Source organism: Pseudomonas sp. LB3P31, assembly GCF_054897945.1.
Genome location: NZ_CM142710.1, coordinates 1,711,592 through 1,768,648, shown reverse-complemented (window position 1 = coordinate 1,768,648; position 57,057 = coordinate 1,711,592). Strand labels below are relative to the sequence as shown.

55 protein-coding genes and 1 pseudogene (1 of these 56 running past the window's edge) are annotated in these 57,057 nt (G+C 60.1%); 52 read left to right on the top strand and 4 right to left on the bottom strand.

The genetic code is table 11. From position 1 onward, the window contains the following. Window positions 1-204 precede the first annotated feature (204 nt). From ACYZTK_RS07975 to phhA, 3 genes are all read right to left on the bottom strand, one after another. Entirely contained in the window at window positions 205-1,398 is a 1,194-nt protein-coding gene (locus ACYZTK_RS07975; protein ID WP_462013927.1) for an amino acid aminotransferase, read from the bottom strand. Continuing rightward, complete coding sequence (locus tag ACYZTK_RS07970) at window positions 1,398-1,754, bottom strand: 4a-hydroxytetrahydrobiopterin dehydratase (protein ID WP_462013926.1); 357 nt, start codon at window positions 1,752-1,754, stop codon at window positions 1,398-1,400. Before ACYZTK_RS07970 ends, ACYZTK_RS07975 begins: the two co-directional genes overlap by 1 nt. Window positions 1,755-1,823: 69 nt before the next feature. After that, complete coding sequence (phhA, locus tag ACYZTK_RS07965) at window positions 1,824-2,615, bottom strand: phenylalanine 4-monooxygenase (protein WP_462013925.1); 792 nt, start codon at window positions 2,613-2,615, stop codon at window positions 1,824-1,826. Between the two features lie 379 nt (window positions 2,616-2,994). Here phhA and ACYZTK_RS07960 point away from each other — a divergent pair, with 379 nt between their 5' ends. From ACYZTK_RS07960 to flhB, 35 genes and pseudogenes are all read left to right on the top strand, one after another. Beyond that, window positions 2,995-4,557, top strand: a complete 1,563-nt coding sequence (locus ACYZTK_RS07960; protein WP_462013924.1) for a sigma-54-dependent transcriptional regulator — start codon at window positions 2,995-2,997, stop codon at window positions 4,555-4,557. A gap of 270 nt (window positions 4,558-4,827) precedes the next feature. Continuing rightward, window positions 4,828-5,568, top strand: coding sequence for a flagellar basal body rod protein FlgF (locus ACYZTK_RS07955; RefSeq protein WP_462013923.1), 741 nt, complete (start codon window positions 4,828-4,830; stop codon window positions 5,566-5,568). A 45-nt stretch (window positions 5,569-5,613) separates the two neighbouring features. Further along, window positions 5,614-6,399, top strand: a complete 786-nt coding sequence (gene flgG / locus ACYZTK_RS07950) for a flagellar basal-body rod protein FlgG (protein WP_045058874.1) — start codon at window positions 5,614-5,616, stop codon at window positions 6,397-6,399. A 52-nt stretch (window positions 6,400-6,451) separates the two neighbouring features. Then, window positions 6,452-7,147: a flagellar basal body L-ring protein FlgH gene (gene flgH / locus ACYZTK_RS07945; RefSeq protein ID WP_122837929.1), complete on the top strand. Its 696-nt coding sequence runs from the start codon at window positions 6,452-6,454 to the stop codon at window positions 7,145-7,147. A 42-nt stretch (window positions 7,148-7,189) separates the two neighbouring features. Next, window positions 7,190-8,263, top strand: a complete 1,074-nt coding sequence (locus ACYZTK_RS07940) for a flagellar basal body P-ring protein FlgI (protein WP_462014874.1) — start codon at window positions 7,190-7,192, stop codon at window positions 8,261-8,263. A gap of 11 nt (window positions 8,264-8,274) precedes the next feature. Then, complete coding sequence (gene flgJ / locus ACYZTK_RS07935; RefSeq protein ID WP_462013922.1) at window positions 8,275-9,573, top strand: flagellar assembly peptidoglycan hydrolase FlgJ; 1,299 nt, start codon at window positions 8,275-8,277, stop codon at window positions 9,571-9,573. A gap of 23 nt (window positions 9,574-9,596) precedes the next feature. Further along, on the top strand, window positions 9,597-11,621 hold the full coding sequence (flgK, locus tag ACYZTK_RS07930) for a flagellar hook-associated protein FlgK (RefSeq protein WP_462013921.1): 2,025 nt from the start codon (window positions 9,597-9,599) through the stop codon (window positions 11,619-11,621). 14 nt (window positions 11,622-11,635) lie between these two features. Continuing rightward, window positions 11,636-13,225 carry a flagellar hook-associated protein 3 gene (locus ACYZTK_RS07925; RefSeq protein WP_462013920.1) on the top strand — a complete coding sequence of 530 codons (1,590 nt, stop codon included), beginning with the start codon at window positions 11,636-11,638 and terminating at the stop codon, window positions 13,223-13,225. Between the two features lie 297 nt (window positions 13,226-13,522). Beyond that, on the top strand, window positions 13,523-14,449 hold the full coding sequence (locus tag ACYZTK_RS07920) for a ketoacyl-ACP synthase III (RefSeq protein WP_462013919.1): 927 nt from the start codon (window positions 13,523-13,525) through the stop codon (window positions 14,447-14,449). A 241-nt stretch (window positions 14,450-14,690) separates the two neighbouring features. Next, window positions 14,691-16,451 (top strand): flagellin N-terminal helical domain-containing protein, encoded by a 1,761-nt coding sequence (locus ACYZTK_RS07915; RefSeq protein WP_462013918.1) that lies wholly within the window; start codon window positions 14,691-14,693, stop codon window positions 16,449-16,451. A gap of 71 nt (window positions 16,452-16,522) precedes the next feature. After that, a complete protein-coding gene (locus ACYZTK_RS07910) occupies window positions 16,523-16,867 on the top strand; it encodes a flagellar protein FlaG (protein ID WP_462013917.1) in 345 nt (114 codons plus the stop codon). Window positions 16,868-16,948: 81 nt separating this feature from the next. Further along, a complete protein-coding gene (gene fliD, locus ACYZTK_RS07905) occupies window positions 16,949-18,313 on the top strand; it encodes a flagellar filament capping protein FliD (RefSeq protein WP_462013916.1) in 1,365 nt (454 codons plus the stop codon). Between the two features lie 141 nt (window positions 18,314-18,454). Beyond that, entirely contained in the window at window positions 18,455-18,844 is a 390-nt protein-coding gene (gene fliS, locus ACYZTK_RS07900) for a flagellar export chaperone FliS (protein WP_462013915.1), read from the top strand. 24 nt (window positions 18,845-18,868) lie between these two features. Then, entirely contained in the window at window positions 18,869-19,165 is a 297-nt protein-coding gene (gene fliT, locus ACYZTK_RS07895; RefSeq protein ID WP_462013914.1) for a flagellar protein FliT, read from the top strand. A 172-nt stretch (window positions 19,166-19,337) separates the two neighbouring features. After that, complete coding sequence (locus ACYZTK_RS07890) at window positions 19,338-20,813, top strand: sigma-54 dependent transcriptional regulator (protein ID WP_462013913.1); 1,476 nt, start codon at window positions 19,338-19,340, stop codon at window positions 20,811-20,813. A 219-nt stretch (window positions 20,814-21,032) separates the two neighbouring features. Continuing rightward, window positions 21,033-22,217 (top strand): annotated as a pseudogene (locus ACYZTK_RS07885) (sensor histidine kinase); the annotation flags it as partial. 110 nt (window positions 22,218-22,327) lie between these two features. Beyond that, a complete protein-coding gene (locus ACYZTK_RS07880; protein ID WP_462013912.1) occupies window positions 22,328-23,701 on the top strand; it encodes a sigma-54-dependent transcriptional regulator in 1,374 nt (457 codons plus the stop codon). Window positions 23,702-23,921: 220 nt separating this feature from the next. Continuing rightward, window positions 23,922-24,251 (top strand): flagellar hook-basal body complex protein FliE, encoded by a 330-nt coding sequence (fliE, locus tag ACYZTK_RS07875; protein WP_045058888.1) that lies wholly within the window; start codon window positions 23,922-23,924, stop codon window positions 24,249-24,251. 15 nt (window positions 24,252-24,266) lie between these two features. After that, a complete protein-coding gene (gene fliF, locus ACYZTK_RS07870) occupies window positions 24,267-26,054 on the top strand; it encodes a flagellar basal-body MS-ring/collar protein FliF (protein WP_462013911.1) in 1,788 nt (595 codons plus the stop codon). Next, on the top strand, window positions 26,047-27,066 hold the full coding sequence (gene fliG / locus ACYZTK_RS07865) for a flagellar motor switch protein FliG (RefSeq protein WP_462013910.1): 1,020 nt from the start codon (window positions 26,047-26,049) through the stop codon (window positions 27,064-27,066). Before fliF ends, fliG begins: the two co-directional genes overlap by 8 nt. Window positions 27,067-27,073: 7 nt before the next feature. Next, window positions 27,074-27,874 carry a flagellar assembly protein FliH gene (gene fliH, locus ACYZTK_RS07860; RefSeq protein WP_462013909.1) on the top strand — a complete coding sequence of 267 codons (801 nt, stop codon included), beginning with the start codon at window positions 27,074-27,076 and terminating at the stop codon, window positions 27,872-27,874. After that, entirely contained in the window at window positions 27,864-29,222 is a 1,359-nt protein-coding gene (gene fliI / locus ACYZTK_RS07855; protein WP_462013908.1) for a flagellar protein export ATPase FliI, read from the top strand. The genes fliH and fliI overlap by 11 nt, the downstream gene beginning before the upstream one ends. Window positions 29,223-29,228: 6 nt before the next feature. Further along, window positions 29,229-29,678 carry a flagellar export protein FliJ gene (gene fliJ / locus ACYZTK_RS07850; protein WP_462013907.1) on the top strand — a complete coding sequence of 150 codons (450 nt, stop codon included), beginning with the start codon at window positions 29,229-29,231 and terminating at the stop codon, window positions 29,676-29,678. Window positions 29,679-29,920: 242 nt separating this feature from the next. After that, window positions 29,921-30,226 carry an STAS domain-containing protein gene (locus ACYZTK_RS07845; RefSeq protein WP_462014873.1) on the top strand — a complete coding sequence of 102 codons (306 nt, stop codon included), beginning with the start codon at window positions 29,921-29,923 and terminating at the stop codon, window positions 30,224-30,226. Window positions 30,227-30,231: 5 nt separating this feature from the next. Then, window positions 30,232-31,938: an ATP-binding SpoIIE family protein phosphatase gene (locus tag ACYZTK_RS07840; protein ID WP_462013906.1), complete on the top strand. Its 1,707-nt coding sequence runs from the start codon at window positions 30,232-30,234 to the stop codon at window positions 31,936-31,938. 31 nt (window positions 31,939-31,969) lie between these two features. Beyond that, window positions 31,970-32,323 (top strand): Hpt domain-containing protein, encoded by a 354-nt coding sequence (locus ACYZTK_RS07835; protein ID WP_462013905.1) that lies wholly within the window; start codon window positions 31,970-31,972, stop codon window positions 32,321-32,323. A gap of 80 nt (window positions 32,324-32,403) precedes the next feature. Further along, complete coding sequence (locus tag ACYZTK_RS07830) at window positions 32,404-33,708, top strand: flagellar hook-length control protein FliK (RefSeq protein WP_462013904.1); 1,305 nt, start codon at window positions 32,404-32,406, stop codon at window positions 33,706-33,708. A 194-nt stretch (window positions 33,709-33,902) separates the two neighbouring features. After that, entirely contained in the window at window positions 33,903-34,403 is a 501-nt protein-coding gene (gene fliL, locus ACYZTK_RS07825) for a flagellar basal body-associated protein FliL (RefSeq protein WP_266014720.1), read from the top strand. 9 nt (window positions 34,404-34,412) lie between these two features. Then, the gene (gene fliM / locus ACYZTK_RS07820; protein WP_247294234.1) at window positions 34,413-35,381 is read left to right on the top strand and encodes a flagellar motor switch protein FliM; all 969 of its coding nucleotides are present in this window, start codon (window positions 34,413-34,415) and stop codon (window positions 35,379-35,381) included. A 66-nt stretch (window positions 35,382-35,447) separates the two neighbouring features. Further along, window positions 35,448-35,906, top strand: coding sequence for a flagellar motor switch protein FliN (gene fliN / locus ACYZTK_RS07815; protein ID WP_462013903.1), 459 nt, complete (start codon window positions 35,448-35,450; stop codon window positions 35,904-35,906). Next, window positions 35,907-36,347: a flagellar biosynthetic protein FliO gene (fliO, locus tag ACYZTK_RS07810; RefSeq protein ID WP_462013902.1), complete on the top strand. Its 441-nt coding sequence runs from the start codon at window positions 35,907-35,909 to the stop codon at window positions 36,345-36,347. After that, window positions 36,347-37,105, top strand: a complete 759-nt coding sequence (gene fliP / locus ACYZTK_RS07805; protein WP_462013901.1) for a flagellar type III secretion system pore protein FliP — start codon at window positions 36,347-36,349, stop codon at window positions 37,103-37,105. The genes fliO and fliP overlap by 1 nt, the downstream gene beginning before the upstream one ends. Next, on the top strand, window positions 37,102-37,371 hold the full coding sequence (gene fliQ, locus ACYZTK_RS07800; RefSeq protein ID WP_046816911.1) for a flagellar biosynthesis protein FliQ: 270 nt from the start codon (window positions 37,102-37,104) through the stop codon (window positions 37,369-37,371). The genes fliP and fliQ overlap by 4 nt, the downstream gene beginning before the upstream one ends. A 3-nt stretch (window positions 37,372-37,374) precedes the next feature. Then, a complete protein-coding gene (fliR, locus tag ACYZTK_RS07795) occupies window positions 37,375-38,160 on the top strand; it encodes a flagellar biosynthetic protein FliR (protein WP_462013900.1) in 786 nt (261 codons plus the stop codon). A gap of 3 nt (window positions 38,161-38,163) precedes the next feature. Next, window positions 38,164-39,303: a flagellar biosynthesis protein FlhB gene (gene flhB, locus ACYZTK_RS07790; RefSeq protein WP_462013899.1), complete on the top strand. Its 1,140-nt coding sequence runs from the start codon at window positions 38,164-38,166 to the stop codon at window positions 39,301-39,303. A 91-nt stretch (window positions 39,304-39,394) separates the two neighbouring features. Here the strand turns inward: flhB and ACYZTK_RS07785 are convergent, their stop codons facing one another. Beyond that, window positions 39,395-40,459 (bottom strand): RHS repeat-associated core domain-containing protein, encoded by a 1,065-nt coding sequence (locus ACYZTK_RS07785; protein WP_462013898.1) that lies wholly within the window; start codon window positions 40,457-40,459, stop codon window positions 39,395-39,397. Between the two features lie 312 nt (window positions 40,460-40,771). Between ACYZTK_RS07785 and ACYZTK_RS07780 the strand changes: the two genes are divergently transcribed. From ACYZTK_RS07780 to ACYZTK_RS07700, 17 genes are all read left to right on the top strand, one after another. Then, window positions 40,772-41,857 carry a phosphatidylinositol-specific phospholipase C gene (locus ACYZTK_RS07780; protein ID WP_462013897.1) on the top strand — a complete coding sequence of 362 codons (1,086 nt, stop codon included), beginning with the start codon at window positions 40,772-40,774 and terminating at the stop codon, window positions 41,855-41,857. A 251-nt stretch (window positions 41,858-42,108) separates the two neighbouring features. Then, on the top strand, window positions 42,109-44,238 hold the full coding sequence (gene flhA / locus ACYZTK_RS07775; protein WP_462013896.1) for a flagellar biosynthesis protein FlhA: 2,130 nt from the start codon (window positions 42,109-42,111) through the stop codon (window positions 44,236-44,238). Window positions 44,239-44,249: 11 nt separating this feature from the next. Further along, entirely contained in the window at window positions 44,250-45,575 is a 1,326-nt protein-coding gene (gene flhF / locus ACYZTK_RS07770; RefSeq protein WP_462013895.1) for a flagellar biosynthesis protein FlhF, read from the top strand. A gap of 116 nt (window positions 45,576-45,691) precedes the next feature. Then, window positions 45,692-46,522: a flagellar synthesis regulator FleN gene (gene fleN / locus ACYZTK_RS07765; RefSeq protein WP_045058906.1), complete on the top strand. Its 831-nt coding sequence runs from the start codon at window positions 45,692-45,694 to the stop codon at window positions 46,520-46,522. Continuing rightward, window positions 46,519-47,259: an RNA polymerase sigma factor FliA gene (gene fliA, locus ACYZTK_RS07760; protein WP_462013894.1), complete on the top strand. Its 741-nt coding sequence runs from the start codon at window positions 46,519-46,521 to the stop codon at window positions 47,257-47,259. The genes fleN and fliA overlap by 4 nt, the downstream gene beginning before the upstream one ends. 164 nt (window positions 47,260-47,423) lie before the next feature. Continuing rightward, complete coding sequence (locus ACYZTK_RS07755; RefSeq protein ID WP_003183998.1) at window positions 47,424-47,795, top strand: chemotaxis response regulator CheY; 372 nt, start codon at window positions 47,424-47,426, stop codon at window positions 47,793-47,795. Between the two features lie 22 nt (window positions 47,796-47,817). Continuing rightward, window positions 47,818-48,606: a protein phosphatase CheZ gene (locus ACYZTK_RS07750; RefSeq protein ID WP_462013893.1), complete on the top strand. Its 789-nt coding sequence runs from the start codon at window positions 47,818-47,820 to the stop codon at window positions 48,604-48,606. Between the two features lie 21 nt (window positions 48,607-48,627). Then, window positions 48,628-50,862, top strand: a complete 2,235-nt coding sequence (locus ACYZTK_RS07745) for a chemotaxis protein CheA (protein ID WP_462013892.1) — start codon at window positions 48,628-48,630, stop codon at window positions 50,860-50,862. 49 nt (window positions 50,863-50,911) lie between these two features. After that, a complete protein-coding gene (locus ACYZTK_RS07740; RefSeq protein WP_462013891.1) occupies window positions 50,912-52,039 on the top strand; it encodes a protein-glutamate methylesterase/protein-glutamine glutaminase in 1,128 nt (375 codons plus the stop codon). Next, window positions 52,039-52,779 (top strand): flagellar motor protein, encoded by a 741-nt coding sequence (locus ACYZTK_RS07735; protein ID WP_045061205.1) that lies wholly within the window; start codon window positions 52,039-52,041, stop codon window positions 52,777-52,779. The genes ACYZTK_RS07740 and ACYZTK_RS07735 overlap by 1 nt, the downstream gene beginning before the upstream one ends. A 15-nt stretch (window positions 52,780-52,794) precedes the next feature. Next, entirely contained in the window at window positions 52,795-53,688 is an 894-nt protein-coding gene (motD, locus tag ACYZTK_RS07730) for a flagellar motor protein MotD (protein WP_462013890.1), read from the top strand. Window positions 53,689-53,731: 43 nt separating this feature from the next. Next, window positions 53,732-54,520: a ParA family protein gene (locus ACYZTK_RS07725; RefSeq protein WP_462013889.1), complete on the top strand. Its 789-nt coding sequence runs from the start codon at window positions 53,732-53,734 to the stop codon at window positions 54,518-54,520. A gap of 1 nt (window position 54,521) precedes the next feature. Further along, window positions 54,522-54,827, top strand: coding sequence for a hypothetical protein (locus ACYZTK_RS07720; RefSeq protein ID WP_462013888.1), 306 nt, complete (start codon window positions 54,522-54,524; stop codon window positions 54,825-54,827). Beyond that, window positions 54,824-55,672, top strand: coding sequence for a CheW domain-containing protein (locus ACYZTK_RS07715; RefSeq protein ID WP_462013887.1), 849 nt, complete (start codon window positions 54,824-54,826; stop codon window positions 55,670-55,672). The genes ACYZTK_RS07720 and ACYZTK_RS07715 overlap by 4 nt, the downstream gene beginning before the upstream one ends. A 75-nt stretch (window positions 55,673-55,747) precedes the next feature. After that, a complete protein-coding gene (locus ACYZTK_RS07710) occupies window positions 55,748-56,233 on the top strand; it encodes a chemotaxis protein CheW (RefSeq protein ID WP_462013886.1) in 486 nt (161 codons plus the stop codon). Then, complete coding sequence (locus ACYZTK_RS07705) at window positions 56,234-56,626, top strand: DUF2802 domain-containing protein (protein ID WP_462013885.1); 393 nt, start codon at window positions 56,234-56,236, stop codon at window positions 56,624-56,626. Window positions 56,627-56,907: 281 nt separating this feature from the next. After that, window positions 56,908-57,057 carry the 5' portion of a hypothetical protein gene (locus ACYZTK_RS07700; RefSeq protein ID WP_462013884.1) on the top strand. Its footprint extends 117 nt past the window's final position, so 150 of the gene's 267 nt are visible here — the first part of the coding sequence; its start codon is at window positions 56,908-56,910; its stop codon lies off the right edge, out of view.

The window sequence follows — 57,057 nt, the reverse complement described above, 5'->3', positions numbered from 1 at the left end:
AGGAGAAATGACAAATAGACTTTTATCTGGGATTTCTGCGACAGATGGCCGCACCCTGTGAATTGAGCGTGGCTAAACACCCGTACCCCTTCCCTATAGGAGTGAGCCTGCTCGCGATGGCGGCGTCACATTCAACATCAATGTGGCTGATAGACCGCTATCGCGAGCAGGCTCACTCCTACAGGAGGTGGTGGTGTGCGTGCGTTACTTGCAGACTTTGGCAATCGCCTCGGCCAGCAGGTCCAGGCGGGTGGCGTCGATGCCGGCCACGTTTGCCCGGCCCGTGCCGACCATGTACACGCTGTGATGGTCGCGCAGATTTTTCACCTGTTCCGGCGACAGGCCGGTGTAGGAAAACATCCCGCGTTGCACGCCGATATGCGCAAACCGCTCGCGCAAGCCATGAGGCTCAAGCGCTTCGACCAGGCCGCTGCGCAGTTGCGCAATGCGCAGGCGCATGGCTTCCACTTCGTCGGCCCACAGGCTTTTCAGTTCCGGGTCGCCAAGGATAGTCGCCACGACTGCAGCGCCATGATCCGGTGGAGTCGACCACAGGTTGCGGGCAATGTTGGCCAGCTGGCTGCGAATATCCACCAGCTTGTCTGCATTTTTCGCGCAAACAATCAGCGCCCCCGTGCGATCGCGGTACAGGCCGAAGTTCTTCGAACACGAACTGGTGATCAACACTTCCGGCAGTTCGGCAGCGAACAGTCGGGTCGACCAGGCGTCCTGCTCCAGGCCATCGCCAAAACCCTGGTAGGCGAAGTCAATCAGCGGCAGCAGATGGCGGCTGCGCACGATGTCCAGCACCCGGCGCCAGTCGTCATGGGACAGATCAAAGCCGGTCGGGTTGTGGCAGCAGGCGTGCAGCAACACCACGTCGCCCTTGGGCACTTCATTGAGTACCGCCAGCATGGCCTCGACGTCGAGACGGTTGTCGCTGCCAACGTACGGGTAGTGGCTGACCTTGACTCCGGCTGCGGCGAATATCGTTTCGTGAATCGGCCAGGTCGGGTTGCTCAACCACACGCCACGGCCGGGCAGGCACTGAGCGATAAAGTCGGCACTCAGGCGCAATGCGCCCGTGCCGCCCGGGGTCTGGGTGACGCCAGCGCGCTGTTCGGCGATCAGTGCCGAATCGGCACCCAGCACCAGCTCGTTGATCACCTTGCCAAACAGCGGCTCGCCGTGGCCACCGATGTAGGTCTTGGTGGATTGCTTATCAACCAGTCGCGCCTCGGCCAGTTTCACCGCTTGCGGGATCGGCGTCAGGCCCTGGGCGTCTTTGTACACGCCCACGCCGAGGTCGAATTTGCGCGGGTTGGGATCCTGCGCATACGCTTCCATCAAACCCAGGATCGGATCGCCAGGTACCCGGCCGATCGAGTCGAAATGCATTATTTGCGGCCCTCGGCGTCCTTGGCCACTTCGTCGGTGCGCGCGGCCATGATGAAATCGTTGCGGTGCAGACCCTTGATCGAGTGGCTCCACCAGGTCACGGTCACTTTGCCCCACTCAGTGAGCAAGCCTGGGTGGTGACCCTCGGCCTCGGAGATTTCACCGACGGCGTTGGTGAAGGCCAGCGCGTGTTTGAAATTCTTGAACAGGAAGATTTTTTCCAGCTGCATGATGCCGTCGCGGACTTCGATGTTCCAGTCCGGGATCTGTTTGATCAACACCGGCAGTTCTTCGTCGCTGACCTGAGGTGCGCCGGCTTGGCAGGCTTCGCAATGGGCTTGGTTCAGAGCGTTCATGGTGTATTCCTGAATTCGATTCTTGTTGGAAATTACTATCTTTGCGCGCAAGTCGCGAGCGGGATCTGCTCAGGCCGCTTTCGGCTTGGGCGGGAATTTCGGTGCGTGCAGGCCCAGCTGCATGCCTTGCTTGACCATGCCCATGATGTCTTCGTGGGCCAGGTCGAACAGGCGCTTGAGATTGGGCAGGACAAAATACAGCGGCTGCAGGATGTCGATGCGGTACGGCGTGCGCATGCATTCCAGCGGATCGAAGGTTTGGTGCTCGGGCTCGTCCGACAGGCTGTAGACGGTTTCCTTGGGCGAGGAAAGTATGCCGCCGCCATAGATCCGTTGGCCCTGTGGCGTGTCGACCAGGCCGAACTCGATGGTCATCCAGTACAAGCGCGCGAGGTATACCCGTTCTTCCTTGGTCGCCTGCAAACCAAGCTTGCCGTAGGTGTGGGTGAATTCGGCGAACCAGGGATTGGTCAGCAGCGGGCAGTGGCCAAAGATCTCGTGGAAGATGTCCGGCTCTTGCAGGTAGTCCAGTTCTTCGCGGGTACGAATGAAGGTGGCCACCGGAAATTGCTTGTTGGCGAGCAATTCAAAAAAAGTCTGGAAGGGAATCAGCGCCGGAACCCGCGCGACTTGCCAGCCAGTGGTTTCACCGAGGACTTTGTTGATTTCCCCGAGTTGCGGAATGCGGTCGTGGGGCAGGCCGAGTTTTTCGATACCGTCCAGGTATTCCTGGCACGCACGACCCTCGATCACTTTCAGTTGGCGAGTGATCAGCGTGTTCCACACCGCGTGTTCTTCGGCGGGGTAGTCGATAAAACCTTGCGCATCGGGCTCGCGAGCCACGTATTGCGTCTGCTTCATGCTGCTCTCCTGCTAGGGGAATTCGTTCTTGTTATGTCCAGCTATGGACTTAGGAATAACCCATGGCGTTCGGTAGTGCAGCCCTCCGTGTGATGCTTGCGTAGGAAAAACCCGGCTAATTCGTAAATTTTTCGTTACGGATTGTGGGGTAAAGCGCCGTTGTTGGGTTTTTCGGGTTTGAAAAGCGCTCCAGGTGTCACATAATCTTGACGACTATCTGTGCCTCGCAGCAGAAATTTGCTGGTGCACCTCTGTAGGAGTGAGCCTGCTCGCGATAGCGGTCGGTCTGACAAGACCGGTTTGCCTGACCCACCGCTATCGCGAGCAGGCTCACTCCTACAGGGAGCCACGCCCATCCACCGTTTTTTTAGGCATTTATATGCGTATCAAAGTCCATTGCCAGAACCGCATCGGCATCCTGCGTGACATTCTTAACCTGCTGGTGGAGTACGGGATCAACGTCGCGCGCGGCGAAGTTGGCGGCGAACACGGCAATGCGATCTACCTGCACTGCCCGAACCTGATCAACCTGCAGTTCCAGGCGCTGCGGGCGAAGTTCGAGTCGATCCCTGGGGTATTTGGCGTCAAGCGCGTAGGGCTGATGCCCAGCGAGCGCCGGCACATGGAGCTCAACGCGCTGCTCGGCGCGCTGGAATTTCCGGTGCTGTCGATCGACATGGGCGGCTCGATCGTGGCCGCCAACCGTGCGGCTGCGCAGTTGCTCGGGGTGCGGGTGGACGAGGTGCCAGGGATTCCGCTGTCCCGTTACGCCGAGGATTTCGACCTGCCGGAACTGGTGCGTGCCAACAAGTCGCGGATCAACGGGTTGCGGGTCAAGGTCAGGGGCGATGTGTTCCTGGCCGACATCGCGCCCCTGCAGTCGGAGCATGACGACAGCGAAGCCATGGCCGGCGCGGTATTGACCCTGCACCGCGCAGACCGCGTGGGCGAACGCATCTACAACGTGCGCAAGCAGGAACTGCGCGGGTTCGACAGCATCTTCCAGAGTTCGAAAGTGATGGCCGCTGTGGTCCGCGAAGCGCGGCGCATGGCGCCCCTGGATGCGCCGCTATTAATAGAAGGTGAAACCGGCACCGGCAAGGAGCTGCTGGCGCGAGCCTGCCACCTGGCGAGTCCCCGGGGCCAGTCACCGCTGATGGCGCTCAACTGCGCCGGGCTGCCAGAATCCATGGCTGAGACCGAACTGTTCGGCTACGGCCCCGGCGCGTTCGAAGGCGCGCGTGCCGAAGGCAAACTCGGGCTGCTGGAGCTCACGGCGGGCGGTACGCTGTTCCTCGATGGCGTCGGCGAAATGAGCCCGCGGTTGCAGGTGAAATTGCTGCGTTTTTTGCAGGACGGCTGCTTTCGCCGGGTAGGCAGTGATGAAGAGGTATATCTCGATGTGCGGGTGATCTGTGCGACCCAGGTGGACCTGTCCGAGCTGTGCGCGCGCGGAGAGTTTCGCCAGGATCTGTATCACCGCCTCAACGTGCTCTCGCTGCACATCCCGCCACTGCGCGAATGCCTGGATGGTTTGACCCCGCTGGTCGAGCATTTTCTGGATCAGGCCAGCCGGCAGATCGGTTGCCCGCTGCCGAAACTGGCGCCGGCGGCGATGGAGCGGCTCAGTCATTACCATTGGCCGGGCAATGTCCGACAGCTGGAGAACGTGCTGTTTCAAGCGGTTTCCCTGTGTGAGGGCGGCACGGTCAAGGCCGAGCATATTCGCCTGCCGGATTACGGCGTGCGCCAGCCCCTTGGCGATTTTTCCCTGGAAGGCGGGCTGGACGAGATTGTCGGGCGCTTCGAGAAGGCGGTGCTGGAGCGGCTGTATTCCGAGCATCCGAGCAGTCGGCAGCTGGGTAAGCGTTTGGGGGTTTCGCATACCACCATTGCCAACAAGCTGCGTGAATATGAGGTTGGGAAGGACAGCAGCTCTTGAGATCAAAAGATCGCAGCCTGCGGCAGCTCCTACGTAAAATCTCGATCCCCGTAGGAGCTGCCGCAGGCTGCGATCTTTTGATCCATTGCCGCGAAGCGGCACAACACCGCCGGTTTTTCGTCTCCCACTCAATCCCCATTCCCCCTCCATACCCCTAAAACCCAATGTTTGCCCGGCCCCGTGCCGCCAGAAAATAGTTGGTCTGCAAATTGCTTATGGCTCAGCAGTACAGCGGTGGGCGGCAAACGTCCGGCATGCAGAGGAAAGAGTGTGGACAAGTACCTTTATGTAGCTATGACCGGCGCCAGCCAGAATGCACTGGCGCAGAAGGCTCATGCGAACAACCTCGCGAACATCTCCACCAACGGTTTCCAGAAAGACCTGGAACAGGCGCGTTCGATGCCGGTGTTTGGTGACAGCTTTCCGGCGCGGGCGTTTGCCATGTCCGAGCGTCCGGCCACCGATTTTTCCGCAGGCGCCCTGGTTGAAACCGGGCGGGAGCTGGATGTCGCCGTTCAGGGCAATGGCTGGATCGCCGTGCAGAACCCCGATGGCGGTGAAAGCTACGTGCGCACCGGCAGCCTCAACGTCGATGCCCTTGGCGTACTGCGCGCCGGCAACGGCATGCCGGTGATGGGCAACGGCGGGCCGATTGCCGTGCCGCCCGAGCAAAAAATTGAAGTCGGCGAGGACGGCACCATCAGCATTCGCGCGATGGGTGAAGGCCCGCGCGTGATGGCCGAAGTCGACCGCATCAAGCTGGTCAACCCGGACTTCAAGAACATGACCAAAGGCCTGGACGGTTCGATCCACACCAAGGACGGCCAGCCTGCGCAAGCGGATGCCAACGTCAAACTGGTGTCCGGTTTCCTCGAGTCGAGCAACGTCAACGCCGTGGAAGAAATGACCTCGGTACTGGCGCTGGCCAAGCAATTCGAATTGCACATCAAGATGATGAACACCGCCAAAGAAGACGACCAGGCCATGGCTCGGGTCTTGCAGATCAGCTAATTACCAGAACGTCGCGCCGTAAAACAGGCGCACGAGGAGAATCGAATGCTTCCGGCTCTATGGGTTGCCAAAACCGGTCTGTCCGCCCAGGACACCAACCTGACCACCATTTCCAACAACCTGGCGAACGTATCGACCACGGGTTTCAAACGTGATCGCGCCGAGTTTCAGGACCTGCTTTATCAGATCAAGCGTCAGCCTGGCGCCCAGTCGACCCAGGACAGCGAACTGCCGTCGGGTCTGCAAGTGGGTACCGGTGTGCGCATCGTCGGCACCCAGAAAAACTTCACCGCGGGCAGCCTGCAAACCACCGAGCAGCCGCTGGACATGGCCATCGACGGTCGTGGTTTCTTCCAGATCCTGCAGCCGGACGGCACCACGTCCTACACCCGTGACGGTACTTTCCACCTGGACTCCAACGGCCAGATCGTCAACGCCAGCGGCTTCGCCCTGGAACCGGCGATTGTCATCCCGAACGACGCCCAGACCTTCACGGTCGGCCGCGACGGCACTGTGTCCGTCACCGTGCCGGGCAACGCTGCGTCCCAGGTGATCGGTAACCTGCAAACCGCCGACTTCATCAACCCGGCCGGCCTGCAAGCCGTGGGCAACAACCTGTTCCTGGAAACCGCCGCCAGCGGCGCGCCGCAAGTCGGCACCCCGGGTCTCGCCGGTTTTGGTACCACGCTGCAGAACACCCTGGAAACGTCCAACGTCAGCACCGTTGAGGAGATGGTCAACATGATCACCACCCAGCGCGCCTACGAGATGAACTCCAAGGTGATCTCCACCGCCGACCAGATGCTCTCGTTCGTAACGCAGAATCTGTAATCAAGTCTATGAGGCGGCCAAGAGGTCGCCTGCAACACCGTGAGGTAGGGTCATGAATCGCTTCGTATCTGTTCTGGCACTGAGTGGGATCACCGCGCTCGCGGGCTGTGTCGCGCCCGCGCCCCGGCCCAATGACCCTTACTACGCCCCGGTGTTGCCGCGCACGCCGCTGCCGGCTGCCGCCAACAATGGCTCGATCTACCAGGCCGGTTTCGAACAGAACCTGTACAGCGACCGCAAGGCATTCCGCGTCGGTGACATCATCACCATCACGCTGAACGAGCGCACCCAGGCGAGCAAGAACGCCAACTCGCAGATCGGCAAGAACAGCGACACCAGCGTTGGCCTGACCTCGTTGTTCGGCTCGAGCCTGACCACCAATAACCCGATCGGTGGCGGCGACCTGAGCCTCAATGCCGGCTACAGCGCCGACCGCGCGACCAAGGGCGACAGCAAATCCGGGCAGAGCAACAGCCTGACTGGTTCGATCACCGTGACCGTCGCCGATGTATTGCCCAACGGCATCATCGCCGTGCGCGGCGAGAAGTGGCTGACCCTCAACACCGGCGATGAGCTGGTGCGGATTGCCGGCATGGTCCGGGCCGATGACATCGCGACCGACAACACCGTGTCGTCGACCCGCGTCGCCGATGCACGCATCACCTATTCGGGCACCGGTGCCTTCGCCGATGCGAGTCAGCCAGGCTGGTTCGATCGTTTTTTCCTCAGCCCGCTGTTCCCTTTCTAGGTGGCTACTTTGAATCTCAAACACCTGACGGTGGCCGCCCTGATGCTGTGCGCAGCGTTCAATGCGCAAGCCGAGCGGCTGAAGGACATCGCCAGTATTTCCGGCGTGCGTTCCAACCAGTTGATCGGTTACGGCCTGGTGGTCGGGCTTAACGGCACGGGCGACCAGACGACGCAGACCCCGTTCACCCTGCAGACCTTCAACAACATGCTCTCGCAGTTTGGCATCAAGGTACCGCCGGGTTCGGGCAACGTGCAGCTGAAGAACGTCGCCGCAGTATCGATCAGTGCTGACTTGCCGGCATTCGCCAAGCCGGGGCAGCAGGTCGACATCACCGTCGCGTCGATCGGCAACTCCAAGAGCCTGCGCGGCGGCACCTTGCTGCTGACGCCGCTCAAGGGTATCGACGGCAACGTCTACGCGATCGCCCAGGGCAACCTGGTGGTCGGCGGTTTTGATGCCGAAGGTCGCGACGGTTCGAAGATCACCGTTAACGTCCCGTCCGCCGGGCGCATCCCCGGTGGTGCCTCGGTGGAACGCTCGGTGCCGAGCGGGTTTAACCAGGGCAACAGCCTGACCCTGAACCTCAACCGTTCGGACTTCACCACCGCCAAGCGCATCGTCGACAAGATCAACAACATGCTCGGCCCGGGCGTGGCCCAGGCCATCGATGGCGGTTCGATCCGCGTCAGTGCGCCACTGGACCCGAGCCAGCGCGTCGACTACCTGTCGATCATCGAGAACCTTGAAGTCGATCCGGGCCAGGCGGTGGCGAAAGTCATCATCAACTCGCGTACCGGCACCATCGTCATCGGCCAGAACGTCAAAGTGTCCCCGGCCGCCGTGACCCACGGCAGCCTGACCGTGACCATCACTGAAGACCCGATCGTCAGCCAGCCCGGCCCTCTGTCCAATGGCGAGACGGCTGTAGTGGCGCGCTCGCGGGTCAACGCCCAGCAGGAAGCCAAGCCGATGTTCAAGTTCGGCCCGGGCACCACCCTCGACGAAATCGTCCGAGCGGTGAACCAGGTCGGCGCGGCGCCGGGTGACTTGATGGCCATCCTCGAAGCACTGAAACAGGCCGGCGCGTTGCAAGCCGACCTGATCGTGATCTGAGGACAGCGAAGATGGATATGTACAAGAGCGGTCTGGTCAGCAGCAGCGATTCGGGGTCCTACTCGGACTTGAATCGCCTGAATCAGCTCAAGGTCGGCGACAAGAACAGCGAAGGCAACATGCGCAAAGTGGCGCAGGAATTCGAGTCGCTGTTCCTCGGTGAAATGCTCAAGTCCATGCGCTCGGCCACCAATACCCTGGGCCAGGACAATCCGCTGAACACCGCCGAAGCCAAGCAGTACCAGGAAATGTACGACCAGCAGCTGGCCGTTTCAATGTCCCGCGAAGGCGGCGGTATCGGCCTGGCCGACGTGCTGATGCGCCAGATGTCGAAGAACAAACCCATGGCCCCGGGTGAAGCGGCGGCCGCGTCGGCGGCCAAGCAGGCCGAAGCGAAAGCTGCGGTGGAAACGCCGATTGCCGCCGGCACGGCTGCCACCAACGGTCCTTTGTCGCGCCTCAACGGCCAGCGTCCATTATGGGCTTCGCGCTCGATCCACGCGCCGCAGGCCGCAGGCGAGGGCGAGGGTGCACACCGCAATGACATGGCGCTGATCAACCAGCGCCGTTTGGCCTTGCCACCGAAACTCGCCGACCGCTTGCTCGCCGGCCTGGTCCCATCGGCCACCGCCCCGGCAGCAACCGTCACGACCGCGATCAACAAAATCGAAGTGCCCCAAGTCAGCGGCGCAGGCTCCCTGTACAACGGCGACTGGCTGACCGCGCAAACCGAAGCGCCGGCGAGCGGTCGCCTGCAAGTCTACGGCCGCGCCATGGCGCAGATCCCCCTGGCACCGCCGAAGAAAGCCTTCAGCTCCGCCGACGAATTCGTCAACGCCATGCTGCCGATGGCCAAGGAAGCCGCCGACCGCATCGGCGTCGATCCGCGCTACCTGGTGGCCCAGGCCGCCCTGGAAACCGGCTGGGGCAAATCGGTCATGCGCGCCCAGGACGGCAGCAGCAGCCACAACCTGTTCGGCATCAAGGCCAGCAGCAACTGGAAGGGCGATTCGGCAAGGGCGATCACCAGCGAATTCAGAAATGGCGAGATGGTCAAGGAGACGGCGCAGTTCCGCTCCTACGACTCTTACAAAGACAGCTTCCACGACCTGGTAACGCTGCTGCAATCCAACGATCGCTATCAAGATGTCGTGAAGTCTGCCGATAACCCGGAACAATTTGTACGCGAGTTGCAAAAGGCCGGTTACGCAACCGACCCGGCATACGCCAGCAAGATTTCGCAGATAGCCAAGCAGATGACGAGTTACCAGAACTACGCTGCGGCGGGCGTTTCCACTACGCCTTTATAGGCACAAGGTATAAGGTCTGAACCATGAGTTTGCTCAATATCGGGATGTCGGGTCTCAACGCCAGTCAGGTGTCGTTGGCGACTGTCGGCAATAACATTGCCAACGCCAACACCGCCGGCTATTCACGCCAGCAGACCATCCAGACCAGTAATACGTCCAACCTCAATGGCGGCGTGTTCATCGGCAGCGGCACGACCCTGGCGGATGTGCGCCGGGTGTATAACGCCTACCTCGATCAGCAGCTGCAGACCAGCACCTCGCTGAGCAACGACGCCAACTCCTACCTCGAGCAGGTCAACCCGCTCGACAAGTTGTTCTCCGACAAGACCACGGGGATCAGTGCGGTGTTGAGCAGCTTCTTTGCATCGGTACAAACCTCTGCCGCCACCCCGAGCGACAACGCTTCGCGGCAGTTGCTGCTGACCAACGCGCAAACGTTGAGCAACCGCTTCAACGCCCTGGCGTCGCAGATGCAGCAGCAGAACGAAGGCATCAACAGCCAGCTGACCACCATGACCGAAAAGGTCAATCAGCTGACTTCATCCATTGCCTCGCTGAACCAGCAGATTTCCCAGGCCACCGCCTCGACCGGCAGCGGCCCGAACAACCTGATGGATGCGCGTAACGAAGCCGTGCGCACACTCAACGAACTGGTCGGCGTGACCGTCCAGGAACAGAACGGCAGCTACAATGTGTCCCTGGGCACCGGCCAGTCGCTGGTGCTGGGCAACACCTTCAACACGCTATCGACCGCCCGCACCGGCATCGACAAGAACCAGCTGAATATCCAGGTCAACTCGCCGTCTTCGGTGAGCGACGTGACCTCGGTGATCAGCGGCGGCAAGATCGGCGGTTTGCTGCGCTACCGCGAAGACGTGCTGGTGCCGGCGATGAACGACCTCGGCCGCACCGCGATCGTGGTCGCCGACAAGATCAACCGCCAATTGGGTCAGGGCCTCGACGCCAATGGCGAGTTTGGCGCTTCGCTGTTCTCCAGCATCAACAGCGCCGCGGCGATCAGCCAGCGCAGTCTGGCGGCATCGACCAACAGCGCGGGCTCGGGCAACCTCGACGTCAGCATCAGCAACTCCAGTGCGCTGACCACCTTCGATTACGAAGTGACCTTCACTGCGGCGGACAAGTACACGGTCAAGCGTTCCGACGGCAAAAACATGGGCAGTTTTGACCTGACCCCGGCCGCCGAAATCGACGGGTTCAAGCTCAACCTCAACGGTGGTGCCCTGAGTGCGGGCGATACCTTCAAGGTGATCCCGACCCGTACCGGTGCGAGCACCATCACCACGCAGATGACCGATTCGAACAAGCTCGCCTTTGCCGGCGCCCTGGTCGCAACCAGCAACACCGGCAATGGCGGCACGGGTGCCTTGACCCCACCCGCACTGACCGTGCCGATGGACATCTACGCCGGCACCGACCTCGCCGACCTGCAGGCCGGAATCAAGAATTCCATGCCGGTGACCCTGACCTTCAAGGACCCGGTCGGCGGCAGCCAGGGTTATGAAGTGTTCAACTCCAAAGGCCAGAGCATAGGCACCGGCACCATCGTGCCGGGGCAGGGCAACGACCTGACGATCAACGTGCCGATCCTCGACGATGCTGGACTGCCGATTGCCGGCAAGTCGTTTTCCTTCAACACCACGGTCAGCGGCTCGCCGTCGAAGAACGACAAGTACGAAGTCGCCTTCAACGTCGACGGCAAGAAAGACAACCGCAACGCCAACGAACTGTTGGGCTTGCAGACCAAGGCCACAGTCGGCGTCAGCGGCGGCAACGCCGGCATGAGCATGACCACCGCCTACAGCCGCCTGGTGGAACAGGTCGGCGCCAAGGCCAGCCAGGCCCTGGGCGACAGCACCGCCAGCGGGGCAATTTTGTCCCGGGCCAAGTCCGAAGTCGCGTCCGTGTCCCAGGTCAACCTGGATGACGAAGCCGCCGACCTGGTCAAGTTCCAGCAGTACTACACCGCGTCGTCGCAGATTATCAAGGCCGCGCAAGAAACGTTCAGCACGCTGATCAACAGTCTTTAAGGGAGTCTTCGACGATGCGAATTTCTACAGCCCAGTACTTTGAGACGAGTGCGAGCACCTACCAGAATAACTTCTCCTCGATCGTGAAGACCCAGGAGCAGATCACTTCAGGTGTGCGTATCCAAAGTGCTGGCGATGATCCGGTTGGCGCCGCGCAGTTGCTGATGTTGCAACAGCAGAAGGACATGCTCGGTCAGTACAGCGCCAACATGAGCAGCATCAAGAATTCGCTGACCAACGAAGAGAGCGTACTGGACAGCATCAACACGGCGCTGCAGCGCGCACGTGAATTGACGTTGAGTGCCGGTGATGGCGGCAAGAGCGATGCAGATCGCAAGTCCATCGCAGCGGAACTGGGCGAGATCGAAGCCAACGTGTTGAGCTTGCTCAACAGCAAGGATCCGTCCGGCAGCTACATGTTCGCCGGTTCCAAGACCACCACGGCGCCGTATGTGCGCAACAACGACGGCACCTATTCCTATCAGGGTGACGATACCCAACTGAACCTCCAGGTCTCGGATACGCTGTCGATCGCGGCCGGTGACACCGGAAAAAGCATCCTTGAGTCGGCGATCAACTCAGGCCGCACCCAGGCTGTGCTCGACCCGTCAAAGCCCAACGACGGCACCGTTTCAGTGTCTGCCGGGCTGTTGACCTCGAACGCGGCTTACACCAAGAATTTCTCGGCCGGCGAGCCTTACGAGCTAAAGTTCATCGACAGCACGCACTACACTATCGCGGACAAGGACGGTAATGACATCACCTCCGAGGTTGCCGGTAACGGCGTCTTCGACTCCAAGAAGGAAGGCAGCGCGAGCATCAACTTGCGTGGCGTGGAGTTCGATATCACCTTGCGCCTGAAGGCGCCTATCGATCCGGCAACCACGCTGCCGATGACCCCGGACGCAGAGGTCAAGGATCATGTGTTCAGTCTGGGTAGCAAGCCTGACAGCTTTAATGCCTCCCGCACGCCGAGCAACGCTTCGACAGCGCAGGTCACGGGTTCCGGCGTCACGGATCAGGCGGCTTACACCAATGGGTTTCCCAGCAGTGGTGTGGTGGTCAAGTTCACTGATGCCACCAACTACAAGGTGTACGCCCAGCCGATCAGCGCCGATAGCAAGTCGATAGGCGAGGGCGCTCTGACCGCTGGCTCGGTCACGGTAGCGGGTGTCAAACTCGATTTCACCGGCAACCCGGAGGCGAATGACCAGTTCGTGGTGAGTGCCAGCGGTCACAAGACCCAGAGCGCGCTCGATACCCTGAGCCAGTTGCGCAAGACTCTGGAGACGCCATCGGACGGCGATGTCATGGCGCAGATCAAGCTCAAGGACGCATTGAACTCGGCAACTGGCAACCTGACGAACTCCAGCGAACAGATCCTGAGTGTGCAGGGGGCGATTGGCGCCCGTTTGAACTCGGTGGAAATTGCCACCACTGAAAACATTAGCCTCGGTTTGTCCAATGCCAGCACTCAGGCCGCCATTGGCAATACCGATGTAGCAACCGCTTCGATTGACTTGGCCTTCCAGCAATCGCTACTACAAGCCTCGCAACTGGCCTTCGTGAAAATCGCCCAGTTGAGCCTGTTCAACAAGCTGTAATCCCTTCTTGATTGCCGGCACCCCGGGTGCCGGCAATGTCTAGCTGATGCTTTTCTCTGCGTTTGTGACTGGATGTTTGCTATAAGCCACGCATAATGCGTGACCTGCGAGTCATAAAGCGCATCTTCACTGTATTGTGTAAAAAAGGATGGGCAGGGGAAGGTCCCTTGTCGGGCGTGTATTCCGGGGTTGCGGAGCGCCTGTGCCGTATTTTTTCGCTCGGCGAAGTCCAGTATTGTCAGTACCTCTCGGTCTTGCGAGCGGTGATCTCCAGCTATTTAGTATTGGGAAGCCACAATGATTGGCATAAAAAGCATTGCCAGCTACGTGCCAGCGAGTGGGCTGGATAACTATGCTCAGGGCGCGAAGTTCGAAAAGGATGAAGAGTTCATCCTTGGCAAAATCGGCTCGGCGTTCCTGCCGCGCAAGGACGCTGCCCAGGAAACCTCCGACCTGTGTGTAGAGGCAGCCAATGCCTTGTTCGCCAACAACCCGCAACTCGATCGTCAAGCCATCGACGTATTGATCGTCGTCACCCAGAACGGTGACGAAGAAGGGCTGCCACACACCTCGGCCATCGTTCAGGACAAGCTTGGCTTGTCGACCAACGTGGCAGCGTTCGACATTTCCCTGGGTTGCTCGGGTTATGTCTACGGCATCTATGCGATCAAGGGCTTCATGGAAGCTGCAGGCCTGAAGAACGGCTTGCTGATCACCGCCGACCCGTATTCGAAAATCGTCGACCCGGAAGATCGCAACACCACCATGTTGTTCGGTGATGCCGCCACAGCCACCTGGATGGGTGAAGACGCGGCCTGGCAACTGGGCAAGGCCAAGTTCGGCACCGACGGTTCCGGTGCCCCGCACCTGAAGGTCACTGACGGCGTGTTCTATATGAACGGTCGGCAGGTATTCAACTTTGCCCTGCTCAAGGTGCCGGCGCATCTGCACGAGCTGCTCGGCGAGTCGGGCCTGGTGTCCGAGGACATCGATGCGTTCTGCATCCACCAGGGCAGTGCTGCCATTGTCGATGCCGTGGCTCGCCGATTCGAAGGCGAGCCGGAGAAGTTCATCAAGGACATGGTCGAGACCGGTAACACCGTGTCGTCGAGCATTCCGCTGCTGCTGGAAAAGCACATGTTCGACTCCAGCTGGAAGCGTGTGGCAATCAGTGGTTTCGGCGTGGGCCTGTCCTGGGGATCGGCGATTATTTATCGCCCCTGACGCGCCAGTTAAATAACGCCAAAAAAACGCCCATGACCGCGAGGTCATGGGCGTTTTTGCGTTCTGGGGTGTAAGGGTAAGGCCTTGAATCACAAGGGGTGGCACGGTGCTAGTAAAAAAAAACAAAAAAGCGCTCAAGCAACCCGCTTTCACGACGATAACTATTACGAAGGTTCTCTAGGCCACACCCGGCGGTTGCCAGGGCCGGAAGCCGCAGCACCCAACCAACGAGGAATTCGTCATGGCTTTATCAGTAAATACCAACATTACATCGTTGACCGTTCAGCGGAACCTGAACAAAGCCGGCGATGCCCTGGGCACCTCGATGACCCGTCTGTCTTCCGGCCTGAAAATCAACAGCGCTAAAGACGATGCTGCCGGCATGCAGATCGCCAACCGTCTGACCTCCCAGGTCAAAGGCATGACCGTTGCGATCAACAACGCCAACAACGGTACTTCCATCGCCCAGACTGCTGAAGGCGCGATGCAAGAATCGACCAACATTCTGCAACGTCTGCGTGAGCTGGCTCTGAACTCCGCGAACGGTGATAAATCCCAGGCTGACCGTGATTCCCTGCAACAGGAATTCACCGCCAAAGTCGGCGAGCTGACTCGTATCGCTGCTACTACTACCTTCGGTGGTCGTAACCTGCTCGACGGTACCTTCCAGAACGTTGGCTTCCAGATCGGTTCCGACGCCAACCAGACCATCTCGTTCGGCATGAGCGACATCAGCGCCACTGGTTTGAAGGGTACTTACAGCGAAGCTACCGTTGCTGGTTCGCTGACTTCCCTGTCGGCTTCGGTAACTGGTAACCCGGTTACTCTCCCAGGTGGTACTCCAGGTACACCAGCTACTACCACTGCTTACACCAACACCGGTGACATGACCGCCGCTCTGGGCGCCAACGAAACCATTACCGTCAACGGCACTGCGGTCAACCTGCTCAGCGGTGACAACCTTGCGGCTGTAGTTTCGAAAATCAACACCGCAACCGGTTCGACCATTGCGAGCGCAAGCGGTACTGACCTGGTTCTGACTGGCGCAGCGGGCGGCCCAGCCAACACTGTTACCGGTGCTGGTACTCTGGGTACAGCGCTGGCCGCAGGTACTGGCGGTGGTGCAGTTGTTCCTGCCGTTCCTGCCGTAGCAGGCCAGCTGACTGCAGCTGCTGAAATCAACATCAACGGCACAAACGTCGCTTTCGCAGTCAACGATGACATGGCTGCCATCGCCACCAAAATCAACACTGCCAACACTGGCGCAACTGCAACTGGCGTTGCTGCTACAGTTTCCGCTGCAGGCCGCTTGGAGCTGACTTCCGCTGACGGTAAAGCTATCAAGCTGGGCAACGGCACTGGCGTAGCCGCCAACGGTGGTGCAGGTGCACTGGCCAAACTCGGCCTGACCGCTGGCAACACTGAAGCCAAGCTGACTGCAGCTACTTCGGTAAGCCTGAACGGTACTGAAGTTAAGTTCACCGCAGGCTCCACCATGGCCGACATCGTGTCGTCCATCAACAGCGCCAGCACCGGTGTAACTGCCAGCGTCAACAAGACTGACAACTCCCTGAGCCTGTTCTCCACCAAGGACATCACCGTTGCAGACGGCAGCACCGGTACTGGCCTGGCCACTCTGGGTCTGACCACCGCATCTACTGCGCCAACAGTTGCTGTGAAGATGGACACCACCGTTGCTGACCTGAGCGTTCTGACTTCGGCCAGCGCCCAGCAAACCATCCAGGCTCTGGACGGCGCGATCCAGCAGATCGACACCCAACGTTCGCAACTGGGTGCTGTTCAAAACCGTTTCACCAGCACTGTAGCCAACCTGCAAAGCATCTCGGAAAACTCCACCGCAGCACGTAGCCGCGTACAGGACGCTGACTTCGCTTCCGAAGCCGCCGAGCTGACCAAGCAACAAACCCTGCAACAGGCTTCCACCGCGATCCTGTCCCAGGCTAACCAGCTGCCATCCGCTGTACTGAAGCTGCTTCAGTAATATCGGTAGCGGTTAATCAACGGAAGGGCGCTCTACGTGCCCTTCCGTTTTTTCAGTTTTGAGGTGATGACATGGATATGAGCATTAAGCTGAACGCGCATTACCCGACTGCCGCGACCCAAGCGGCGAGCGCCTCTGTCACCCTGGCACCGCCAGTGGCCGAGCAAGAGCCCGCAGTCACTGAAGACACCAAGCGCGTGGCACTGGAAAAGGCCGTGACCGATATTCGCGAGTTCGTGCAATCGACTCAGCGAAACCTGGATTTTTCCATCGACGACTCCACCGGAACGGTAGTGGTCAAGGTGGTCGCTACCGAAAGTGGCGAAGTGATTCGGCAGATTCCATCGGAAACTGCTTTGAAGCTTGCACAGAATTTGAGTGATGCCAGCAGCTTGCTGTTTGATACGAAGGCCTGAGCTGGCATGAAATGTGTTTCTGACTGCAGCCAAGGCGATCTGCGCCAATAATGCGGCAGCCACAGGACAAGGAGATTACAGATGGCGAGTTCAACGATTAGCGGCGTGGGGTCGACCTACGACACTCAGGGTATTGTGAAAGCCTTGGTTGGTGCGGAAAAAGCGCCCAAGCAGACGCAGATCACCAACCAGCAGAAAGACACGACCATTCAATTGTCGGCTGTCGGCACTGTAAAAGGTGCGCTGGATACCTACCGCGCGGCACTCGCGAAGCTGAATAATCTGTCCGCGTTCAATGGCCTCGCTGCGTCCACGTCGGAAGAAAAAAACGTCAAGGTTACCCTTGGCGACGGCGCCTCCAGCGGCAAATACGTGGTTGTGGTGCAGGATCTCGCGACCTCGTCGAAAATCACCAGCAAGGTATTCGCCGGGGGCGCTACGGGCGCTGCCAACCCGGGTAGCGAGGCTCAGAAGCTGACGATTACCCAGTCCGGCAAAAGTTACGATGTGTCGATTCCCGGTGGCGCAAGCCTGAGCCAGGTGCGCGAGTCGATCAACACCCAGCTCTCGGCCCAGGGCATCAGTGCGAACATCTTGAGCGATGCCAACGGTGCGCGTCTGGTGATCGGTTCCACTAACAGCGGCGCTGGTACCGACATCACCCTGAGTGGCGATTCGGATCTTGCCAAAGGCTACGACGCAGGCGTTGCAGCCAAAAACGCCAAGTACACCATCGACGGCGTCGCCATGGAGTCCACCTCCAACAAGGTAACTTCCGCCATCAGTGGTGTAAGTCTGGAACTGGTTGCCAGCGACAAGGACAAGCCGATCACGATCAGCGTGGACAGCAACGCGACCACCCTGAAGACCTCGGTACAGTCATTCGTCTCGGCCTATAACGCACTGATGACCAGTATCAATACCCAGACCAAGGTTACCGCCACCGGTGATTCCGCCACTACCACGGCGGGCGCTCTCACTGGCGATTCCTCGATGCGCCAGCTGGTAGCAAGTCTGCGCAGTGAGCTGGTAAACAGCTCTGGCTCAAGCGCCATGAGCGGTCTGTCGCAGATGGGCATTACCACTGACCAGAAAACCGGTTTGCTGACCCTGGACGACAAGTCGTGGGACAAGGCCGTGGTCAAGGGCTCTGCGGATATCGCCAAGCTGTTCACTGGCGATAAAGGCCTGATCACTCGGATGAACAAGGCCACCGAGACTTATGTCGGCACCACCGGGCTACTCGCCTCACGCGTCAAGGACTTGAACACCAAGTTGACGGACCTGACCACCCAGCAGTCGGACCTTGATCGGCGCATGGATAGCTTGCAGACATCGCTGTCCGCCAAGTACAACGCCATGGACAGCCTGATTGCCAAGATCAACGCCAGCAGCTCCAGCATCATGACCACGCTTAACTCGCTGAACAATCCGAAGTCGGATTGATGATGGGGGCGTTAACCTGCCCCGCAAAAGAGCGTATGAGTGGTCCGGGCTTTTTCGGCTCTGGATTAAAGTTTTATGCGACACAGTCGACAAAATGAATAGAGCAATTTTTCCGCCTGTGGCCTGTAACGAGGTAGCAACATGAACCCTATGAGAGCCCTTCGCCAATACCAGAAGGTCAATTCCCACGCCCAGATCTCCGAGGCCAGCCCGCATCGGTTGATTCAGATGCTGCTGGAAGGCGGTCTGGATCGACTGGCTCAGGCCAAGGGCGCATTGGCTCGCGGTGACATCGCGCAGAAATGCCTGCTGATCACCAAGGCGATCGACATCATCACCGGCCTGCGCCAAGGCCTGGACGCTGAGAAGGCGGAAGATCCGGCTTCGATCGAACAGCTCGACAGCCTGTACGAATACATGAATGCGCGCCTGGTGCAGGCTAATGTCAGCAACGACACGCAGATCATCGATGAAGTCATGCAGCTGTTGGTTACGGTAAAAAGCGGCTGGGATGCCATCGCACACCAATAGGCCCACCCGCCGAGGAACGACGCCATGAGTCAAGCATTGCAACGGATTGAACAAACCCGCGAAGCGCTCATCGATGCGCTGGCCGAGCGTGATTGGGGTGCGATTGGTGCGCTGGATTCGGCTTGCCGTGAATGCGTCGACGAGGTGCTCAGCGAAGCGCCGATCGACGAGGAAGCGCTGCGGACCAATCTGGAAAGTTTGCTGGCGGTGTACAAGGATTTATTGACGGTGACGATGGGCGAGCGTCAGGCGATAGTCGACGAGATGTCGCAGATCACCCAAGCGAAGAGTGCGGCAAAGGTTTACCATCTGTTCGGTTAATTAATCCCGGGTTAATCCAGAGATGTGCGCCATATATTTGACTGTGGACAGTTTTTTGACTTAACTAGTGGCTGTTCACCGATTTCAGGCGTCTACAGACTTTACAGGTCTGCGAGCGTCTAGCTTGCCCACTCATTTCGGGCACCGAGTTGACTAGGGAAGTTGCTATTGCATGTGGCGTGAAACCAAAATTCTGCTGATTGATGACGATAGCGTCCGCCGCCGTGATTTGGCGGTGATTCTTAATTTTCTCGGTGAAGAAAATTTGCCCTGCGGAAGCCATGACTGGCAGCAGGCTGTGGGCTCTCTATCGTCCAGTCGTGAAGTGATCTGCGTCCTGATCGGGACGGTCAATGCGCCTGGCGCGCTTTTAGGCTTGCTTAAGACACTGTCTACCTGGGATGAGTTCCTTCCGGTTTTGTTGATGGGCGATAATTCTGCCAGCGACTTGCCTGAAGACCAGCGTCGGCGCGTGCTTTCGACCCTGGAAATGCCGCCCAGCTACAGCAAATTGCTCGACTCCCTGCACCGTGCCCAGGTCTATCGCGAGATGTACGACCAGGCCCGCGAGCGCGGTCGGCATCGCGAACCCAATCTGTTCCGCAGCCTCGTCGGCACCAGCCGGGCGATCCAGCACGTGCGCCAGATGATGCAGCAGGTCGCCGACACCGACGCCAGCGTGCTGATCCTTGGCGAGTCGGGCACCGGCAAGGAAGTGGTGGCGCGCAACCTGCACTATCACTCCAAGCGTCGTGACGCGCCGTTCGTGCCGGTCAACTGCGGGGCGATCCCGGCCGAGTTGCTGGAAAGCGAATTGTTCGGCCACGAGAAGGGCGCGTTTACCGGGGCGATCACCAGTCGTGCCGGGCGCTTTGAGCTGGCCAACGGTGGCACGCTGTTCCTCGACGAAATCGGCGACATGCCGCTGCCGATGCAGGTCAAGCTGCTGCGCGTATTGCAGGAACGCACCTTCGAGCGCGTGGGCAGCAACAAGACCCAGAGCGTCGACGTGCGCATCATTGCCGCGACCCACAAGAATCTCGAAAGCATGATCGAGATCGGCACCTTCCGCGAAGATCTGTACTACCGCCTGAATGTGTTCCCGATCGAGATGGCACCGCTGCGCGAGCGCGTCGAAGACATCCCGCTGCTGATGAACGAGCTGATCTCGCGCATGGAGCACGAGAAGCGCGGTTCGATCCGTTTCAACTCGGCGGCGATCATGTCGCTGTGTCGCCACGGCTGGCCGGGCAACGTTCGCGAGCTGGCCAACCTGGTGGAGCGCATGGCGATCATGCATCCGTACGGGGTGATCGGCGTGGTCGAGTTGCCGAAGAAATTCCGCTACGTCGACGACGAAGACGAGCAACTGGTCGACAGCCTGCGCAGCGACCTGGAAGAGCGGGTGGCCATCAATGGGCATACCCCGGACTTCTCGATGAATGCCTTGCTGCCACCGGAAGGCCTGGACCTCAAGGACTACCTCGGTGGCCTGGAGCAGGGGCTGATTCAACAGGCGCTGGATGATGCCAACGGCATCGTGGCGCGCGCTGCGGAACGCCTGCGTATTCGTCGCACCACCCTGGTGGAGAAGATGCGCAAGTACGGCATGAGCCGGCGTGACGGTGAAGAACAGGCGGATGATTGACGCCCGTTTTGCCCTTCCTGTGGGAGCGAGCTTGCTTCAAAGGCGCCGCGTTTAGCCAGTAAGGCGGCGTTATCGTTAAAGATTTTCGCGAGCGGGCTCGCTCCTACAGTAGGCCAGTAGGCGGTTTTTTTTAGGCACGGGTATTGCTACACCCCTCGCAACGTTCCGTTTAACTGACGGTCAGCCAAGCGAGAGTGCCCGATGCCCCAAGCCGCCCAGATGTCTCCTGTCCCTGACGCTTCAGGGCCACTGTCGTCCGTAGAGCAGGCAAACCGGCTGGGTCTCGAGCAGTCGTTTGCGCTGTTCAACCAGATGTCCAGCCAGTTGACCGATTCCTACAGCATGCTCGAAGCTCGGGTCACCGAGCTCAAGGGCGAGCTGGAACTGGTCAGCGCCCAGCGCATGCAGGAACTGGCGGAAAAAGAACGCCTGGCCAACCGTCTGCAAAACCTCCTTGATCTGTTGCCCGGGGGCGTCATCGTCATCGATGCCCAAGGCATCGTGCGCGAAGCCAATCCCGCCGCCTGCGAATTGCTCGGCCTGCCCCTTGAGGGCGAACTGTGGCGCCAGGTGATTGCCCGCTGCTTTGCGCCGCGTGAGGATGACGGACACGAGATTTCGCTGAAGGACGGGCGGCGCCTGTCGATCTCGACCCGTTCGCTGGATGCCGAACCGGGTCAGTTGGTGCTGCTCAATGACTTGACTGAAACCCGTCATTTGCAGGACCAGCTGGCCCGGCATGAGCGGCTGTCTTCCCTGGGGCGGATGGTCGCTTCCCTGGCGCATCAGATTCGTACGCCACTGTCCGCCGCCTTGCTGTACGCCAGCCACCTGACCGAGCAGGAACTGCCAGTCGCCACTCAGCAGCGTTTCGCCGGACGCTTGAAAGAGCGCTTGCACGAGCTGGAGCATCAGGTGCGCGACATGCTGATTTTCGCCCGTGGCGAGCTGCCGCTGACCGATCGCCTGACTCCGAAAATGCTCATGCAATCGCTGCAGGCGGCGGCGCAGACCCATGTGCAGGATCTGCCGATTCGCTGGCAGTGCGACAGCCATGCCGGCGAGTTGCTGTGCAATCGCGACACCTTGGTGGGCGCTATCCTCAACCTGATCGAGAACGCCATCCAGGCCAGCGCCACGCAGGTGCGATTGAAAGTGCACTTCTATACGCGCGGCAGCAATCTGCGGGTGTCGATCAGCGACAGCGGCAGCGGCATCGATCCCCAAGTACTTGCGCGCTTGGGCGAACCTTTTTTCACCACCAAAGCCACCGGAACCGGCCTCGGCCTGACCGTGGTCAAGGCAGTCGCCCGGGCACATCAGGGAGAATTGCTGCTGCGCTCGCGACCCGGTCGCGGTACTTGCGCGCAGCTAACCCTCCCACTATTCCAACCAACCACCCCCACCCCCTGTAGGAGCGAGCCTGCTCGCGAAAAACCCGAGAGCGCCCGGGGGTATCAGGCCGCCCGCGAAATCCCGAACGACCACCAAGCGCAGGGAGCGAACTAAAACTCATGCCCATCAAAGTTCTACTGGTCGAGGATGACCGAGCCCTGCGCGAAGCACTGGCCGACACCCTGCTGCTCGCAGGCCACGATTACGTCGCCGTCGGTTCAGCAGAAGAAGCACTGACCGCGGTCACCAAGGACGCCTTCAACCTGGTGCTCAGCGACGTCAACATGCCCGGCATGGACGGCCACCAATTGCTCAGCCTGTTACGCGCCCGTCAACCACAGCTGCCAGTGTTGCTGATGACCGCCCACGGCGCAGTCGAGCGAGCGGTGGACGCAATGCGCCAAGGTGCGGCCGATTACCTGGTCAAACCATTCGAGCCCAAGGCGCTGCTGGACCTGCTGGCGCGGCACGCCCTGGGCAGTCTGTGTGCCGAGGGGGAGGGACCGATCGCCTTCGAACCGGCCAGCGCACAGCTGCTGGAACTGGCCGCGCGCGTCGCCCGCAGTGATTCCACGGTGCTGATCTCCGGTGAGTCGGGGACCGGCAAGGAAGTGCTGGCGCGCTACATTCACCAGCACTCCCATCGGGCCAGTCAGCCGTTCATTGCGATCAACTGCGCAGCGATCCCGGACAACATGCTCGAGGCCACGCTGTTCGGTCATGAGAAGGGCTCGTTCACCGGCGCCATTGCCGCGCAGGCGGGCAAGTTCGAACAGGCGGATGGCGGCACCATCCTGCTCGACGAGATTTCCGAAATGCCCATGGGCCTGCAAGCCAAGCTGCTACGGGTGTTGCAGGAGCGTGAGGTCGAGCGGGTGGGTGCGCGCAAGCCGATCAGCCTGGATATTCGGGTGGTCGCGACCACCAACCGCGACCTTGCGGCGGAAGTGGCGGCGGGGCGCTTCCGGGAAGATTTGTACTATCGGTTGTCGGTGTTTCCGCTGGCCTGGCGTCCGTTGCGCGAACGAACCGCCGACATTCTGCCGCTGGCCGAGCGATTGTTGGCCAAACACGTCAATAAAATGAAGCATGCGGCGGCGAAGCTTTCGCCTGAGGCGCAGGCGTGCCTGATCGGTTACCCGTGGCCGGGGAATGTGCGCGAGCTGGATAACGCGATCCAGCGGGCGTTGATTTTGCAGCAGGGCGGGTTGATCCAGCCGCAGGATTTCTGCCTGGCGGGGCCGGTCGCCTGCGCGCCGTTGCCGGTATTGGCAGCCCCGGTGCAGGCGTTGGAGGTGGAGTCGGCGGGAGGCTTGGGCGATGACCTGCGCCGCCGCGAGTTCCAGATGATCATCGACACCTTGCGCAGCGAGCGCGGCCGGCGCAAGGAAGCCGCCGAACGCCTGGGCATCAGCCCGCGCACCTTGCGCTACAAGCTGGCGCAGATGCGCGATGCGGGGATGGATGTGGAAGCTTACCTGTTTGCTACTTGATCCCTGTGGGAGCAAGGCTTGCAAAGATTCTGTGGGAGCAAGGCTTGCTCCCACAGTAAGCCTTGCTCCCACGGTAAGCATTGCCTCCAGGGAAAATTGAGTTCAAGCCAGAGAACAGGATTTGTTATCCGTGCCCACCGAGCTGGCACCCTTGTTGCTAACACCTGTTTACCCGCCGAGTGAGCGTCAAAATATTGCGGGTAGTCATTGGGAGTGGAACATGAGCCAAGGTATTGAATTCAATCGGTTGATGCTGGATATGCGCGCCATGCAAATGGACGCCATGTCTGCGCCTAAAGCGACTGCCGCCGTGCCTCAATTGCCGGGCAGCAGCTTCTCCGACATGCTCGGCCAGGCCGTCAATAAAGTGAACGAAACCCAGCAGGCGTCCAGCCAGTTGTCCACCGCCTTCGAAATCGGCAAGAGCGGTGTCGACCTGACTGACGTGATGATCGCCAAGGAAAAAGCCGGCGTGTCGTTCCAGGCCATCACCCAGGTGCGCAACAAGCTGGTCCAGGCGTATCAAGACATCATGCAGATGCCGGTTTAAGGACGATATTGAGTCATGGCAGAAGCAGCCAGCGATAACGTTCCGGCCAAGTCCGGCTCGATAGACGGCAAACCGCCGTTGTTCGGCCTGTCCTTCCTGGAAAACCTTTCCCAGATGACCATGTTGCGTCAGGTCGGCCTGTTGGTCGGCCTGGCAGCGAGCGTGGCCATCGGCTTTGCCGTGGTCCTGTGGTCGCAGCAACCGGACTACCGCCCACTGTACGGCAGCCTCGCCGGCATGGACGCCAAGCAGGTCATGGATACCCTGGCGGCCGCCGACATTGCCTACTCAGTCGAGCCCAACTCCGGCGCCTTGCTGGTCAAAGCCGAAGACCTGTCCCGCGCGCGGCTCAAGCTTGCGGGCGCTGGTGTCACTCCCAGCGATGGCAATATCGGTTTTGAGATCCTCGACAAGGACCAGGGCCTGGGCACCAGCCAGTTCATGGAAGCGACCCGTTACCGTCGCGGCCTCGAAGGCGAACTGGCCCGCACCATCTCCAGCCTGAACAACGTCAAGGGCGCGCGAGTGCACCTGGCCATTCCGAAAAGCTCGGTGTTCGTGCGCGACGAGCGCAAGCCCAGCGCCTCGGTGTTGATCGAACTGTATTCCGGCCGCTCCCTGGAGCCTGGCCAGGTCCTGGCGATCATTAACCTGGTGGCGACCAGTGTTCCGGAGCTGAGCAAATCCCAGGTCACCGTGGTCGACCAGAAGGGCAATTTGCTGTCGGACCAAGCGGAAAACTCCGAACTGACCATGGCCGGCAAGCAATTCGACTACAGCCGCCGCATGGAAAGTATGCTGACCCAGCGTGTGCACAACATCCTGCAACCAGTACTGGGCAACGATCGCTACAAGGCTGAAGTTTCGGCCGACGTGGATTTCAGCGCGGTCGAATCGACTTCTGAGCAGTTCAACCCGGATCAACCGGCGTTGCGCAGCGAGCAGTCGGTCAACGAGCAACGCACCACGAGCAATGGATCGCAAGGCGTGCCTGGCGCCCTGAGCAACCAACCGCCGTCGCCAGCGTCCGCGCCTGCAACCACCGGTGGCGCCACCGCGTCGGCCGGCATGGTGCAGCCCGGCCAGCCGCTGCTGGATGCCAACGGCCAGCAGATCATGGACCCGGCCACCGGCCAGCCGATGCTCGCGCCGTACCCGGCCGACAAGCGTCAGCAGTCGACCAAGAACTTCGAGCTCGACCGTTCCATCAGCCACACCAAGCAGCAGCAGGGCCGGCTCAATCGCCTGTCGGTGTCGGTGGTGGTCGACGATCAGGTCAAGATCAACCCGGCCAACGGTGAAACCAGCCGTGCGCCGTGGACCGCCGATGAATTGGCGCGCTTCACTCGCCTGGTGCAGGATGCGGTCGGTTTCGACGCCAGCCGTGGCGACAGCGTCAGCGTGATCAACATGCCGTTCTCCGCCGAGCGCAGCGAAGTGATTGCCGATGTGCCGTTCTATTCCCAGCCGTGGTTCTGGGATGTGATCAAGCAAGTGCTGGGCGTGTTGTTCATCCTGGTACTGGTGTTCGGCGTGTTGCGCCCGGTGCTCAACAACATCACCAATGGCGGCAAAGGCAAACAGCTGGTCGGCATGGGCAGCGACGTCGAGTTGGGTGGCATGGGCGGCCTGGATGGCGAACTGGCCAACGACCGCGTCAGCCTCGGCGGCCCGCAAAGCATCCTGCTGCCAAGCCCGAGCGAAGGCTATGACGCGCAGTTGAATGCAATCAAGAGTCTGGTGGCAGAAGACCCGGGCCGTGTGGCCCAGGTCGTGAAAGAGTGGATTAACGCAGATGAATGATAATCGAGTCGCTGCCGCCAAACTGTCCAAGGTCGACAAAGCCGCGATCCTGCTGCTGTCCCTGGGCTCCACGGATGCTGCACAGGTGTTGCGCCACATGGGTCCCAAAGAGGTCCAACGTGTCGGCGTGGCCATGGCGCAGATGGGCAACGTGCACCGCGAGCAGGTCGAGCAGGTGATGAGCGAGTTCGTCGACATCGTCGGCGACCAGACCAGCCTGGGCGTCGGTTCCGACGACTACGTACGCAAGATGCTCACCCAGGCCCTGGGCGAAGACAAGGCCAACGGCCTGATCGACCGCATCCTGCTGGGCGGCAACACCAGCGGCCTCGATAGCCTGAAGTGGATGGAGCCGCGCGCCGTCGCCGATGTGATCCGCTACGAACACCCGCAGATCCAGGCGATCGTGGTGGCGTATCTCGACCCCGACCAGGCCGGTGAAGTGCTGGGCAATTTCGACCACAAGGTGCGTCTCGACATCATCCTGCGGGTGTCTTCGCTGAACACCGTGCAACCGGCCGCCTTGAAAGAGCTCAACCAGATTCTCGAGAAGCAGTTCTCCGGCAACTCAAACGCCTCGCGCACCAACCTCGGCGGGATCAAGCGCGCGGCCGACATCATGAACTTCCTCGACAGCTCGATCGAAGGGCAGCTGATGGACTCGATCCGCGAAGTCGACGAAGACCTGTCCGGTCAGATCGAAGACCTGATGTTCGTGTTCAACAACCTCGCCGACGTCGACGACCGCGGCATCCAGGCGTTGCTGCGCGAAGTGTCCTCCGACGTGCTGGTGCTGGCCCTCAAAGGCTCGGACGAGAACGTCAAGGAAAAGATCTTCAAGAACATGTCCAAACGAGCAGCGGAACTGTTGCGCGACGACCTCGAGGCCAAGGGCCCGGTGCGCGTCAGCGACGTCGAAACTGCACAGAAAGAAATCCTCACCATCGCCCGCCGTATGGCCGAAGCCGGAGAAATCGTTCTCGGCGGGAAAGGCGGCGAAGAGATGATCTAAGGTCACCATGTCGACCAAACACGATGAGTCCCAGACTGACCTGATCCGTGCCAAGGACGTCAGCGCTGTCGATCTGTGGTCCTTGCCCAGTTTCGATCCGTACGTCCCAGAGCCGGAACCTGAGCCAGAACCCGAGCCGCCGGAAATGGAAGAGGTGCCGCTGGATGAAGTCCAGCCGCTGACCCTCGAAGAGCTCGAAAGCATTCGCCAGGAGGCCTACAACGAAGGCTTCGCTACCGGCGAGCGTGAAGGTTTTCACAGCACCACGCTCAAGGTTCGCCAGGAAGCCGAAGCGGCGCTGACGGCGAAAGTCGGCGCGCTGGAACAGCTCATGGGCCAGCTGTTTGAGCCCATCGCCGAGCAGGACACCTTGATCGAGAAGTCCCTGGTGGACCTGGTCCAGCACCTCACCAAACAGGTGATCCAGCGCGAGCTGGCGATCGACTCGACTCAGCTCGAGCACGTCATGCGCGATGCGCTCAAGCTGTTGCCGCTGGGCGTGGGCAACGTGCGGCTGTACATCAATCCGCAGGATTTCGAACAGGTCAAAGCGCTGCGCGAACGGCATGAAGAAACCTGGCGCATCGTTGAAGACGAGGCGCTATTGCCGGGCGGTTGCCGAGTGGAGACCGAACACAGTCGCATCGACGCCACGGTGGAAACCCGTCTGGCGCGGGTCATGGACAAACTGTTCGACCAGATGCACGAACAGGCGCTGCATCCTGCCGCCCCGGACCTGAGCCTGGAGCTCTCGGGGCACACCCCGCCACCAGCCGCCCCGGCTGCGGACGAACCTGATGCGCCTTGATCGCACCAGTTTTGCCAAGCGCCTGGGCAGTTACGCCGAGGCCACGCAGCTGTCCGGCGGGCCGATCCTGGAAGGCCGCCTGCTGCGCATGGTCGGCCTGACTCTGGAAGCCGAGGGCTTGCGCGCCGCCATGGGCAGCCGCTGCATGGTGATCAACGACGACAGTTATCAGCCGGTGCAGGTCGAAGCCGAAGTCATGGGCTTCTCCGGCAGCAAGGTATTTCTGATGCCGGTCGGCAGTGTCGCCGGCATCGCGCCGGGCGCCCGGGTGGTGCCGCTGGCGGATGCCGGTCGCTTGCCGATGGGCATGAGCATGCTCGGGCGGGTACTCGATGGCGCCGGTCGCGCGCTGGACGGCAAGGGCGGGATGAAGGCCGAGGATTGGGTGCCGATGGATGGCCCGACGATCAACCCGCTCAAGCGCGAACCGATCAGCGAACCGCTGGACGTGGGCATTCGTTCGATCAACGGCTTGTTGACGGTGGGTCGCGGTCAGCGTTTGGGTCTGTTTGCCGGTACCGGCGTGGGCAAGAGTGTGCTGCTGGGCATGATGACCCGCTTCACCGAAGCCGACATTGTGGTCGTCGGGCTGATCGGCGAGCGCGGACGCGAAGTGAAGGAGTTCATCGAGCACATTCTCGGCGAGGAAGGGCTCAAGCGTTCGGTAGTGGTTGCGTCGCCGGCGGATGACGCGCCGCTGATGCGTTTGCGTGCGGCAATGTACTGCACGCGCATCGCCGAGTATTTTCGCGACAAGGGCAAGAATGTCCTGTTGCTTATGGATTCGCTGACGCGTTTTGCCCAGGCCCAGCGGGAAATCGCCCTGGCCATCGGCGAACCGCCGGCGACCAAGGGCTACCCGCCTTCGGTGTTTGCCAAGTTGCCAAAACTGGTCGAGCGCGCCGGTAATGCGGAGAAGGGCGGTGGTTCGATTACCGCGTTCTACACCGTGCTGTCCGAAGGCGATGATCAGCAGGACCCGATTGCCGACTCGGCGCGAGGCGTGCTTGATGGCCACATCGTGCTGTCGCGGCGCTTGGCCGAGGAAGGTCATTACCCGGCCATCGACATCGAAGCGTCCATCAGCCGGGTGATGCCTTCGGTGGTGACACCGGAGCACATGACCCGGGCCCAGTATTTTAAACAGCTGTGGTCGCGTTATCAGCAGAGTCGCGACCTGATCAGCGTCGGTGCCTACGTGGCCGGCGGCGATCGCGAGACCGACCTGGCGATTGCCCTGCAACCGCAACTGGTCAAGTACCTGCGCCAGGGCTTGAACGACAACATCAGCCTGGGTGAGAGCGAAGCTTATCTTGGCTCGATCTTCGCCCCGGCAGCCGGCGGCTAACCGGCCATGGCCCAGAGTCGAGCTGCGCGCCTGGCACCCGTGGTGGACATGGCCGAGAAGGTCGAGAAAGCCGCGGTGCAGCGCCTTGGGCATTTCCAGGGTCAGGTGCGCCTGGCCGAGAGCAAGCTCGCCGACCTTGAAGCCTTTCGCCTGGATTATCAGGAGCAGTGGATTGTGCGCGGCAGCAGTGGCGTGTCCGGCCAATGGCTGCTCGGCTATCAGGGTTTTCTCGCGCAGTTGGGCACTGCCATCGACCAGCAACGGCAGAGCCTGGCCTGGCACCAGAATAATCTGAACAAGGCGCGCGACACCTGGCAACAGGCTTATGCCCGGGTCGAAGGCTTGCGCAAACTGGTGCTGCGCTACACCGACGAGGCGCGCCGCCTGGAAGACAAGCGCGAGCAGAAGCTGCTTGATGAGTTGTCCCAGCGCTTGCCGCGGCAGAATCCTTATTAACTGGTCGATCGCGTTATCGTTCATCGCGGGCAAGCCTTGCTCCCACAGGTCAGTGCTGGGCAAGCCTTGCTCCCACAGGTCTGGTGTTGCAGGCAATGAGTGTGCCCGGCGCAAATCCTGTGGGAGCAAGGCTTGCCCGCGATGGCGTATTCATGGGGGCCATCAATCTCTGGCCTTGCCCCGACCTCTACCAAATGCTAAACCTTGTACAAGCAAGTTCCCCTACGACAAGGAAGCCAACAATGTCAGTCGTCTCAGAAGTTTCCGCGGATGGGCAAAAGCTGACGATCTCGATCAAGGGCCGATTCGATTTCGCCAAGCACCAGGAGTTTCGCGAAGCCTACGAAAACCTTCAGCCGAAACCCGAACTCTTCGAAGTCAATCTGAAGGACGCCACTTATCTAGATAGTTCAGCCTTGGGCATGTTGTTGTTATTGCGTGATCACGCGGGTGGCGAGAACGCCGAAGTAACGCTGACCAACGCCAATGTGGATGTGCGCAAAATTCTCGCCATTTCCAACTTTGAACAAATTTTCGACGTGGCGTGACCGCCATGCAACCGCCGTTCGAACCGCTGACGATCCTGATCGCCGAGGACAGCGCGGCCGATCGCCTGTTGCTCTCGACCATCGTCCGTCGCCAGGGTCATGCAGTCTTGACCGCAGCCAACGGGGCAGAGGCGGTCGAAGTCTTCCGTGCGCAGTGCCCGCAGCTGGTGCTGATGGACGCGATGATGCCAGTGATGGATGGCTTTGAAGCCGCGCAACAGATCAAGGCGCTGGCCGGGGAAACCCTGGTGCCGATCATCTTCCTCACCTCGCTCACTGAAAGCGAAGGTCTGGCGCGCTGCCTGGAGGCCGGGGGCGACGACTTTCTGGCGAAGCCCTACAACCAGGTAATTCTCGCCGCCAAGATCAAGGCGATGGATCGCTTGCGCCGCTTGCAGGCCACCGTGCTGCAGCAACGTGACCAGATCGCCCGCCACCACGAGTACCTGCTCAACGAGCAGCGCGTGGCCAAGGCGGTGTTTGACAAGGTGGCGCATTCCGGCTGCCTCAACGCCCCGAACATCCGCTACCTGCAATCGCCCTACGCCCTGTTCAACGGCGACCTGCTGCTGGCCGCGTTCACCCCTGCAGGCGACATGCATGTGCTGCTCGGGGACTTCACCGGCCATGGCCTGCCGGCGGCTGTCGGCGCGATGCCCCTGGCGGAAGTGTTTTATGGCATGACCGCCAAGGGCTACGGCTTGTCGGAAACCCTGCGCGAGATGAACGCCAAGCTCAAGCGCATCCTGCCGGTGGACATGTTCTGCTGCGCAACCCTGCTGTGCCTGAGCTTCCAGCGGCGCTCGGTCGAGGTGTGGAATGGCGGCATGCCCGACGGCTACCTGCACTGCGTCGCCACTGCCGAGCGCACGCCGTTGCCGGCCAGGCACTTGCCGCTGGGCGTGTTGAACCCGCACAGTTTTGACGATCGTACCGAAGTATTCCCCATGGCCGTTGGCGATCGGGTGTTCCTGTTGTCCGACGGGGTGATCGACACCTGCGATGCCAATGAGCAGCTGTTCGGCGTCGAGCGCCTGCAGCAGGTGTTTGCCGCCAATCGTCAGCCCGATGCGTTGTTTCAGGAGATCGAGCAGGCACTGGATGATTTTCGTGGTGAAGCCCGCGACGATGTCAGTCTGCTCGAAGTCAGCCTGCTGGACGTGGCGCAGATGCGCCCGCCAGCCATGGTCTACTCCGACAGCGGGCAATTGTCCCCGCTCGACTGGTCGGTGAGTTTCGAATTTCGCGCCGCTTCGCTCAAGCGCTTCAATCCGCTGCCATACCTGTTGCAATTGCTCAGCGAAGTGCATGGCCTGCGGGCCCAGAGCGGCGCGCTGTATAGCGTTCTTGCCGAACTGTATTCCAATGCCCTGGAGCATGGCGTACTCGGGCTGGATTCCAGTCTCAAGCGCGATGCCCCGGGATTTGCGCGCTATTATCAGGAGCGCAATAGCCGTCTCGATGGCCTGGACAAAGGCTACGTGCGGGTGCACCTGGAGGTGGTGCCGCAGGGCGAGGGCGGTTGCCTGACCATCCGGGTCGAAGACAGCGGCAAGGGTTTTGACGTTGAACAAGTGATGCAGCGACCGGTGGACAGTGGCCGTCTGTCGGGACGTGGCGTCAGCCTGGTGCGGCAACTCGGGCGTAATGCCAGTTGGTCCGACGATGGTCGCAGTGCTCGCGTAGAGTTTTTCTGGGAGGCTCTGGCATAATCCCGCCCATTCTTGATCAAGGAGTGAACAAGTGGCTGAGCCACATCTGAATCGTAAGGTGCTGGACGACTTGCAGGAAGTCATGGAAGACGAGTACCCGGTGTTGCTGGATACTTTTCTCGACGACGCCGAAGATCGATTGCGCCTGTTGCGCCAGCCGAAGGATGCCGTGCACCTGATGGAAACTGCCCACAGTTTCAAAGGCAGCAGCAGCAACATGGGCGCGCAACGGCTCGCAGAGTTGTGCAACGAGCTGGAGCAGCGCGCCAAGGTCGCCAGTCCTGCTGATCTGACACAACTGGTCAGTGAAATCGGCATCGAGTTCGCCATCGTTCGTCCGCTATACGAAGCCGAACGTTCCCAGGCTGTCGCTCGGCGCAATTAGTCCGGTTGGCCAACCTGGCTCGACCCTTGCAGTAATCTCCGTCACTTGTATCAACGATCCCAGTGCGGCGGAGACTGTTCATGCCCGTTACCCCAAATTTGCTGCTTCAGGCCGCCGCGAAGGCCAAGGCTCAACCGTCGGCCGCCAATCCCTTGGCGTCGCCTGCCGAGCCGGCAAACAAGGCTTCCAGCTTCGCCCAGGTGTATGCCAGGCAAGACTACGCCAAGCCTGCAAGTGCCTTTGATGGTGCAGCCCGCTCACTGCGCGACAAGACCCCAGACGTTGCGGCAAAGAACAATGACAAGCCTGCCGCCGGGAAACCTGCGGTTGCCGATAGCGGCAAATCCTTGCCCGCCGACAAGCCGGCGCAGGCGGATGACAAGGTGGCGAGTGACGACGCTACCGATACTGCAATCGCCGACGCTACGGTTGATCCGGCAGTGCCGCCGGTGGTTGAGCCCCAGCCTCAGACCCCGGTCCCGGTCCCGGTCCCGGTCCCGGTCGCTAACGCTGAGCCGGTGGCGGACGCAGCTGTGGCCGCCGCCATCGCGGCGTCCACCGTACCTGCGGACCCCGCTTTCGACCCCGAGGCGGATCCGCTGGATGCGTTGCCGGCCGTGCGCATGGCCATGGAACAGAGCGGGCATGTGTCCGCCTCCAGTCAGGCGCAGGCCAAAACTTCCCCGGCCCAGGCTCAGGCCGACGGCGAGCCAACTTCGGCGCAGAACTTTGCCTCGGGTCTGGCCAACATGCTCGACGTGCAGGCCAACAAGGACAGTACCAGCCAGGGCGGAGAGAAGGCTTTCAGCGGCCTGATCGATGATGGCCTGAAAGATTTGAAAGCTTCGAGCAGCGACACCCGCGTCGAAGATTTCGCCAACCGCCTGGCTGCGCTGACCCAGGCTGCCACGCCGAAAACCGCCAATGCGATCTCGGTGAACCAGCCGATTGCCATGCACCAGAGCGGCTGGACCGAGGAAGTGGTCAACCGCGTCATGTACCTGTCCAGCGCCAACCTCAAAGCCGCCGATATCCAGCTGCAACCGGCTGAGCTGGGCCGGCTGGACATCCGGGTCAACATGGTGCCCGACCAGCAGACCCAGGTGACGTTCATGAGCGCGCACCCCGGCGTTCGCGAAGCGCTGGACGGCCAGATGCATCGGCTGCGCGAGATGTTCGTGCAGCAGGGCATGGGGCAGGTGGACGTCAATGTGTCTGATCAGTCCCGTGGGCAGGATCAGCAGCAGGCGCAACAGAGTCAGGCAGGGCGCACCGGCAGTGGAGGTCGCCTTGATTCCACGGACGAAAGCCTTTCGCCGGCAGTGACCGAAGTGGCCGCAGCCACCAGCGTGATCGGCTCCAGCGCCGTCGACTATTACGCCTGATATCCGGCGATGCTCCCTTAAAAGATCGCAGCCTTCGGCAGCTCCTACAGGGTGATGGCGTACACCCTGTAGGAGCTGCCGAAGGCTGCGATCTTTTGATCTTCCATCCCCACTGAATTTTCCCTACATGGCATAACACTTGCTCTTGCCTACCCGTGCAACTGTGAAACCCCGAATAGTGACGGATTATTGGCATGGCGAAGAGCGACGCAGCAGTAAAAGACCCCGCAACCAAAGGCAAACTCAAGCTGATCATCCTGGTCGTGGTAGCGCTGCTGCTGGCGATCGGTGTGTCCGTGGGGGCGACGTGGTTCTTCATGCACAGTGCCGAGAGCAAGCCCGCCGCCGTTGAAGAAACCGCCGTGAGCGGCAAGCAGGCGGCGATCTTCGAGCCGTTGCTGCCGGCGTTCGTGTCCAACTACAACCAGAACGGCCGCCAGCGCTATATGCAGGTGAGCATCACCATGATGGGCCGCAACCAGGCTGACCTGGAAGCGCTCAAGGTGCACATGCCAGTCATCCGCAACAACCTGGTGATGCTGTTCTCCGGGCAGGACTTCGCCACCCTGGCCTCGCCGGTCGGCCAGGAAATGTTGCGTCAGAAGGCCACCGCCAGCGTCCAGGAAGTGGCGCAGAAAGAACTCGGCAAGGTCGCCATCGAACAGTTGCTCTTCACTAATTTCGTACTGCAGTAGGAACACGACATGGCCGTGCAGGACCTGCTGTCCCAGGATGAGATCGATGCGCTGTTGCATGGCGTCGACGATGGTCTGGTACAGACCGACAACGCTGCCGAACCCGGCGCCGTCAAAAGCTACGACCTGACCAGCCAGGATCGCATCGTCCGCGGACGCATGCCGACCCTGGAGATGATCAACGAGCGTTTCGCCCGCTACACCCGCATTAGCATGTTCAACCTGCTGCGCCGCTCGGCAGACGTGGCGGTGGGTGGCGTGCAGGTGATGAAGTTCGGCGAATACGTGCACTCGCTGTACGTGCCGACCAGCCTCAATCTGGTCAAGATCAAACCGTTGCGCGGCACCGCGTTGTTCATCCTCGACGCCAAGCTGGTGTTCAAGCTGGTGGACAACTTCTTTGGTGGCGACGGCCGTCACGCCAAGATCGAAGGCCGTGAATTCACCCCGACCGAACTGCGCGTGGTGCGCATGGTGCTGGAGCAGGCCTTCATCGATTTGAAGGAAGCCTGGCAGGCGATCATGGAAGTCAACTTCGAGTACATCAACTCGGAAGTGAACCCGGCCATGGCCAACATCGTCGGGCCGAGCGAGGCGATCGTGGTGTCGACTTTCCACATCGAACTCGATGGCGGTGGCGGCGACCTGCACATCACCATGCCGTACTCGATGATCGAGCCGGTGCGCGAAATGCTTGATGCCGGCTTCCAGTCCGACCTCGACGACCAGGACGAGCGCTGGGTCAATGCCCTGCGCCAGGACGTGATGGACGTCGACGTGCCGATCGGTGCCACCGTGGCCCGCCGCCAATTGCGCCTGCGCGACATCCTGCACATGCAGCCGGGGGACATCATCCCGGTGGACATGCCGGAAACAATGATCATGCGCGCCAATGGCGTGCCTGCGTTCAAGGTCAAGATGGGCTCGCACAAAGGCAACCTCGCGTTGCAGGTGATCGAGCCAATCGAGCGCCGGTGATCGGCGTCTCTATCCGTTTTTAACTGACGGCGTCCATTCGAAATGGGCGCTCGCCGAGGACACATGATGGCTAACGATATGAATTCCCAGGACGACCAGGCACTGGCTGATGAATGGGCTGCGGCCCTGGAAGAATCCGGTGATGCCTCGCAGGACGACATCGACGCGCTGCTTGCCGCTGATGCCGCTTCTTCACCGTCCAACCGCCTGCAAATGGAAGAGTTTGGCGCCTCGCCGAAAAACAACGAACAGGTCACGCTGGACGGTCCGAACCTGGACGTGATCCTCGATATTCCGGTGTCGATTTCCATGGAAGTGGGCAGCACCGACATCAACATTCGCAACCTGCTGCAGCTTAACCAGGGCTCGGTGATCGAGCTCGATCGCCTGGCCGGTGAGCCGCTGGACGTGCTGGTCAACGGCACGCTCATCGCCCACGGCGAAGTGGTGGTGGTCAACGAGAAGTTCGGCATCCGCCTGACCGACGTGATCAGCCCAAGTGAACGCATCAAGAAGCTGCGCTGAGTGAACAGGCTCCTGGGGTTTGTGCTGGCCCTGCCGTTCAGCGCGCTGGCGGCCGAGCCGCTGGCCACGGCCGCTGCGGCACCGGTGGCCAGTAGCGGAGTGGCCGGGCAATTGACGCAGCTGGTGTTCGGTTTGCTGCTGGTGCTGGGGCTGATTTTCTTCCTCGCCTGGCTGTTGCGCCGTGTGCAGCAGGCAGGTCCCGCAGGCAAGGGCCAGGTGATTGAGCTGATCGGCTCCCGCGCACTCGGTCCGCGTGACCGCCTGATGCTGGTGCAGGTCGGTAACGAGCAGATCCTGCTCGGCCTGAGCCCCGGCTCGATCACCGCCTTGCACGTGATGAAAGAGCCAGTGCAGGTGCCCAGTACTGCTGAAAAAGCCACCCCGGAATTCGCCCTGCGCCTGATGGAGCTGATGGGCAAGGACCAGAAGGATAAGAAGTAATGGGTGCGCTACGCATCGTCTTGACGCTGGCCCTGATGCTGGCTGCGCCACTCGCGCTTGCTGCCGATCCGCTATCGATCCCGGCCATCACCCTCGGCACCAACGCCGACGGCGCCCAGGAATATTCGGTCAGCCTGCAGATTCTGCTGATCATGACCGCGCTGAGTTTCATCCCGGCGTTTGTCATGCTGATGACCAGCTTTACCCGGATCATTATCGTGTTTTCGATCCTGCGCCAGGCCCTCGGCCTGCAACAGACGCCGTCGAACCAGATCCTCACGGGCATGGCATTGTTCCTCACCCTGTTCATCATGGCGCCGGTGTTCGACCGGGTTAACCAGGATGCCTTGCAGCCGTACCTGGCGGAAAAACTGACTGCCCAGGATGCCGTGGCCAAGGCCCAGGTGCCGATCAAGGACTTCATGCTGGCACAGACCCGCAGCAGCGATCTGGAACTGTTCATGCGCCTGTCCAAGCGCACCGACATCGCCACACCGGATCAGGCGCCGCTGACGATCCTGGTGCCGGCGTTCGTCACCTCCGAACTCAAGACCGCGTTCCAGATCGGCTTCATGATCTTCATTCCATTCCTGATCATCGACCTGGTGGTGGCCAGTGTGCTGATGGCGATGGGTATGATGATGCTCTCGCCGCTGATCATTTCCCTGCCGTTCAAGATCATGCTGTTCGTGCTGGTGGATGGCTGGGCGTTGATCATCGGCACCCTGGCCAGCAGCTTCGGCGGTGTGTCGCCATGACGCCGGAAGTAGCGGTAGACATCTTCCGCGAGGCGCTGTGGCTGACCACCCTGATGGTTGCCGTGCTGGTGATTCCGAGTCTGCTGGTGGGCTTGCTGGTAGCGATGTTCCAGGCCGCGACCCAGATCAATGAACAGACCCTGAGTTTCCTGCCGCGCCTGCTGGTGATGCTGGTGACGCTGATTGTTGCCGGGCCCTGGCTGGTGCAGACCTTCATGGAATACATCCTGCAGCTGTACGGCAGTATTCCCCAGGTCATCGGCTAAACCATGCAGTCGCTGCTGCAACTGACCGATACCCAGATCAGCACGTGGGTGGCGACGTTCATGTTGCCGCTGTTTCGCGTGGGCGCGTTGCTGATGGTCATGCCGATCATCGGCACGACCCTGGTGCCCAAGCGCGTGCGCCTGTACTTCACGCTGGCCATCACCGTGGTGATTGTCCCCGGCCTGCCGCCAATGCCTGCGGTCAACGCGCTGGACCTGAGTGGCCTGCTGCTGATTGCCGAACAAATTCTAATTGGGGCAATACTCGGTTTTGCCCTGCAGCTGTTTTTCCAGGCCTTCGTGATTGCCGGGCAGATCGTCTCGATTCAGATGGGCATGGGCTTCGCCTCGATGGTCGACCCCACCAACGGCGTTTCGGTGGCGGTGATCGGGCAGTTCTTCACCATGCTGGTCACGCTGCTGTTCCTGTCGATGAACGGCCATCTCGTGGTCTTCGAGATTCTCACGGAAAGCTTCACCACCTTGCCGGTGGGCAGTGGCCTGATGGTCACGCATTTCTGGGAGCTGGCCGGCAAGCTCGGCTGGGTCCTGGGCGCAGCGCTGTTGCTGGTGCTGCCGGCGATCACCGCGCTGCTGGTGGTCAACATCGCCTTTGGCGTGATGACCCGGGCGGCGCCGCAATTGAACATCTTCTCCATCGGTTTTCCGCTGACCCTGGTGCTCGGGCTGTTCATCGTCTGGGTCGGGCTGGCGGACATCATCAACCAGTACCAACCGCTGGCCACCGAGGCCTTGCAGTGGTTACGCGAACTGGCACGGGCGCGCTGAGTCATGGCAGAGAGCGAAAGCGGTCAGGACAAAACAGAAGACCCCACCGAGAAAAAGAAAAAGGACGCCCGGGAGAAGGGCGAGATCGCCCGTTCCAAAGAGCTCAACACCCTGGCGATCATGCTCGCCGGCGCCAGCGCGCTGCTGATTTTCGGCGGGGCTTTGGCCCAGGAACTGATGGACTTGATGCGCATGAACTTCTCGCTGTCGCGTGAAGTGATCCTCGACCAGCGCTCCATGGGCAGCTTCCTCCTGCATTCAGGCCTGATCGCCTTGCTGGCGATTCAGCCGGTGATGATCACCTTGCTCCTGGCGGCGCTGATTGGCCCGATTTCCCTGGGCGGCTGGCTGTTCTCCGCCGGCACCATGGCCCCCAAGTTCAGCCGCATGAACCCCGGCGCCGGACTCAAGCGCATGTTCTCGTCGAAAGCCGTGGTTGAGCTGCTCAAGGCCCTGGCCAAGTTCTTCATCATCCTGTTCGTGGCCTTGGCCGTACTGTCCTCGGACATCGACGACTTGTTGCGCATTGCCCACGAACCGCTGGACATGGCGATCATCCATAGCCTGCAAGTGGTGGGCTGGAGCACCTTGTGGATGGCCTGCGGCCTGATCATCATCGCCGCAGTGGATGTGCCGGTACAGCTGTGGGAAAGCGCCAAGAAGCTGAAAATGACCAAGCAGGAAGTCCGCGACGAGCACAAGGAGCAGGAAGGGCGCCCGGAGGTCAAACAACGCATCCGCCAGCTGCAACGGGACATGTCCCAGCGGCGGATGATGGCAGCGATCCCTGATGCCGACGTAGTCATCACCAACCCGACTCACTATGCCGTGGCGCTCAAGTACGACCCGGACAAAGGCGGGGCGCCGATGCTGGTGGGCAAGGGCAGCGATTTCCTGGCGCTGAAGATGCGTGAGATTGCCGTGGCGAACAATGTGCTGCTGCTGGAATCGCCGGCGTTGGCGCGGTCGATTTATTACTCCACAGAGTTGGATCAGGAAATCCCGGGTGGGCTGTACTTGGCAGTGGCCCAGGTACTGGCCTACGTGTACCAGATTCGCCAGTACAAGGCGGGCAAGGGCAAGCGGCCGGATCCGCTGAAGGATGACCTGCCGATTCCGCCGGATTTGCGCCGGGATTCCTGATTATCTGAGGGCTCAGCGATGAGGTCAGTCAAAATCACGCATGCCCTTCAGCACGCCGCATTGTTTCCCTTTTAAGACCGCTGATCGTTGTTTATTTCCATTTGCGTATCGCAGTTATCTTCTTTACGCCAAGACTTTCCAAGTGTTCTCGGACGGGTTTTAGGGACCAGTAGTCAGGTATGAAATGCCCTGAGTTGTTTTCTATTGTAAGTTTTGTCCCGCCTTCAAACTTGCTCAGCTGGCCGGCGCTAATAAGCTCCGGGTTTCCGGTCATGTCACTTAAATATTGATGGCCGGTAGTTGAAACGAAGAGCTCTTTTTTTGCGGTGAAGATGAAGTTTAGATGTTTGGGTCTTCGACCAAGTATTTCTGATCTTGTACGAGGGAGCTTGCTCAGCTCGCTGGGTGATGGGATAGAAGCCAAGTCCTTCGCAGAAGAAAGCTTCGTAATTGGGAAGTGATGACCAGGCTCTAATGGGTAGTAAGGGTGCGTTACCATACGATCTTCGGAAGTAGATAGCTCGTTGGTGACGTATAGTTTTGGGCTGGCTGCTCGTTTCGTTAATAGCTTTGTATTACTACGCCATTTGTTAAACATGCGTCGGACTATGGCGTCGAGCAAATGACCAGAGCTGTCCGTGTTGTTTGCTGGATCGCCCTGGCAATATGCATACGAATTCAGCCCGCCTTTGCCGAATGGACTCCAGCTATCTGGACTATTGAAACGCATCAAGAAAGGATTAAATGCGCGATACCCATTGCCCAGCAAATAGTGGCCAGATACTTGATCTCGACGTTCGCCGTTGAAACTCAGCAGTCCAGGTAAATTTCTTTCAGGGGGGCAGTGGCCGTAGGGTGAGTAGGCGAGAGTTTCCCGCGTCTGATGGTCCTCGAGTCTGGTCAATACCGAACGTCGAGAATCGCTGGCCAGCAATCCAGTAGTGATCGCGCCGCAATCACCCTTCTTCTGTTGTGCCAGCAGTCGGTCGCCGTGCTGAACAATCGAATGTCTGGCCGTCCCTTCGATTTCAGTCGTCAGTCGGTTTTTACAGTAAAAGCGCAGGCGATCTTGGGTTTCTGCTCGAGTCTGGCTGATCAGTCGATCAAGAGGGTCGTAGCCATAACGGCAGAGCTGGGTAGTCGGCAGTGATTGCATCAGGCGCTCTAGGGTCGCTGTGTTGGGAGCGAGTATCGGGTGTTATTGGGCGGGGGGGTACTAGCAGAACTGCTAGTCATTTCCCAGCGACCCCGCCCTTGCGTAGGAGCTGACGAGTGGAACGAGGCTGCGATCTTTTGATCTTGTTTGTGAAAACGCCAGATCAAAAGATCGCAGCCTCGTTCCACTCGACAGCTCCTACACAGCTCCAACGCATCTCGTCATGGCAAAAAACTATCTATTTAGGGCTCTCGCTAAACAGAGGCAGATAGGATCAACGGACGATCATTAGCAGCCAAGGAGGGCGTGGCTATGAAGCTTGTAACGAAAACTCAATTTCTCTTGGGACTACTCCTGTGCCTGGCATGGCCTGCCTATGGCCATCTCGACGGTGCCTACTCGCACGATCCGGACGATCCGTTCACCGAAAGATCCCAGTGGATGAAAAACATCCGTGACGATGTCCAACTTAGCGAAATGGCGCTACCCGGAACCCATGACTCGGCCACTTTTCAGGTTACCTGGTTACCGATTTACAAGGACATCGTCGAGACTCAAACCCTCGGTTTTGACAAGCAGCTGGAATACGGGATTCGCGTCTTTGACCTGCGGATTCGGCGCACCGGCGATGCTTTGGCATTGCACCACGGCGCAGCCTATCTGGAAAAAATGTTGGGTTCGGCGCTGGAGGCGATTCAGCGCTTCCTTCGAGACAATCCCAGCGAAACAGTGTTGATTAGAGTCAGTGATGAGCACGTGGCAGACTTGAACGTGAGTCAGAGTCTCGAGTATGTCTTCGACCAGTACATGCAGCTGTATTCAGGCGTTTATCTGAAAACACAAAATCCCAAGCTCACGCTGGGCGAGGCCCGTGGAAAGTTTGTGGTGTTGTCAGCGGACTCCAGGCTCAACAAATTTGGCTTGAGTTACAGGGATGGGAGTATTTTCGATATTCAGGACGAGTACACCATGAGCTCGAACTGGGCACTGCATGACAAGTACATCAAAATCAAACAACAATTGCACCATGCTGCAGCGGGCAGCCGGGATACGTTCTATGTGAACTATCTGTCGGCCAGTCATCGTTCGTTTCCTTATTTCGTTGCCAGTGGTCATGTGTCCTCCGGAACAGGTGCAGCCAGATTGTGGACAGGCCTGCTTGATTTTGGACATGCCGACCTCTATCCGAAGTTTCCCAGGACTGCCTGTATAGGGCCAATGTGTTCTATCTCCTTTGAGGGCACGAACATCCTGACGCGGGACGATTTAAAGGCGTTGAATGATCAATCCACGCAGATAAGAACCGTGGGTATCGTCATGGCAGATTTCCCCGGTGATTCGCTGATTGACAGCATCATTCGCAACAACTATCGGCGCGGGCATGATCTGGGTCGCTAGTCTCGTAGCTCACCCCAGCGTAGGAGCTGACGAGTGAAACGAGGCTGCGATCTTTTGATCTGGGCTTTCAAATAGAAAAATCAAAAGATCGCAGCCTCGTTTCACTCGACAGCTCCTACAGGATCAAGGTGCGACGTGCGACGCGAATCCCCGACTCCATACCTCAGCAAAAGTTGGAAGGCTTCTTGCAGTAGCCCCTCTGCGCCTGCATCTGGCGTCAAAAGTTTGCTTTACAGGAACGGGGAAAACCGGTGGATCGCTCTCAGTTACTCAACAGTGCTCGCACAAACGTTGCCGATTTAAGTCGAGGCAATCTGGGCGTGCCGTTGTTGCTGCTGGTCATGTTGGCGATGATGATGTTGCCGATACCGCCGTTCCTGCTGGACGTGTTTTTCACGTTCAACATTGCGTTGTCGATCGTCGTGCTGCTGGTCTGCGTCTACGCCTTGCGCCCGCTGGATTTTGCGGTGTTCCCGACCATTCTGCTGGTGGCGACGCTGCTGCGGCTGGCGTTGAACGTGGCCTCGACCCGGGTGGTGATGCTGCACGGTCAGGACGGCCACGCGGCGGCGGGCAAGGTGATCCAGGCGTTCGGTGAGGTGGTGATCGGCGGCAACTACGTGGTCGGTATCGTGGTGTTCGCCATTTTGATGATCATCAACTTCGTCGTGGTGACCAAGGGCGCCGGGCGGATTTCCGAGGTGAGTGCGCGTTTTACCCTCGATGCGATGCCCGGCAAACAGATGGCCATCGACGCCGACCTCAACGCCGGTCTGATCGACCAGAACCAGGCCAAGGCCCGCCGTACGGAAGTGGCCCAGGAAGCCGAGTTCTACGGTTCCATGGACGGTGCCAGCAAGTTTGTTCGCGGGGATGCCATCGCCGGCCTGCTGATTCTGTTCATCAACCTGATCGGTGGCATGGCCGTCGGTATTTTCCAGCACGGCATGACCTTCGGCGACGCCGGCAAGGTCTACGCGTTGTTGACCATCGGTGACGGTTTGGTGGCGCAATTGCCATCACTGCTGTTGTCCACTGCCGCCGCGATCATGGTGACCCGTGCTTCCGGTTCCGAAGACATGGGCAAGCAGATCAATCGCCAGATGTTCGCCTCGCCCAAAGCCCTGGCCGTGGCCGCTGGCTTGATGGCGGTGATGGGCCTGGTGCCCGGCATGCCGCACTTCTCGTTCCTGAGCATGGCGGCCCTGGCAGCTGGCGGTGCCTACCTGTTCTGGAAGAAGCAGAACGGCGTCAAGGTACAGGCCCTGGAAGAGGTCAAGCGTCAGCAGGAAATGCTGCCATCGCCGGCTCGCGCCCAGGAAACCAAGGAGCTGGGCTGGGATGACGTGACCCCGATCGACATGATCGGCCTGGAAGTCGGCTACCGGCTGATCCCGCTGGTGGATCGCAACCAGGGTGGGCAGTTGCTGGCGCGGATCAAGGGTGTGCGCAAGAAACTGTCCCAGGACCTGGGTTTCCTGATGCCGACTGTGCACATTCGTGACAACCTCGACCTGGCGCCGAGTGCTTATCGCCTGACGCTGATGGGGGTGATCCTCGCCGAAGCGGAGATTTACCCGGACCGCGAGCTGGCGATCAACCCCGGCCAGGTCTACGGCACGCTCAACGGCATCACCGCCAAAGATCCGGCTTTCGGCCTGGAGGCAGTCTGGATCGAAGTCAGCCAGCGTGCCCAGGCGCAATCACTCGGATACACTGTGGTCGATGCCAGTACAGTAGTGGCCACTCACTTGAACCAGATTCTGTACAAGCACTCCAGCGAGCTGATCGGGCACGAAGAAGTGCAGCAACTCATGCAATTGCTGGCCAAAAGCTCGCCGAAACTGGCAGAAGAGCTGGTGCCGGGGGTGGTTTCGCTGTCGCAGTTGCTCAAGGTGTTGCAGGCCTTGCTCGCCGAACAAGTGCCGGTGCGCGACATCCGCAGCATCGCCGAGGCCATCGCGAACAACGCGGCCAAGAGTCAAGATACCGCCGCGCTGGTGGCTGCCGTACGAGTCGGCGTGTCCCGCGCAATCGTCCAAAGCATTGTAGGCACTGACTCCGAGCTGCCAGTTATCACGCTGGAACCAAGGTTGGAACAGATATTGCTCAATAGTCTGCAGAAGGCAGGACAAGGCTCGGAAGAGGGCGTTCTGCTGGAGCCAAGCATGGCGGAGAAGCTGCAGCGCTCGTTGATCGATGCGGCGCAGCGTCAGGAAATGCAAGGTCAACCGGTGATACTGCTGGTAGCCGGCCCCGTTCGCGCAATGCTTTCGCGCTTCGGTCGGCTGGCAGTCCCGGGTTTGCACGTGTTGGCGTATCAGGAAATTCCTGACAACAAGCAAGTGACCATCGTTGCGACAGTAGGGCCCAACGGCTGAGGTAGTGGTTTATGCAAGTTAAGCGTTTTTTCGCCGCCGATATGCGTCAGGCCATGAAACTGGTCCGTGACGAGCTGGGCGCCGATGCCGCGATTATCGGCAATCGCCGAATCGCCGGCGGCGTGGAACTGACGGCCGCCCTCGATTACAAGCTGTCGGCGCTGGCGCCGCGTGTTCCGAATATTGAACTCGAAGATGAACTGCGCAAGACCCAGTCGCGGATCGTCACCGCCCAGGCCGAACTGAGCCTGCGCAGCGAAGGCGAGAGCGACAAGGCGACCAATCGCCAGCTGTTTGCCGGCTTGCCACTGACCGCCGCCGAACCGCTGGTCGAACCAACCTACACCGAGCCTGCACGTCCGGCTCCAGCGCCTGTTGCCACCGGCGGCGTCGACCCACGGGCTTTCGACTCGATGCGTTTCGAGCTCAACAGCCTGCGTGAATTGATGGAAGTGCAGTTGGGCTCACTCGCCTGGAATCAGCTGCAAGGCAGCCGTCCGGCCCAGGCCAACCTGTGGCGTCGCCTGCAGCGCATCGGTCTGTCCGGCCCATTGTCGCGCGACCTGCTGGCGATGATTTCCGACATTGAAGAACCCCGTCAGGCCTGGCGCATGTTGCTGGCGCACCTGGCGCGGATGATTGCCACACCGGAAATCGAACCATTGGAAGAGGGCGGCGTGATTGCCATGGTCGGCCCGGCCGGCATGGGCAAGACCACCACCCTGGCCAAGCTGGCGGCGCGCTACGTACTCAAGTACGGCGCGCAGAACATCGCGCTGGTGAGCATGGACAGCTTCCGCATTGGTGCCCAGGAACAGCTCAAGACCCTCGGTCGCATCCTCAATGTCCCGGTGACTCACGTCGATCCAGGGCAATCGCTGGTGCAGGCACTGGACCCGTTGTTGCGCAAGCGCGTGGTGTTGATCGATACCGCCGGCCTGCAGGCCAGCGATCCGGCACTGCGCATGCAACTGGAAAGCCTGGCCGGGCGTGGCATCAAGTCGAAAAATTACCTGGTGCTGGCAACCACCAGCCAGAAACAGGTGCTAACCGCCGCTTATCACAGTTACAAGCGCTGCGGGCTCGCCGGCTGCATCCTGACTAAACTGGATGAAACGGCAAGTCTGGGCGAGGTGTTGAGCCTGGCCATCAGTCATGAACTACCGGTGGCCTACCTGACCGATGGGCCGCGGATCCCGGATGATTTGCATCTGCCGCGGCGTCATCAGTTGGTCAGCCGCGCAGTCAGCGTGCAAATGCAGGAAGAACCCAGCGAAGAAGCCATGGCTGACATGTTCGCTGATATTTACCACAGTCCCACCAAGCAGGTTGGCTGAGGTATTAATGAATCGTTTTTGTACCTACATCGATGGTCTGCCATGCATTGTTCAGTTGATGAACGCGCAGCCAGTAATGTGGCCTCCGTCTATGCAAGACAAGGTAAAGAAATAACATGGGCAGCATGCATCCCGTACAGGTGATCGCGGTGACCGGCGGCAAAGGTGGCGTCGGCAAAACTAACGTGTCAGTGAACTTGTCGCTGGCTTTGGCAGAGCTCGGCCGGCGCGTCATGCTTCTGGACGCCGACCTTGGGCTGGCGAACGTCGACGTCCTCCTGGGGCTGACACCCAAACGTACCCTGGCCGACGTGATCGAAGGCCGCTGCGAGCTGCGCGACGTTCTGTTGCAAGGCCCCGGCGGGATTCGCATCGTGCCGGCCGCGTCCGGCACCCAGAGCATGGTGCACCTGACCCCGGCGCAACACGCCGGGCTGATCCAGGCATTCAGCGACATCGGCGACAACCTCGATGTGCTGGTGATCGACACCGCAGCGGGCATCGGCGACTCGGTCGTCAGTTTCGTGCGGGCGGCCCAGGAAGTGCTGCTGGTGGTCTGCGACGAGCCGACCTCGATCACCGACGCCTACGCGCTGATCAAGTTGCTCAACCGCGACTACGGCATGAACCGCTTCCGCGTCCTGGCCAACATGGCCCAGAGCCCGCAGGAAGGGCGCAACCTGTTCGCCAAGTTGACCAAGGTCACGGACCGCTTCCTCGACGTCGCCCTACAATACGTCGGCGCGGTACCGTATGACGAAAGCGTGCGCAAGGCCGTGCAGAAACAGCGTGCGGTGTATGAAGCGTTTCCACGCTCCAAGTGTTCGCTGGCGTTCAAGGCGATTGCGCAGAAGGTCGATACCTGGCCGCTGCCGGCGAACCCGCGCGGGCACCTGGAATTTTTCGTCGAGCGTCTCGTGCAACAGACGGCAGGACCTGTGCTATGACCGCCAGTGGCTATAACCTCTACAAGAAGTCAGCCCGCGATTCTCAGGGCGAGTTGATCGAGCGTTACGCGCCACTGGTAAAACGCATTGCCTACCACTTGCTGGCGCGTTTGCCGGCGAGTGTCCAGGTCGAAGACCTGATCCAGGCCGGGATGATCGGCCTGCTTGAAGTATCGACCAAGTATGACGCCAGCAAAGGCGCGAGTTTCGAGACGTACGCGGGCATTCGAATCCGCGGCGCGATGCTCGATGAAGTGCGCAAGGGGGACTGGGCGCCACGTTCGGTCCACCGCAATACCCGGATGGTCAGCGACGCAATTCGCTCAATTGAAGCTAAAACCGGTCGCGACGCTAAAGATCACGAAGTTGCGGCCGAACTCCAATTGAGCCTTGACGATTATTACGGGATTTTGAACGACACCCTGGGCAGCCGCCTCTTCAGTTTCGACGACCTTCTACAGGACGGCGAACACGAAGGGCTGCACGAGGATGGCGCGAGTGCCCATACGGAGCCATCGCGCGACCTGGAAGATGAACGCTTCCAGGCTGCGTTGGCCGACGCGATTGCCAATTTGCCGGAGCGTGAGCGACTGGTGTTGGCGCTGTACTACGACGAAGAGCTGAACCTCAAGGAAATCGGTGAGGTCCTGGGGGTCAGCGAATCGCGGGTCAGCCAGTTACACAGCCAGTGCGCGGCCCGTTTGCGGGGGCGTTTGGGGGAGTGGCGAGCGCGCTGAAGGCAGTGTGGGGACACTGCAAACGGGCTGGCGGGTTTCACACGCGCCGGTCGCGATCTGTTGTGCTCCAGACAGTCATCGAGTGCTTTGCCGGATTGAATGAAATGGCGTGTCCAGGTGCTGGGCGCGTTTAAGACTGCTTGGAGGTCGAATTGGACAAGAACATGAAAATCCTCATCGTTGATGACTTCTCAACGATGCGGCGGATCATTAAAAACCTGTTGCGTGACCTTGGGTTCACCAACACGGTCGAGGCCGACGATGGCACTACCGCCATCCCGGTACTCAACAGCGGCAGCATCGACTTTCTGGTAACGGACTGGAACATGCCCGGCATGACCGGCATCGATCTGCTGCGCCACGTGCGCGCCGACGAAAAGCTCAAGCACCTGCCCGTGCTGATGGTGACCGCCGAAGCGAAGCGCGAGCAAATCATCGAAGCAGCCCAGGCCGGTGTTAACGGCTATGTGGTCAAGCCCTTCACGGCCCAGGCGTTGAAAGAAAAAATCGAAAAGATTTTCGAACGCATAGGTTGAGTCACTGCGCCACGGGGGAGCTATGGAGCAAGTAGAAATTTCACAGGGCGATTTTGAATCGACCCTGAAAAAACACGCCGTCGAATTGGTCGAGAGCCTTGAAAAGGGCAAGTTCGGCGACGCAGTGCAACTGATCCATGAGCTCAACCAGACCCGTGACCGCGGCCTGTACCAGGAGGTGGGCAAGCTCACCCGCGAGTTGCACAGTGCGATCGTCAATTTCCAGATTGACCCGCACATGCCGCAAGCCGAGGAAGTCTCGCAGATCACTGACGCCACCGAGCGCCTGGGTTATGTGGTCAAGCTCACCGAGGCCGCCGCCAACCGCACCATGGACCTGGTGGAAAACGCTACGCCCCTGGTCAACGGCCTGAGCCAGGAAGCGCAAGCCCTGAGCACCGACTGGGGCCGCTTCATGCGTCGCGAAGTCGGGGCTGAAGAGTTCCGCGAGCTGGCGCGTCGCGTCGACGGTTTCCTGACACGCAGCAGCGAAGACAACCGCGTGGTGTCGAGCAACCTCAACGACATTCTGCTCGCCCAGGATTACCAGGACCTCACCGGTCAGGTGATCAAGCGCGTGACTCAATTGGTCACCGAAGTTGAAAGCAATCTGCTCAAGCTCGTGCTGATGGCCAGTCAGGTGGACCGCTTTGCGGGCATCGAACATGACCGTCAAGCGATGCTGGCTGAAAAAGATCCACAAAAACATCTCTCTCAGGGTGAAGGTCCGCAGATTCATGCCGATAAAAGAGAAGACGTTGTGTCCGGTCAGGACGATGTGGACGATTTGCTATCCAGCCTTGGATTTTAGACCTGTAGGAGCACCCCATTAATGAGCTTCGGCGCCGATGAAGAGATCCTTCAGGATTTCCTGGTTGAGGCCGGCGAGATTCTAGAGCTACTGTCCGAACAACTGGTTGAGCTGGAAAGCCGACCGGATGATGCGGACTTGCTCAATGCAATTTTTCGCGGTTTTCACACTGTAAAAGGAGGCGCCGGCTTCCTCCAGCTCAACGAGCTGGTGGAGTGCTGTCACATCGCCGAGAACGTGTTCGACATCCTGCGCAAGGGTGACCGTCGCGTCGACTCGGAACTGATGGACGTGGTTCTTGAAGCACTGGACGCGGTGAACGGCATGTTCACCGAAGTCCGCGAGCGCAGCCCGATCACGGCTGCCACCCCTGAATTGCTGGCGTCGCTGGCGCGTCTGGCCGAGCCGCAATCTGCCGACCAGGCTGCACCGGTTGCCGAAGTGGCGCCTGTGGCTGAAAGCGAATCGGCTGACATCACTGACAACGAATTCGAACAACTGCTGGACTCACTGAACGCCGTCAAGGCCCAGGCAGAAGCGGCACCTGCTGCTGCGCCTGCGCCTGTCAGCACTACGGTGGCCAGCGACGAAATCACCGACGACGAGTTCGAGTCATTGCTCGATCAGTTGCACGGCAAAGGCCAGTTCGCCGTCGACGCCGTGGTTGCGCCAGCCGCCCCGGCAGCGCCGGTTGCTCCTAAAGCCGCCGGCGACAGCTCCGACATCACCGACGAAGAATTCGAAGCACTGCTCGACCAGCTCCACGGCAAGGGCAACTTTGCCGTCGAAGCGCTGGAGTCGGCGATTGCGTCTGCGCCAGTTCCGGCTGCGCCAACGGCTGCGGTCGTAGGCGGTGACCTGATCTCCGATCACGAGTTCGAAGCGCTGCTGGACGAATTGCACGGCAAAGGTAAATTTACCGAAGTCGGCACTGCTACCGGTGTCAGCGCTGCAGTTGCCGCGCCAGTGGCCAAGGCTGCTGCGCCAAAAGCAGTGGCCAAAGCGCCAGAGCCCAAAGCCGAAGCACCCAAGCCTGCGCCAGCCCGTGCACCGGCTGCGCCACCGGCTGAAAAGCCGGCCAGCGAAGCCGAGACCACCGTGCGCGTGGACACCGCGCGCCTCGACGAAATCATGAACATGGTCGGCGAACTGGTGCTGGTGCGTAACCGCCTGGTGCGCCTGGGTGCCAACAGCGCCGATGAAGCCATGTCCAAGGCCGTGTCGAACCTCGATGTGGTCACGGCGGACCTGCAGACCGCGGTCATGAAGACCCGCATGCAACCGATCAAGAAGGTCTTCGGACGCTTCCCGCGTCTGGTTCGCGACCTGGCCCGCCAGCTCAAGAAAGAGATCATCCTGGAACTGGTCGGCGAAGAAACCGACCTCGACAAGAACCTCGTCGAGGCCCTGGCCGACCCGCTGGTCCACTTGGTGCGCAACGCCGTCGACCACGGCATCGAGTCGCCGGAAGAGCGCGAAGCCTCGGGCAAGTCCCGTGGCGGCAAGGTCATCCTCGCGGCCGAGCAGGAAGGTGACCATATCCTGCTGTCGATCTCCGATGACGGCAAAGGCATGGACCCGAACGTCCTGCGCGCCATCGCGGTAAAACGCGGGGTGATGGACAAGGATGCGGCCGATCGCCTGAGCGACACCGAGTGCTACAACCTGATTTTCGCCCCGGGCTTTTCGACCAAGACCGAGATCTCCGATGTGTCCGGGCGTGGCGTGGGCATGGACGTGGTGAAAACCAAGATCTCCCAGCTCAACGGCTCGATCAACATCTACTCGGCCAAGGGCCAGGGCTCCAAGATCGTGATCAAGGTGCCGTTGACCCTGGCGATCATGCCGACCCTGATGGTGATGCTCGGCAACCAGGCGTTCGCGTTCCCGCTGGTGAACGTCAACGAGATTTTCCACCTCGACCTGTCGCGTACCAACGTGGTCGATGGCCAGGAAGTGGTGATCGTGCGCGACAAGGCGCTGCCACTGTTCTATCTCAAGCGCTGGCTGGTGGCCTCCGCTGCTCATGAAGAGCAGCGCGAAGGCCACGTGGTGATCCTTACGGTGGGCACCCAGCGGATCGGCTTCGTCGTCGATCAACTCGTGGGCCAGGAAGAAGTGGTCATCAAGCCATTGGGCAAAATGCTCCAGGGAACCCCGGGCATGTCGGGCGCCACCATCACCGGTGACGGCCGCATTGCGCTGATTCTCGATGTTCCGAGCATGCTCAAGCGTTACGCCACCCGGCGTATTTGATTCTGCTGGAGCGGGGCGACTGAGCCTCGCTCCTGCTAATGGAGTGTTTATGGCAGTCAAAGTCCTGGTGGTGGACGATTCAGGGTTTTTCCGTCGCCGTGTTTCGGAAATTCTTTCGGCGGATCCGAACATCCAGGTGGTCGGCACGGCAACCAACGGCAAAGAGGCGATCGACCAGGCACTGGCCCTCAAGCCCGATGTGATCACCATGGACTACGAGATGCCGATGATGGATGGCATCACGGCGGTGCGGCACATCATGCAGCGCTGCCCGACCCCGGTCTTGATGTTCTCTTCGCTCACGCACGAAGGCGCCCGGGTCACCCTGGATGCGCTGGACGCTGGCGCGGTGGATTTCCTGCCGAAGAATTTCGAAGACATCTCGCGCAACCCGGACAAGGTCAAGCAACTGCTGTGCGAGAAGATCCACACGATCTCGCGCAGTAATCGTCGGGCCAGTGCCTATAGCGCGCCGGCGCCGGTCGTTGCGCCAGTTGCAGCGCCTGCGCCTGCGCCTTCGAGCTACGGCAGCAGTGTTCCTGCGCGTCCGACTCCGACACCGATTGCAACCCGCGCCACTGCGTCAGCGCCTTCTTCGCCTGCGCCCAAGCGCAAAGGCTACAAGCTTGTCGCCATCGGTACGTCCACTGGCGGCCCGGTGGCCCTGCAGCGAGTACTGACCCAGCTGCCGGCGAATTTCCCGGCGCCGATCGTGCTGGTGCAACACATGCCGGCAGCGTTCACCAAGGCCTTCGCCGAGCGCCTGGACAAGTTGTGCCGCATCCACGTCAAGGAAGCCGAGGACGGTGACATCCTGCGTCCCGGCCTGGCGCTGTTGGCACCGGGTGGCAAGCAGATGATGATCGATGGCCGTGGCGCGGTGAAGATTCTGCCGGGCGACGAGCGCCTGAATTACAAACCGTGCGTGGATATCACCTTCGGTTCGGCGGCCAAATCCTACGGTGACAAAGTTCTGGCGGTGGTGTTGACCGGCATGGGCGCCGACGGTCGCGAAGGCGCGCGTCTGCTCAAGCAGGGCGGCAGCACCATCTGGGCCCAGGACGAAGCCAGCTGCGTGATCTATGGCATGCCGATGGCTATCGTCAAGGCCGAGCTGGCCGACGCGGTGTACAGCCTTGATGAAATCGGCCGGCACCTGGTCGAGGCGTGTGTCTAATGGATGTACTGAGCCTTATCGGGATCATCATGGCGTTCGTCGCCATCATCGGCGGCAACTACCTTGAAGGCGGCCACCTCGGCGCGTTGGCGAACGGTCCGGCGGCGTTGATCGTCATCGGCGGCACCGTTGGCGCGGCACTGCTGCAGTCACCGATGAGCGCGTTCAAGCGCGCGATGCAAATCCTGGTGTGGATTCTGTTTCCACCGCGGGTGGACCTGGCCGGCGGCGTCGATCGCGTCGTCAACTGGAGCCTCACCGCCCGCAAGGAAGGCCTGCTGGGCCTGGAAGGGGTGGCTGACGCCGAACCCGACAACTATTCGCGCAAAGGCTTGCAACTGCTGGTGGACGGCGCCGAGCCGGAAGCGATTCGCAGCATTCTGGAGGTGGATTTCTACACCCAGGAAAGCCGTGACATCGAAGCCGCCAAGGTCTTTGAAAGCATGGGCGGCTACGCGCCAACCATCGGCATCATCGGTGCGGTGATGGGCCTGATCCACGTCATGGGCAACCTGGCCGATCCGTCGCAACTGGGCAGCGGCATCGCCGTGGCCTTCGTCGCCACTATCTACGGCGTGGCGAGTGCCAACCTGGTGCTGCTGCCGATCGCCGCCAAACTCAAGGCCATCGCCCTGCGCCAGTCGCGTTATCGCGAGATGTTGCTGGAAGGCATTCTGTCGATCGCCGAAGGTGAAAACCCTCGCTCTATCGAGTTGAAGCTCCAGGGCTTCATGGATTGATGGGAGTAATGGACGATGGCGCGCCGCCGGCAACCTGAAGAACATGTGAACCATGAACGCTGGCTCGTTTCCTACGCCGACTTCATCACGCTGCTGTTCGCATTTTTTGTGGTGATGTACTCGATCTCGTCGATCAACGAGGGCAAGTACAAGGTGATTTCCGAGGCGTTGATCGGCGTTTTCAACGACTCCGACCGGTCGCTGAAACCGATCCCCATCGGTGAAGAACGCCCGCAGACCGTGACCCCGGCCAAGCCGCTGGTCAAGGACAGCGAACAGCTTGATGCCGGCATCGCCCAGGCCGGGAGCAACCCTTTGCAGAGCATTGCCGATGACATCAGTGCGGCGTTTGGCGACCTGATCAAGTCGAACCAGATGACCGTGCGCGGCAATGAGTTGTGGGTCGAGATTGAGCTCAATTCGAGCCTGTTGTTCGGCAGCGGGGATGCAATGCCCAGCGACGTTGCGTTTAACATCATCGACAAGGTCGGGGCGATTCTGAAACCGTTCGACAACCCGATTCATGTCGAAGGCTTCACCGACGATCAACCGATTCGCACCGCGCAATACCCCACTAACTGGGAGCTGTCTTCGGCGCGTTCGGCCAGCATCGTGCGCATGCTGGCGATGCAGGGGGTCAACCCCGGACGCCTGGCGTCGGTGGGCTATGGCGAGTTCCAGCCGGTGGCCAACAACGCCACTGCCGAAGGCCGCGCGCGCAACCGGCGAGTAGTGTTGGTGGTGTCACGAAACCTTGATGTGCGCCGCAGCCTGACGGGCACCGGCACCGCCAATGCGCAGCCGGATGCCGCATTGAAGCGTGCTGGCACACAAACTGCACCTGCACCGGTCAAGCCGCCGGGACGAGAGAGCGCCGTCAATTCTCCGTCACCCGCATTAACACGCTGAGTTATTTCTCGGTCGGCATTCTCGACCGGGAGGAATTAATCGAATGAGAGTCTGGGCAGTCGCCAATCAAAAGGGTGGTGTCGGTAAAACCACATCCTCCATCGCTTTAGCCGGGTTGCTGGCCGAGGCGGGCAAGCGCGTGGTCGTGGTCGATCTCGATCCCCACGGTTCCATGACCAGCTACTTCGGTTATGACCCCGACAGCCTGGAGCACAGCTGCTACGACCTGTTCCTGAACAAGGGCAGCGTCCCTGCGGGGTTGCCGGGTCAACTGTTGATGCCGACCAGCCATGAAAGCATTTCGCTGCTGCCTTCGAGCACTGCGCTGGCGACACTTGAGCGCCAGTCGCCGGGACAGAGTGGCCTGGGGCTGGTGATCGCCAAGAGTCTGGCGCAGTTGTGGCAGGACTTCGATTACGCGGTGATCGACAGCCCGCCGCTGCTGGGTGTGCTGATGGTTAACGCGCTGGCCGCGAGCCAGCAACTGGTGATCCCGGTGCAGACCGAGCATCTGGCGGTCAAGGGCCTGGAGCGCATGGTCAACACCCTGGCGATGATCAATCGCTCGCGCAAACAGCCGCTACCGTTCAGCATCGTCCCGACCCTGTTTGACCGCCGAACCCAGGCGTCCATTGGCACCTTGCGCATAGTGCGCGACATGTTCCCGGACGAAGTCTGGCAAGGTTATATCCCGGTCGACACGCGCCTGCGCGATGCCAGCCGCGCTGGTCTTACGCCGTCGCAGTTCGATGGCAAGAGCCGTGGGGTGCTGGCGTATCGTTCGTTGCTCAAGCATTTGCTGGAGCAACAACTCGTGCCGCAGGAGGCATGAGATGAACTCATTCCCGGTAGGAGCTGCCGCAGGCTCGGTGCCGCGTTCGGACGATCTTTTGATCTTGGTTTGTGGCGTCCTTGAAAAGATCAAAATCAAAAGATCGCAGCCCGTAGGAGCTGCCGCAGGCTGCGATCTTTTGATCTGGCTTTGTGGCGCCCTTAAAAAGATCAAGATCAAAAGATCGCAGCCCGTAGGAGCTACCGCAGGCTGCGATCTTTTGATCTGGCTTTGTGGCGCCCTTAAAAAGATCAAGATCAAAAGATCGCAGCCTTCGGCAGCTCCTACAGTGAGCGCATTCCAATGAATCGCCCGGTAAAGATCACCTCTCGTCCGCAACTGGCGCTGCAGTCCTACCTGGACAGCTTGCTGCAGGAAGCGACCGAAGACGTACCGGTCGAAGTTGAAGCGGTCGAGGTAGAAGCCACCCTGGACGAGTTCCAGGCAGCGGTGCTCGAAGAGCAGGCCCGGGATGCGCAAATACCTGCTGTAGTGGCCGCCCCCGTGATTATCCCGGTCGAGAAGGCCCCGGTTGTACTGGTCGAAGCACCTATCCCGGTGCCCGTATCGACCCTCGCACCGCTGCTCCAGGTCCTCGTGCCTCCCATTGTGGAAGTCCACCTGCCTCCCAGCAACACGCCGCCACCGGTGGAGACCAATGGTCGTCCCGCCTGGGCTGCCGAGCCATTCGAATGCCTGCTGTTCGATGTGGCCGGGTTGACCCTGGCCGTGCCGCTGGTGTGCCTGGGCTCGATCTATTCGCTGGAAGGTCATGAGCTGACTCCATTGTTCGGCCAGCCGGAGTGGTTCCTCGGGATCCTGCCGAGCCAGGCCGGCAACCTGAAAGTCCTCGACACCGCGCGCTGGGTCATGCCCGACCGCTACCGCGACGATTTTCGCCAGGGCCTGCAATATGTCATCTCGGTCCAGGGTTACGAATGGGGGCTGGCGGTGCATCAAGTCAGCCGCTCACTGCGCCTGGACCCTAACGAAATCAAATGGCGCAGTCAGCGGGGCCAACGCCCGTGGCTGGCCGGCACCGTGATTGAACACATGTGTGCATTGCTCGATGTTGCCGAGCTGGCGGAGCTGATCGCCAGCGGCGGGGCAAAGCACATGGGCAGCAAGACGCCGGCTCACAAACCGACATGATAAACAGGCAGCGGCCTATCGAGGGCCGTTGTACAGAACACACACCGCCACGGCGGTTTTTTGAGGGGTCAGGGTATGAATGATAAGGCGATGGCTGCAAAGGGTTCTGAAGATCCGATCCTGCAATGGGTAACCTTCAAGCTGGACAATGAAACCTACGGCATCAACGTAATGCGCGTGCAGGAAGTGCTGCGCTACACCGAAATCGCCCCGGTGCCAGGTGCCCCAAGCTACGTGCTCGGGATCATTAACCTGCGCGGTAACGTGGTCACCGTGATCGACACCCGCCAGCGCTTCGGCCTGATGAACGCCGAGATCAGCGACAACACCCGTATCGTCATCATCGAAGCCGACAAGCAAGTGGTCGGGATCATGGTCGACAGCGTGGCCGAAGTGGTTTACCTGCGTCAGTCGGAAATCGAAACCGCACCGAACGTCGGTAACGAAGAGTCCGCCAAATTCATTCAAGGCGTGTGCAACAAGAACAACGAACTGCTGATCCTGGTCGAACTCGACAAGATGATGAGCGAAGAAGAATGGTCGGATCTGGAGAACATCTGATTGATTCTTGAGGTCGCGATCATTGTCCTGTTCCTTTTGTGGGCAGGCACCCTGGCAATGTTCCTGGCGTACGTTCGCGCGCAAAAGCTGCTCGCCGCGCAACAGGTCGCGGGTGATGCGCTGCGCGACCAGCGCATCAAGGACCTGGCCAGGCGCGTCGAAAATTACCAGGACGGTAACGTGCGCATGGGCCAGGAACTGCAGGAATTACGCGCAGTAGTCGGCCCTATGCCAGACAAGCTGACGCAGCTTGAGCAACGCGACCCGTCGAGCCTGTCGTTTGCCCAGGCGGCGCGGTTGGTGGGCATGGGCGCCAGCGTCGACGAACTGACTCAGTCCTGCGGCTTGACCCAGGCTGAGGCGGAGTTGATGAGCAAGTTGCACAAGCACTGACAGATCAAAAGATCGCAGCCTCGTTGCACTCGACAGCTCCTACCGGGTCGGCACACACCCTGTGTTGCACCCCTGTAGGAGCTGTCGAGTGCAACGAGGCTGCGATCTTTTCGCTAACACCACAAAATTTCATAAATATCCTACAACTTGAAATATAATTTACTCGTTACATATTCAATCTGTTCAAGTCCCAGGAAATCTACATAATCCCGAATATTGGTCATTAGATGTATTTCGATACCCGAAATATCTAGTCCAATATAACTGAGGGGAAATATGTAATGAGCAATGAAACAGCTCGTCATAGCGGTGTCATTGAAACATTCGTTCTCGAAACACCCGATTGGCCAGTCATAACCCCAAAAGCAAAGGGCACTGTCAGGTCTTCGAATGACAACAACGTTTATGTTCTGCGCGGCATCGATTTCTTG

Coding starts and splice junctions, on each gene's coding strand:
- fliJ (WP_462013907.1), top strand. CDS start 29,229: ATGGCCCAGAGTCGAGCTGCGCGCCTGGCACCCGTGGTGGACATGGCC.
- ACYZTK_RS07845 (WP_462014873.1), top strand. CDS start 29,921: ATGTCAGTCGTCTCAGAAGTTTCCGCGGATGGGCAAAAGCTGACGATC.
- ACYZTK_RS07740 (WP_462013891.1), top strand. CDS start 50,912: ATGGCAGTCAAAGTCCTGGTGGTGGACGATTCAGGGTTTTTCCGTCGC.
- ACYZTK_RS07920 (WP_462013919.1), top strand. CDS start 13,523: ATGATTGGCATAAAAAGCATTGCCAGCTACGTGCCAGCGAGTGGGCTG.
- fliG (WP_462013910.1), top strand. CDS start 26,047: ATGAATGATAATCGAGTCGCTGCCGCCAAACTGTCCAAGGTCGACAAA.
- motD (WP_462013890.1), top strand. CDS start 52,795: ATGGCGCGCCGCCGGCAACCTGAAGAACATGTGAACCATGAACGCTGG.
- ACYZTK_RS07735 (WP_045061205.1), top strand. CDS start 52,039: ATGGATGTACTGAGCCTTATCGGGATCATCATGGCGTTCGTCGCCATC.
- ACYZTK_RS07840 (WP_462013906.1), top strand. CDS start 30,232: ATGCAACCGCCGTTCGAACCGCTGACGATCCTGATCGCCGAGGACAGC.
- ACYZTK_RS07715 (WP_462013887.1), top strand. CDS start 54,824: ATGAATCGCCCGGTAAAGATCACCTCTCGTCCGCAACTGGCGCTGCAG.
- ACYZTK_RS07975 (WP_462013927.1), bottom strand. CDS start 1,398: ATGCATTTCGACTCGATCGGCCGGGTACCTGGCGATCCGATCCTGGGT.
- fliM (WP_247294234.1), top strand. CDS start 34,413: ATGGCCGTGCAGGACCTGCTGTCCCAGGATGAGATCGATGCGCTGTTG.
- fliT (WP_462013914.1), top strand. CDS start 18,869: ATGAGTCAAGCATTGCAACGGATTGAACAAACCCGCGAAGCGCTCATC.
- ACYZTK_RS07915 (WP_462013918.1), top strand. CDS start 14,691: ATGGCTTTATCAGTAAATACCAACATTACATCGTTGACCGTTCAGCGG.
- ACYZTK_RS07925 (WP_462013920.1), top strand. CDS start 11,636: ATGCGAATTTCTACAGCCCAGTACTTTGAGACGAGTGCGAGCACCTAC.
- flgH (WP_122837929.1), top strand. CDS start 6,452: ATGAATCGCTTCGTATCTGTTCTGGCACTGAGTGGGATCACCGCGCTC.
- ACYZTK_RS07710 (WP_462013886.1), top strand. CDS start 55,748: ATGAATGATAAGGCGATGGCTGCAAAGGGTTCTGAAGATCCGATCCTG.
- flgG (WP_045058874.1), top strand. CDS start 5,614: ATGCTTCCGGCTCTATGGGTTGCCAAAACCGGTCTGTCCGCCCAGGAC.
- ACYZTK_RS07725 (WP_462013889.1), top strand. CDS start 53,732: ATGAGAGTCTGGGCAGTCGCCAATCAAAAGGGTGGTGTCGGTAAAACC.
- flgK (WP_462013921.1), top strand. CDS start 9,597: ATGAGTTTGCTCAATATCGGGATGTCGGGTCTCAACGCCAGTCAGGTG.
- ACYZTK_RS07780 (WP_462013897.1), top strand. CDS start 40,772: ATGAAGCTTGTAACGAAAACTCAATTTCTCTTGGGACTACTCCTGTGC.
- fleN (WP_045058906.1), top strand. CDS start 45,692: ATGGGCAGCATGCATCCCGTACAGGTGATCGCGGTGACCGGCGGCAAA.
- fliA (WP_462013894.1), top strand. CDS start 46,519: ATGACCGCCAGTGGCTATAACCTCTACAAGAAGTCAGCCCGCGATTCT.
- fliR (WP_462013900.1), top strand. CDS start 37,375: ATGCAGTCGCTGCTGCAACTGACCGATACCCAGATCAGCACGTGGGTG.
- ACYZTK_RS07745 (WP_462013892.1), top strand. CDS start 48,628: ATGAGCTTCGGCGCCGATGAAGAGATCCTTCAGGATTTCCTGGTTGAG.
- ACYZTK_RS07910 (WP_462013917.1), top strand. CDS start 16,523: ATGGATATGAGCATTAAGCTGAACGCGCATTACCCGACTGCCGCGACC.
- fliI (WP_462013908.1), top strand. CDS start 27,864: ATGCGCCTTGATCGCACCAGTTTTGCCAAGCGCCTGGGCAGTTACGCC.
- ACYZTK_RS07940 (WP_462014874.1), top strand. CDS start 7,190: ATGCTGTGCGCAGCGTTCAATGCGCAAGCCGAGCGGCTGAAGGACATC.
- ACYZTK_RS07960 (WP_462013924.1), top strand. CDS start 2,995: ATGCGTATCAAAGTCCATTGCCAGAACCGCATCGGCATCCTGCGTGAC.
- ACYZTK_RS07880 (WP_462013912.1), top strand. CDS start 22,328: ATGCCCATCAAAGTTCTACTGGTCGAGGATGACCGAGCCCTGCGCGAA.
- ACYZTK_RS07890 (WP_462013913.1), top strand. CDS start 19,338: ATGTGGCGTGAAACCAAAATTCTGCTGATTGATGACGATAGCGTCCGC.
- fliL (WP_266014720.1), top strand. CDS start 33,903: ATGGCGAAGAGCGACGCAGCAGTAAAAGACCCCGCAACCAAAGGCAAA.
- fliD (WP_462013916.1), top strand. CDS start 16,949: ATGGCGAGTTCAACGATTAGCGGCGTGGGGTCGACCTACGACACTCAG.
- fliP (WP_462013901.1), top strand. CDS start 36,347: ATGGGTGCGCTACGCATCGTCTTGACGCTGGCCCTGATGCTGGCTGCG.
- fliE (WP_045058888.1), top strand. CDS start 23,922: ATGAGCCAAGGTATTGAATTCAATCGGTTGATGCTGGATATGCGCGCC.
- flhF (WP_462013895.1), top strand. CDS start 44,250: ATGCAAGTTAAGCGTTTTTTCGCCGCCGATATGCGTCAGGCCATGAAA.
- flgJ (WP_462013922.1), top strand. CDS start 8,275: ATGGATATGTACAAGAGCGGTCTGGTCAGCAGCAGCGATTCGGGGTCC.
- ACYZTK_RS07720 (WP_462013888.1), top strand. CDS start 54,522: ATGAACTCATTCCCGGTAGGAGCTGCCGCAGGCTCGGTGCCGCGTTCG.
- phhA (WP_462013925.1), bottom strand. CDS start 2,615: ATGAAGCAGACGCAATACGTGGCTCGCGAGCCCGATGCGCAAGGTTTT.
- fliF (WP_462013911.1), top strand. CDS start 24,267: ATGGCAGAAGCAGCCAGCGATAACGTTCCGGCCAAGTCCGGCTCGATA.
- ACYZTK_RS07755 (WP_003183998.1), top strand. CDS start 47,424: ATGAAAATCCTCATCGTTGATGACTTCTCAACGATGCGGCGGATCATT.
- ACYZTK_RS07750 (WP_462013893.1), top strand. CDS start 47,818: ATGGAGCAAGTAGAAATTTCACAGGGCGATTTTGAATCGACCCTGAAA.
- fliN (WP_462013903.1), top strand. CDS start 35,448: ATGGCTAACGATATGAATTCCCAGGACGACCAGGCACTGGCTGATGAA.
- fliS (WP_462013915.1), top strand. CDS start 18,455: ATGAACCCTATGAGAGCCCTTCGCCAATACCAGAAGGTCAATTCCCAC.
- flhB (WP_462013899.1), top strand. CDS start 38,164: ATGGCAGAGAGCGAAAGCGGTCAGGACAAAACAGAAGACCCCACCGAG.
- ACYZTK_RS07785 (WP_462013898.1), bottom strand. CDS start 40,459: ATGCAATCACTGCCGACTACCCAGCTCTGCCGTTATGGCTACGACCCT.
- fliQ (WP_046816911.1), top strand. CDS start 37,102: ATGACGCCGGAAGTAGCGGTAGACATCTTCCGCGAGGCGCTGTGGCTG.
- fliH (WP_462013909.1), top strand. CDS start 27,074: ATGTCGACCAAACACGATGAGTCCCAGACTGACCTGATCCGTGCCAAG.
- ACYZTK_RS07970 (WP_462013926.1), bottom strand. CDS start 1,754: ATGAACGCTCTGAACCAAGCCCATTGCGAAGCCTGCCAAGCCGGCGCA.
- ACYZTK_RS07830 (WP_462013904.1), top strand. CDS start 32,404: ATGCCCGTTACCCCAAATTTGCTGCTTCAGGCCGCCGCGAAGGCCAAG.